At 69.4% G+C, this 57,266-nt stretch carries 54 protein-coding genes, 1 tRNA gene and 1 pseudogene (1 of these 56 running past the window's edge); 18 read left to right on the top strand and 38 right to left on the bottom strand.

Features of this window, described 5'->3' with window-relative positions:
• Window positions 1-2,502, bottom strand: partial view of an AAA family ATPase gene (locus tag VFI59_15690; GenBank protein ID HET6715134.1) — the 5' portion only. 906 nt of this gene lie to the left of the window's left edge; only the first 2,502 of its 3,408 coding nucleotides appear in the window; it begins with the start codon at window positions 2,500-2,502; the stop codon falls past the left edge of the window.
• A 285-nt stretch (window positions 2,503-2,787) separates the two neighbouring features.
• Window positions 2,788-3,087, bottom strand: coding sequence for a choice-of-anchor Q domain-containing protein (locus VFI59_15685; GenBank protein HET6715133.1), 300 nt, complete (start codon window positions 3,085-3,087; stop codon window positions 2,788-2,790).
• Between the two features lie 530 nt (window positions 3,088-3,617).
• Between VFI59_15685 and VFI59_15680 the strand changes: the two genes are divergently transcribed.
• Entirely contained in the window at window positions 3,618-3,902 is a 285-nt protein-coding gene (locus VFI59_15680) for a hypothetical protein (GenBank protein HET6715132.1), read from the top strand.
• An 833-nt stretch (window positions 3,903-4,735) separates the two neighbouring features.
• Here the strand turns inward: VFI59_15680 and VFI59_15675 are convergent.
• From VFI59_15675 to obgE, 6 genes are all read right to left on the bottom strand, one after another.
• A tRNA-Ala gene (locus VFI59_15675) sits at window positions 4,736-4,808 on the bottom strand.
• Between the two features lie 13 nt (window positions 4,809-4,821).
• A complete protein-coding gene (rsfS, locus tag VFI59_15670; protein HET6715131.1) occupies window positions 4,822-5,235 on the bottom strand; it encodes a ribosome silencing factor in 414 nt (137 codons plus the stop codon).
• Window positions 5,232-6,332 carry an LCP family protein gene (locus tag VFI59_15665; GenBank protein HET6715130.1) on the bottom strand — a complete coding sequence of 367 codons (1,101 nt, stop codon included), beginning with the start codon at window positions 6,330-6,332 and terminating at the stop codon, window positions 5,232-5,234. The genes rsfS and VFI59_15665 overlap by 4 nt, the downstream gene beginning before the upstream one ends.
• Entirely contained in the window at window positions 6,329-6,907 is a 579-nt protein-coding gene (gene nadD / locus VFI59_15660; protein HET6715129.1) for a nicotinate-nucleotide adenylyltransferase, read from the bottom strand. Before nadD ends, VFI59_15665 begins: the two co-directional genes overlap by 4 nt.
• An 86-nt stretch (window positions 6,908-6,993) precedes the next feature.
• On the bottom strand, window positions 6,994-7,446 hold the full coding sequence (locus tag VFI59_15655) for a maleylpyruvate isomerase N-terminal domain-containing protein (protein ID HET6715128.1): 453 nt from the start codon (window positions 7,444-7,446) through the stop codon (window positions 6,994-6,996).
• Window positions 7,443-8,732 carry a GTPase ObgE gene (gene obgE, locus VFI59_15650; GenBank protein HET6715127.1) on the bottom strand — a complete coding sequence of 430 codons (1,290 nt, stop codon included), beginning with the start codon at window positions 8,730-8,732 and terminating at the stop codon, window positions 7,443-7,445. The genes VFI59_15655 and obgE overlap by 4 nt, the downstream gene beginning before the upstream one ends.
• A gap of 51 nt (window positions 8,733-8,783) precedes the next feature.
• Between obgE and VFI59_15645 the strand changes: the two genes are divergently transcribed.
• A complete protein-coding gene (locus VFI59_15645) occupies window positions 8,784-9,227 on the top strand; it encodes a hypothetical protein (protein ID HET6715126.1) in 444 nt (147 codons plus the stop codon).
• A gap of 4 nt (window positions 9,228-9,231) precedes the next feature.
• On the opposite strand, the gene rpmA is transcribed toward VFI59_15645, so the two are convergent.
• The 3 genes and pseudogenes from rpmA to VFI59_15630 form a co-directional block, all read right to left on the bottom strand.
• Window positions 9,232-9,486, bottom strand: a complete 255-nt coding sequence (gene rpmA, locus VFI59_15640; GenBank protein ID HET6715125.1) for a 50S ribosomal protein L27 — start codon at window positions 9,484-9,486, stop codon at window positions 9,232-9,234.
• Between the two features lie 132 nt (window positions 9,487-9,618).
• A pseudogene (gene rplU, locus VFI59_15635) lies at window positions 9,619-9,915 on the bottom strand (50S ribosomal protein L21).
• A gap of 47 nt (window positions 9,916-9,962) precedes the next feature.
• Window positions 9,963-11,327: an Rne/Rng family ribonuclease gene (locus tag VFI59_15630; protein ID HET6715124.1), complete on the bottom strand. Its 1,365-nt coding sequence runs from the start codon at window positions 11,325-11,327 to the stop codon at window positions 9,963-9,965.
• A 334-nt stretch (window positions 11,328-11,661) separates the two neighbouring features.
• Between VFI59_15630 and VFI59_15625 the strand changes: the two genes are divergently transcribed.
• Both VFI59_15625 and VFI59_15620 read left to right on the top strand, forming a co-directional pair.
• Complete coding sequence (locus VFI59_15625; protein ID HET6715123.1) at window positions 11,662-12,129, top strand: hypothetical protein; 468 nt, start codon at window positions 11,662-11,664, stop codon at window positions 12,127-12,129.
• A 479-nt stretch (window positions 12,130-12,608) separates the two neighbouring features.
• The gene (locus VFI59_15620; GenBank protein HET6715122.1) at window positions 12,609-13,787 is read left to right on the top strand and encodes a response regulator; all 1,179 of its coding nucleotides are present in this window, start codon (window positions 12,609-12,611) and stop codon (window positions 13,785-13,787) included.
• On the opposite strand, the gene VFI59_15615 is transcribed toward VFI59_15620, so the two are convergent.
• The 5 genes from VFI59_15615 to VFI59_15595 are packed head-to-tail and all read right to left on the bottom strand — an operon-like array spanning window position 13,780 to window position 19,383.
• Window positions 13,780-14,931 (bottom strand): FtsW/RodA/SpoVE family cell cycle protein, encoded by a 1,152-nt coding sequence (locus VFI59_15615; GenBank protein ID HET6715121.1) that lies wholly within the window; start codon window positions 14,929-14,931, stop codon window positions 13,780-13,782. The two genes, VFI59_15620 and VFI59_15615, sit on opposite strands and share 8 nt — an antisense overlap.
• A complete protein-coding gene (locus tag VFI59_15610; GenBank protein HET6715120.1) occupies window positions 14,931-16,922 on the bottom strand; it encodes a penicillin-binding transpeptidase domain-containing protein in 1,992 nt (663 codons plus the stop codon). The genes VFI59_15615 and VFI59_15610 overlap by 1 nt, the downstream gene beginning before the upstream one ends.
• On the bottom strand, window positions 16,923-17,432 hold the full coding sequence (gene mreD / locus VFI59_15605) for a rod shape-determining protein MreD (protein ID HET6715119.1): 510 nt from the start codon (window positions 17,430-17,432) through the stop codon (window positions 16,923-16,925).
• A 4-nt stretch (window positions 17,433-17,436) separates the two neighbouring features.
• Window positions 17,437-18,255 carry a rod shape-determining protein MreC gene (mreC, locus tag VFI59_15600; GenBank protein HET6715118.1) on the bottom strand — a complete coding sequence of 273 codons (819 nt, stop codon included), beginning with the start codon at window positions 18,253-18,255 and terminating at the stop codon, window positions 17,437-17,439.
• A 45-nt stretch (window positions 18,256-18,300) separates the two neighbouring features.
• Window positions 18,301-19,383 (bottom strand): rod shape-determining protein, encoded by a 1,083-nt coding sequence (locus VFI59_15595; GenBank protein ID HET6715117.1) that lies wholly within the window; start codon window positions 19,381-19,383, stop codon window positions 18,301-18,303.
• A 98-nt stretch (window positions 19,384-19,481) separates the two neighbouring features.
• Between VFI59_15595 and VFI59_15590 the strand changes: the two genes are divergently transcribed.
• The 6 genes from VFI59_15590 to VFI59_15565 all read left to right on the top strand — a co-directional run bounded on the left by VFI59_15590 (window position 19,482) and on the right by VFI59_15565 (window position 24,266).
• Complete coding sequence (locus VFI59_15590; GenBank protein HET6715116.1) at window positions 19,482-20,402, top strand: ACP S-malonyltransferase; 921 nt, start codon at window positions 19,482-19,484, stop codon at window positions 20,400-20,402.
• Window positions 20,399-21,433 carry a beta-ketoacyl-ACP synthase III gene (locus tag VFI59_15585; protein HET6715115.1) on the top strand — a complete coding sequence of 345 codons (1,035 nt, stop codon included), beginning with the start codon at window positions 20,399-20,401 and terminating at the stop codon, window positions 21,431-21,433. The genes VFI59_15590 and VFI59_15585 overlap by 4 nt, the downstream gene beginning before the upstream one ends.
• Window positions 21,430-22,167 (top strand): 3-oxoacyl-ACP reductase FabG, encoded by a 738-nt coding sequence (fabG, locus tag VFI59_15580; GenBank protein HET6715114.1) that lies wholly within the window; start codon window positions 21,430-21,432, stop codon window positions 22,165-22,167. The genes VFI59_15585 and fabG overlap by 4 nt, the downstream gene beginning before the upstream one ends.
• Window positions 22,168-22,231: 64 nt before the next feature.
• Window positions 22,232-22,483 (top strand): acyl carrier protein, encoded by a 252-nt coding sequence (gene acpP, locus VFI59_15575; protein HET6715113.1) that lies wholly within the window; start codon window positions 22,232-22,234, stop codon window positions 22,481-22,483.
• Window positions 22,484-22,523: 40 nt separating this feature from the next.
• A complete protein-coding gene (fabF, locus tag VFI59_15570; GenBank protein HET6715112.1) occupies window positions 22,524-23,756 on the top strand; it encodes a beta-ketoacyl-ACP synthase II in 1,233 nt (410 codons plus the stop codon).
• A 3-nt stretch (window positions 23,757-23,759) separates the two neighbouring features.
• A complete protein-coding gene (locus VFI59_15565) occupies window positions 23,760-24,266 on the top strand; it encodes a DinB family protein (GenBank protein ID HET6715111.1) in 507 nt (168 codons plus the stop codon).
• A 106-nt stretch (window positions 24,267-24,372) separates the two neighbouring features.
• On the opposite strand, the gene VFI59_15560 is transcribed toward VFI59_15565, so the two are convergent.
• From VFI59_15560 to valS, 5 genes are all read right to left on the bottom strand, one after another.
• A complete protein-coding gene (locus VFI59_15560; protein ID HET6715110.1) occupies window positions 24,373-27,081 on the bottom strand; it encodes a carbohydrate binding domain-containing protein in 2,709 nt (902 codons plus the stop codon).
• A gap of 182 nt (window positions 27,082-27,263) precedes the next feature.
• The gene (locus VFI59_15555; GenBank protein ID HET6715109.1) at window positions 27,264-28,916 is read right to left on the bottom strand and encodes a serine hydrolase domain-containing protein; all 1,653 of its coding nucleotides are present in this window, start codon (window positions 28,914-28,916) and stop codon (window positions 27,264-27,266) included.
• 19 nt (window positions 28,917-28,935) lie between these two features.
• On the bottom strand, window positions 28,936-29,343 hold the full coding sequence (gene ndk, locus VFI59_15550; protein ID HET6715108.1) for a nucleoside-diphosphate kinase: 408 nt from the start codon (window positions 29,341-29,343) through the stop codon (window positions 28,936-28,938).
• 53 nt (window positions 29,344-29,396) lie between these two features.
• Window positions 29,397-30,683, bottom strand: a complete 1,287-nt coding sequence (locus tag VFI59_15545) for a Mur ligase family protein (protein HET6715107.1) — start codon at window positions 30,681-30,683, stop codon at window positions 29,397-29,399.
• An 8-nt stretch (window positions 30,684-30,691) separates the two neighbouring features.
• Window positions 30,692-33,268: a valine--tRNA ligase gene (gene valS, locus VFI59_15540; GenBank protein HET6715106.1), complete on the bottom strand. Its 2,577-nt coding sequence runs from the start codon at window positions 33,266-33,268 to the stop codon at window positions 30,692-30,694.
• Window positions 33,269-33,372: 104 nt separating this feature from the next.
• Here valS and VFI59_15535 point away from each other — a divergent pair, with 104 nt between their 5' ends.
• Complete coding sequence (locus VFI59_15535) at window positions 33,373-33,762, top strand: SHOCT domain-containing protein (protein ID HET6715105.1); 390 nt, start codon at window positions 33,373-33,375, stop codon at window positions 33,760-33,762.
• Between the two features lie 63 nt (window positions 33,763-33,825).
• Here VFI59_15535 and VFI59_15530 read toward each other — a convergent pair whose 3' ends face one another.
• The 5 genes from VFI59_15530 to tig form a co-directional block, all read right to left on the bottom strand.
• Window positions 33,826-34,509 (bottom strand): META domain-containing protein, encoded by a 684-nt coding sequence (locus VFI59_15530; protein HET6715104.1) that lies wholly within the window; start codon window positions 34,507-34,509, stop codon window positions 33,826-33,828.
• Window positions 34,510-34,625: 116 nt separating this feature from the next.
• Entirely contained in the window at window positions 34,626-35,198 is a 573-nt protein-coding gene (locus VFI59_15525) for a DUF308 domain-containing protein (protein HET6715103.1), read from the bottom strand.
• Between the two features lie 113 nt (window positions 35,199-35,311).
• Complete coding sequence (clpX, locus tag VFI59_15520) at window positions 35,312-36,583, bottom strand: ATP-dependent Clp protease ATP-binding subunit ClpX (GenBank protein HET6715102.1); 1,272 nt, start codon at window positions 36,581-36,583, stop codon at window positions 35,312-35,314.
• A gap of 73 nt (window positions 36,584-36,656) precedes the next feature.
• The gene (locus VFI59_15515; protein HET6715101.1) at window positions 36,657-37,310 is read right to left on the bottom strand and encodes an ATP-dependent Clp protease proteolytic subunit; all 654 of its coding nucleotides are present in this window, start codon (window positions 37,308-37,310) and stop codon (window positions 36,657-36,659) included.
• A complete protein-coding gene (gene tig / locus VFI59_15510; protein HET6715100.1) occupies window positions 37,307-38,698 on the bottom strand; it encodes a trigger factor in 1,392 nt (463 codons plus the stop codon). The genes VFI59_15515 and tig overlap by 4 nt, the downstream gene beginning before the upstream one ends.
• Window positions 38,699-38,788: 90 nt before the next feature.
• Between tig and VFI59_15505 the strand changes: the two genes are divergently transcribed.
• A complete protein-coding gene (locus tag VFI59_15505) occupies window positions 38,789-39,550 on the top strand; it encodes an inositol monophosphatase family protein (GenBank protein ID HET6715099.1) in 762 nt (253 codons plus the stop codon).
• A gap of 6 nt (window positions 39,551-39,556) precedes the next feature.
• On the opposite strand, the gene VFI59_15500 is transcribed toward VFI59_15505, so the two are convergent.
• Window positions 39,557-40,552, bottom strand: a complete 996-nt coding sequence (locus VFI59_15500) for a phosphotransferase (protein ID HET6715098.1) — start codon at window positions 40,550-40,552, stop codon at window positions 39,557-39,559.
• Entirely contained in the window at window positions 40,549-41,517 is a 969-nt protein-coding gene (locus VFI59_15495) for an ornithine cyclodeaminase family protein (protein HET6715097.1), read from the bottom strand. The genes VFI59_15500 and VFI59_15495 overlap by 4 nt, the downstream gene beginning before the upstream one ends.
• Before the next feature lie 75 nt (window positions 41,518-41,592).
• On the opposite strand from VFI59_15495, the gene VFI59_15490 reads away from it, so the two are divergent.
• Window positions 41,593-42,726: an aminotransferase class I/II-fold pyridoxal phosphate-dependent enzyme gene (locus VFI59_15490; protein ID HET6715096.1), complete on the top strand. Its 1,134-nt coding sequence runs from the start codon at window positions 41,593-41,595 to the stop codon at window positions 42,724-42,726.
• On the opposite strand, the gene VFI59_15485 is transcribed toward VFI59_15490, so the two are convergent.
• Together VFI59_15485 and VFI59_15480 are read right to left on the bottom strand one after the other, a co-directional pair.
• Window positions 42,723-43,382, bottom strand: a complete 660-nt coding sequence (locus tag VFI59_15485) for a response regulator transcription factor (protein ID HET6715095.1) — start codon at window positions 43,380-43,382, stop codon at window positions 42,723-42,725. The genes VFI59_15490 and VFI59_15485 overlap by 4 nt on opposite strands.
• Window positions 43,379-44,887, bottom strand: coding sequence for a HAMP domain-containing sensor histidine kinase (locus VFI59_15480; protein HET6715094.1), 1,509 nt, complete (start codon window positions 44,885-44,887; stop codon window positions 43,379-43,381). The genes VFI59_15485 and VFI59_15480 overlap by 4 nt, the downstream gene beginning before the upstream one ends.
• A gap of 142 nt (window positions 44,888-45,029) precedes the next feature.
• Between VFI59_15480 and VFI59_15475 the strand changes: the two genes are divergently transcribed.
• From VFI59_15475 to VFI59_15465, 3 genes are all read left to right on the top strand, one after another.
• Window positions 45,030-45,962 carry a serine/threonine-protein kinase gene (locus tag VFI59_15475; protein HET6715093.1) on the top strand — a complete coding sequence of 311 codons (933 nt, stop codon included), beginning with the start codon at window positions 45,030-45,032 and terminating at the stop codon, window positions 45,960-45,962.
• 95 nt (window positions 45,963-46,057) lie between these two features.
• Window positions 46,058-46,567 (top strand): hypothetical protein, encoded by a 510-nt coding sequence (locus VFI59_15470; protein ID HET6715092.1) that lies wholly within the window; start codon window positions 46,058-46,060, stop codon window positions 46,565-46,567.
• Between the two features lie 89 nt (window positions 46,568-46,656).
• Window positions 46,657-47,235, top strand: a complete 579-nt coding sequence (locus tag VFI59_15465) for a DNA-3-methyladenine glycosylase I (GenBank protein HET6715091.1) — start codon at window positions 46,657-46,659, stop codon at window positions 47,233-47,235.
• Between the two features lie 35 nt (window positions 47,236-47,270).
• Here VFI59_15465 and VFI59_15460 read toward each other — a convergent pair whose 3' ends face one another.
• From VFI59_15460 to VFI59_15450, 3 genes are read right to left on the bottom strand one after another with little or no spacing between them, the layout of a single operon-like run.
• Window positions 47,271-47,942, bottom strand: a complete 672-nt coding sequence (locus VFI59_15460; GenBank protein ID HET6715090.1) for an ABC transporter ATP-binding protein — start codon at window positions 47,940-47,942, stop codon at window positions 47,271-47,273.
• Entirely contained in the window at window positions 47,942-49,042 is a 1,101-nt protein-coding gene (locus VFI59_15455) for an ABC transporter permease (protein HET6715089.1), read from the bottom strand. Before VFI59_15455 ends, VFI59_15460 begins: the two co-directional genes overlap by 1 nt.
• Entirely contained in the window at window positions 49,039-50,169 is a 1,131-nt protein-coding gene (locus VFI59_15450) for an ABC transporter permease (GenBank protein HET6715088.1), read from the bottom strand. The genes VFI59_15455 and VFI59_15450 overlap by 4 nt, the downstream gene beginning before the upstream one ends.
• A 131-nt stretch (window positions 50,170-50,300) precedes the next feature.
• On the opposite strand from VFI59_15450, the gene VFI59_15445 reads away from it, so the two are divergent.
• Window positions 50,301-51,194: a MerR family transcriptional regulator gene (locus tag VFI59_15445; GenBank protein ID HET6715087.1), complete on the top strand. Its 894-nt coding sequence runs from the start codon at window positions 50,301-50,303 to the stop codon at window positions 51,192-51,194.
• 21 nt (window positions 51,195-51,215) lie between these two features.
• Here VFI59_15445 and VFI59_15440 read toward each other — a convergent pair whose 3' ends face one another.
• Genes VFI59_15440 through VFI59_15420 form a run of 5 tightly spaced genes read right to left on the bottom strand, consistent with a single transcriptional unit; the run spans window position 51,216 to window position 56,789 of the window.
• Complete coding sequence (locus VFI59_15440) at window positions 51,216-52,682, bottom strand: trimethylamine methyltransferase family protein (protein ID HET6715086.1); 1,467 nt, start codon at window positions 52,680-52,682, stop codon at window positions 51,216-51,218.
• A 21-nt stretch (window positions 52,683-52,703) separates the two neighbouring features.
• A complete protein-coding gene (locus VFI59_15435; protein ID HET6715085.1) occupies window positions 52,704-53,318 on the bottom strand; it encodes a DUF1638 domain-containing protein in 615 nt (204 codons plus the stop codon).
• Window positions 53,315-55,231: an ASKHA domain-containing protein gene (locus VFI59_15430; GenBank protein ID HET6715084.1), complete on the bottom strand. Its 1,917-nt coding sequence runs from the start codon at window positions 55,229-55,231 to the stop codon at window positions 53,315-53,317. Before VFI59_15430 ends, VFI59_15435 begins: the two co-directional genes overlap by 4 nt.
• Window positions 55,228-56,139, bottom strand: a complete 912-nt coding sequence (locus VFI59_15425) for a dihydropteroate synthase (protein HET6715083.1) — start codon at window positions 56,137-56,139, stop codon at window positions 55,228-55,230. The genes VFI59_15430 and VFI59_15425 overlap by 4 nt, the downstream gene beginning before the upstream one ends.
• Window positions 56,136-56,789: a cobalamin-dependent protein gene (locus VFI59_15420; protein ID HET6715082.1), complete on the bottom strand. Its 654-nt coding sequence runs from the start codon at window positions 56,787-56,789 to the stop codon at window positions 56,136-56,138. Before VFI59_15420 ends, VFI59_15425 begins: the two co-directional genes overlap by 4 nt.
• Window positions 56,790-57,023: 234 nt before the next feature.
• Here VFI59_15420 and VFI59_15415 point away from each other — a divergent pair.
• Window positions 57,024-57,266 (top strand): TetR/AcrR family transcriptional regulator (locus tag VFI59_15415; GenBank protein ID HET6715081.1); only part of this gene is annotated, 243 nt, incomplete at its 3' end.

The following is a 57,266-nucleotide window of genomic DNA, read 5'->3' as shown; positions in this document are numbered from 1 at the left end:
CGCCTCACGGAAGTCCTCCAAGCCCGCGGGATCCCCAAGGCTCGCGCGGGCATACCCCCGGAAGCCGAGGGCGCGCGCGGGGCGAGGAAGGCCGAGCTCTTTAGCGAGAGCGAGCGCCCGGTCGGCCATTCGCACCCCTTCCTGGGATCTGCCTTGAATGGCCTCGGTAGCAGCAACCTCGGTGAGAGCATCGACTAGATCACGCGTTGGCCCGAGCGGCTCCAAGAGCCCGAGCGCTTCTTCGGGGACCGTCCAGGTCCGCGGATCCCCGAGTCGGAATAGCACGTTGCCCAGCGTGTCCATCGCGCGGGCTGTGGCGCGAAGGTCGCCCGCTGAGCTAAAGGCCGCAATCGCCTCATCCAGAGCATCCTTCGCTTCAGCGAAACGCCCAGCATCGAGAGCGGCCTCACCGAAGCGGGCGAGCACATCGGGCCGTTCGGGATGTCCTTGGGGTGCGAGCGCGAGCGCCTGCTCCAGGTTGGCGAGCGCCGCGGCGGTGTCGAGTCCGAGCGCGCGTTCACCGGCGAGGGAGAGGAACCGAAGCGCCGGTGCCTCGAGCTCGGCGGCCCGCTCGGTCTCTCCGGCGGCACGAGCCAACTCCAGCGCGGTCGCGTAGTGATAGGCGAGGACATCTGCGAGGTCCTCGACACGTTCGGGGGCGATGGACTCGATCCATCGGGCGGCGGCGACGTGGCGGGATGCCCTGGAGGCTCGCGGGAGCTGGCCATAGGCGACGTCGCGGGCGAGCACGTGCCAGAACGCGTACTCGGCTTCGCCCTCGACCGATGAGCGGCGTGCATGGCGCACGAGTTCCTTCCGCGAGAGCTCCCAGAGCGTTTCGGTGACCGACGTGAGGTCGCGGTCGCCCATCTCAGCGATCGCGCCGGCCCAGAAGACCTTCCCCACGACCGCGGCGTCTGCGAGCATCGACTTCGCATCTGACGACAGCGTGTCCAGGCGCGCGGCGATCAGGGCGTGGACCGAGTCAGGGAGCGGGACCTCGGCACCTTCGCGCAGCTCCCAGCTCTGGCCCTTCTTGATCAGAAGGTCCTTGTCCTCCAACAGCCGGACGAACTCCTCGGCGTAGAGGGGGTTGCCGCCGGCGCGGTCCAAGACCGGCTGTTGGAGTTTGGCCGCGATCACGGTGGTCTCGAGCAGCGAGGAGACGAGGCGCGCAGTCTCTCCTTCCGACAGCGGCAAGAGGTTGATCATGGTGATGTTCCGCAGGCCCGCGGCATAGTCGGGGCGTCGTTCGAAGAGCTCCGGTCGTGCGGTGCCGACCACGAGCAGGGGCACGCCTTCGGCACGATCGGCGAGGTGCTCCAAGAAGGCGAGCATCGCCTCATCCGCCCAATGCAGGTCTTCGAAGACGAGCACGGTCGGGTCCTGTTCGGCGACGTACTCCAGGAACCGCCGCCAGGCGGTGAACAGCTCTTCGCGTTCGGCGGTGGAGGTGGCCTCGATCCCGAGCAGGGGCAGCAGGCGCTGGCGGAACCACGGACGTTCCTCGCCCTCGGGGAGGACGAGATCGAGCTTCGTCGTGGCGACATCGGGTGGGTCGGATTCGAGGATCCCGGCGTGGGCCTTCAGGATCTCGCCGAGCGCCCAGAACGTGATGCCCTCTCCGTAGGGGAGACACCGTCCCTGACGCCAGGTGATCAGGTCGGGCTTGCTGTCGACGTACCCGAGCAGCTCCGCCACGATCCGGCTCTTGCCCAGGCCGGGCTCCCCGACCACGGTGACGAGCTGAGGTGAGGTGGCCGTCACCGCCTTGTCGAAGATGCCCTTGAGGAGCGCCAGGTCGATCTCGCGGCCGATGAACGGGGTGTCGCGGGTCCGGGTGAGGTCGGTGCCGAACCGAGCTAAGGGGTTCTTCGCGTGGAACACCCGCACCGGCTCTGACTTGCCCTTGAGCGTGGCGGGTTCGAGCTCCTCGTAGTCGAAGACCCGCGCGGTCGCCTCGTAGGTCCCGAGCCCGACCGCCACCCCCAACTCGGGAGCCACCGACTGGATCCTCGAGGCGGTGTTGACCGCATCCCCGGCGAGCATCCGCTCCCCCGAGCCCGGGGTGACGCCGAGGCGGACCAGGGCCTCGCCGGTGTTGATCCCGACGCGGAGCCTGAGCGGTTCGCCTCCGATGGCCTCGAGCTCCTCGGCGTCCTCCGCGATCCGAAGACCGGCGCGGACGGCGCGCTCGGGATCGTCTTCGTGGGCGGCGGGTACACCGAACATCCCGACGACGGCATCACCGATGAACTTTTCCACGACCCCGCCGTAGGCCTCGATCGTGGTGCGTGCCATCAAGAAGTACGACACGAGCATCTTGTCCACGTCCTCGGGGTCGGCGGCCTCCGAGGTGGCGGTGAACCCGACCAGGTCGCAGAACAAGGCGGTGATGACCTTTCGCTCTTCGCGCACAGGGGCCTCGAGCTTGGTGCCGCATTCGCCGCAGAACTTCAGCTCGTCAGGGTTCTCGTGACCGCAGGTGGGGCACGTGGCCATCCTCGGAGCCTATTGCGATGGCAGCTGGCTCGCTCCAGTCATCGCACTCTGTTGGCGTACTCAGCTTTCCGATCTTTCGAGGGCTTCGGATGGAAACTCGATCAGTAGCCAGGATGGGGTCCCCAACACGGAAGACGGGTCGCCTCCGAGTGTTCACCGTAGCTCAGGTGGGGTCCCCACTCGCCGAGAGCGGTTGCCTCCGAGTCTGAAGAGCGGGGTGCTTCAGTCGACTCTTCGGCCCCGCCTCGATCAGGGCAGGCTTCCGTCATCCGTTCGCCTTGTTGTTCACCAGCCGCGACACCATCGGCGGGTGCCAGCGTCCACCGCTCCTCGGTCGCAGGCCTTCTGCTTCGAGACGGTCGGCGATCTGACGGTAGGAGAGCCCACGTTGGCGACGCCGTTGCCCACCGGAGCGTAGAAGCCATTGAACGTGTAGAACTCTGCCTCCACCTCCACGGCACCGATGTCGCGGCTGGTGCCCTGGGGCCGGGAGACTCCCCGCTGGTCGGTCGCGATCGTCGTCCCGCACCCGTTGGTCCCCGAGGGAATTTGGTCGATCGCCGGAGAGCCCGCCGCCGGAAGCATCGTCTCGGTCGGGCCACCGTTGTTGGCGAGCGGTCCGAGGTTGGGGTCGGTGTTCGGTTGCGAGTTGTTGGCGGCGAATCCGCAGGTCGCGTCCGAGGAGATGTTGTGTCCCGCATCGACGATCGAGCTGTAGCAGTCTCCCCCACCAAGCTGTTCGCCACGACAGGGTTTCGAAGCGTCGTCGGATAGGAAACGTACTCGCTATACCGCCGCCGTGGCTGTTCGGGCCCGGCGAGATGCTGTTGCCCCAGAGAGTGGAGTTGGTGATGGTTCCACTCATGCTGTCGATCGCGCCGCCGCTGACCGGAGCGGTTCCTCCCATGGCGGAGTTGCCCGAGAAAGTCGAGTTGGTGACCGTGAAGATGCCGTCGTCGTTGTAGGAGCCGCTCATGATCGCGCCTCCGCGGGCTCCGTCCGTCGCCGAGGCAAGGTTCCCGGAGAGGGTGGAGCCGACGACTTCGAGGACGGGAGTGAAGCCCGTGCCGTAAATGGTACCGCCGTAGGCGTCTCCCCCTGAGGCTGTGTTGCCAGTGAAGGTCGAGTTGGTGACGGTGAAGATGCCGCCGTTGTTGTTGATGCCACCACCGGCCGCCACGTACCCCGAAGCGGTGTTGTTCGAGAACGTGGAGAGGGCGACGTTCAACGCGCCGTCACCGGCGATGGCACCGCCATGTTCCGATGTGTTGTCTGAGAACACAGAGCTGGTGATGGTCGCGCTACCTCCACTGGAGATCCCGCCGCCGTCATTCGAGGCGGTGTTGCCCCTCCCCCGGCGATGGTCCTTGTTCGAGAGATGGAGATCGTTCGGTCGATGAGGTCGATATCCGACCAACGGAGGCCCGCAAGCTCGGCCCGCCGGAGTCTCGTCGAGCGCCGCGAGACGGAAGGCGGGATAAAGATCTGGATCGCGGAAGCGCGCGAACGCCAGCAGCTCCCCGACCTGCTCAGGGAGCAACCAGGCATGCTCCACCCTCTCCACGCGTGGGCGCTTTCGAGGAGCGGGATTCCGAGGGATGAGCCGTGAAGCTACGGCGTCCTCAAGCGCTCGACGGAGCACCGCGTGGACGTGGAGCACGGTGGTAGGTGAAAGGCCAATGCGAGCACGGCCGCCTGCTCGACGGAGCACCGCGTAGTGGCCCTTGAAGTCCAGCTCGCTCAGCGACGCGAGCCGCAGCCCGCCGATCGGATACCGCAGAACGTAGCAGCGGGAGAGAGCCTGATAGTTCGCCATGGTCGTCGGCCGGATGTCTCCTTCGATCGGACGGAAGCCAGTTCTCGGAGAGATACGCACCGAGAGTCGTACGGTCCGGCATCACGAATCCGCCGGTCGCCATTTCCGTGACTGCCTTTGCGATTGCGCGCTCCGCGTCGTCCTTCGTGCTGAACCCGCCGAGCGCAACGCGCTTTGAGCGGCCGCAAACCGGGTCTTGCACGGAGACTTCTGCATACCAGCGCCCGTTCGTCTTCCGCGTGATGCTTCCGATGTTCCGCTTGTGCCTGGGCATACTGCACTCCTTCCCTCGCGGGACGGGAGTGCGCTCTGGCACCGTGGGTCGCGGTTGCGGAATCCGTTGCGGAATCTCACCGCGCTCGGATCGCTCCGCCGCTCCTGTTCCTGCGTTCCTGCGTTCCCGCAGGTCAGGGTCGGTGGACCCAAGGGGAGTCGAACCCCTGACCTCTTGGCTGCCAGCCAAGCGCTCTACCAGCTGAGCTATGGGCCCTCGCCGGGTGATTCTATCGGCCGGTCGCGGCGGCGTCCGAAGCTTCCCACTCAACCTGGGGTGCATCGGACCACAGACGCTCGAGGTCGTAGTAGGCGCGCTCTTCCTCGCCGAAGACGTGCACGACGACGTCGACGTAGTCGAGGAGCCACCAGCCGGCCTCGGGCTCGCCCTCGCGTCGGAGCGGCTTCACGCCGAGCCCGCGGAGGGCTTCCTCGACGGCGTCGATCACGGTGCGGATCTGTCGCTGGGTGGCTGCCGAGCAGATCACGAAGAGGTCGGTGATCACGATGACCTCGCTGACGTCGAGGACCACGATGTCCGTGGCCTGCTTCTGGGCTGCGGCTCGGGCGGCGGCGATCGCCACGTCGCGGCTGGGCGGCAGCGCTGTGGCGCCGACCGCCTGCTTCCTCTGTTCCTGCGTCAAGCCGTGAAGTCCTTCCCCACCACGATCGTGATGTCGCCGACGTTCGATGGTACCGCCGCGACGCGGACACGGCCGACCCCCAGGGCTGCCTTCACGGCACGCGCCTCTCCCGCGTGGTCCGGTCCGTTCGCGAACACCTCGGTCCTGGCGATGTCGAAGCTCTGCGCGTTCTGCGAGAGCACCGTGCGGAACGCCTCGGGGAGGATGCTCACCGCGACCGACTCCCCCACCCCGGGCTCGCCGCTGCCGTTCTGCACGATCACGGGCACGGGGGTGGGTGTGCCGAGGATGCCCGAGAGCAGCTCGTCGAGCGTCGGATACACCGGCACGATGATCGTCGCGGTCACGCGTTCGGTGGGCATGTCGAGCACGTCGGCCCCCTGCGCGTCGGCGAGCGTGGCGTTCACGGCCTCGACGTCGTCGGTCTCGACCTCTGCCGTCACGGCCGGCGGGCTCGGACCGTCGAGGATCGCGCGCAGCAAGATCTCCCAGCGCACTCCGGCATCGTCGGTGGCTCCCGCGAGGAACGCCTTGGCCTGGGCACCGGACAACGTGACCTCGCCGGGGCCCAGCACGTCCCCGGTGGTCGGGTAGGACTCCGGGAGATCCACGGTCACACCACCGGCCGCATCGACCGCCGACGCGAGGTCACGGAGGGTCAGCACCGCGAAGTGTTCGATCCAGATGCCGCTCATGTTCGAGAGCGCCACCCGCATCGAGTCGCCGGGCAGGGCGGCGACCCCCGCCGTCGAGGTCTCCCCTTGCCCCGGCACCACGATGTTGAGCTCCGACGACAGCGGCATCAGGAACGGCGTGCCCTCGGTCGGCACGCCGACGACCGCGAGGAACGGCGCGGGGCCACCGTTCACCTGCAGGGCGAGCATCGCCGGCTCGTCGGACCCGCCGCCGTCGGCTCGGCCCTCGCCCGCGGGTGCCGAGGGATCGTCGACACGGGTCAGGATGAAGGCACCGATCATCACGACCACCAGGGCCGCCAGGACCCCCCACACGACGCCGCGACGGGTCCGGCGGGCGCGGGCGGCTCGCTCGACCCGGGACGGCCGCGCCGGCTCGCCCGGGGGAACCGAGGCGCTCACCGGTAGAGCTCCGACTTCTCGATGTAGCTCTTCACGCCTTCCGGGACCAGATAGCGGATCGGTCGACCCGTCTGCACCCGGGCCCGCACGTCGGTGGACGAGATCGCAAGCGCCGGCACGCTCATCACCGTGATACCCGGGTGCTTCGTGGGCGCGTGCGCCTCGAATGCCTCGAGATCGAACCCCGGCCGGGTCGCCGCGATGAAATGTGCGAGGACGAATAGCTCGTCGGGCTGCTTCCACTGCTCGACGATCTCAAGCACCGCGTCGGCTCCGGTGACGAAGAAGAGATCGGTACCCTGGCCCCGTTCGTGGCGCAGCTCCCGCAGCGTGTCGACGGCGTAGGTAGGCCCGTCGCGGTCGACCTCGATGCGAGAGACGCCGAACAGCGGGTTCGACGCGGTGGCGATCACCGTCATCAGGTACCGATCCTCGGGCGGCGAGACGACCCCGTGCTCCTTCATCCACGGGCGGCCCGTCGGCACGAACAGCACCTCGTCGAGCTCGAACTGGTGCAGCGCCTCTTCGGCGGTGACCAGGTGCCCGAAGTGGATCGGGTCGAACGTGCCGCCCATGATGCCCAGGCGCGTCCTCACTCCCCCAATCCTAGTGGGCAGACCCGCAACTTCCGGGGAGGGCGCGAACACGGGGACCGACGCGCTCACGGAGCTGATGCCTCGATGAACGAGCGCAGGTCCTCGACGTGCTTCGCGTAGTGCAGGGCACCGGACTCCTCGAACCACTCCGCCGCCTCGGGCGTGATCTCGTCGAGGGTGCCGATCGCCTCGACCATCCGTCGGCGCGATGCTTCGAAGCCGGCCCTGACCGCGGGCGGACCCATGGCTCTCGAGATCTCGAACCATGCTCGGTTCTGGCGTTCGATCTCCTCGCGCGTCTCCTCGGCGGGGTCGAACGACCCCTCGCGGATGCGCTCGAGCTGCACGGCGCAATCGGCCATCCACCCGGAGATGTGGAACATCGCATCCTTGGGCGACCACCCCTCGGCCGTGAGGGTCGGCTCCTCGAATCGTTCGTCGCCGATCCGATCGAAGCATCGGCCCAAGGCCCCCCAGGACTCGTCCTCCTCGCGCAGGAGCCGATGCAGGTCCGTCACTCGGCAGTCTCCGCGCCGGCTCGCTCGTCGGTCTCATCGGCTGGCGGCTCGTCGGGCAGGTATTCGAACACACGGTCGTGGATCGCGACCTCGTCGCCGCGGCGGGCTCCGAGCGAGGCGAGCTTGCGCTCGACCCCCTCCTTCTTGAGCCGGCGGGCGAGCGTCAGGACGTCTCCCTCATCGTCGAGGTCGGCCTCGAGCACCCATCGCTCGACCGAGCGTCCCGTCACCCGCCAGCGACCGTCCGGCTCGCGGGTGACGGTGAAGCGTGGCCGGCCCGGTCGGAGCACCACGTACGGCTGACGCTCGGGCTGGCCCTCGACCGCCTCGCGCGTCAGCGGTCCGAGACGCTGCAGCAGGTCGTGGACGCCGTCGCCGGTCATGGCCGAGACGGGGAGCGCTTCGTGGCCGAGGAGGGCTGCGGCGGCGGCGGGGTCGTCGACGAGGTCCGCCTTCGCCCCCACCACGATCGTCGGCCGTTCCACGAGCTCCGGGTCGTAGGCGGCGAGCTCGTCGCGCAGGACGCGGAGATCGGCAACCGGATCGTCGGCGGCGAGATCGACCACGAGCACGAGGGCGCGGCACCGCACGACGTGCCGCAGGAACCGGTGGCCCAGGCCGCGCCCCTCGCTCGCGCCCTCGATCAAGCCGGGGATGTCGGCCACGACGAAACGGTCCGCATCGCCCCCGGCGACACCGAGGTTCGGCGTGAGCGTGGTGAAGGGATAGCTCGCGATCTTGGGCTTGGCCGCTGTGAGCCGGGCGAGCAGCGTCGACTTGCCGGCGTTCGGCAGCCCGACGAGTCCGACATCGGCGACTGTGCGCAGCTCGACGCGCAGGCGCTTCTCCTCGCCGTCTTCCCCCGGCTCCGCCGTCCTCGGCACGCGATTGCGGGCACTGGCGAAAGCAACGTTGCCCCGTCCCCCTCGGCCGCCGTGGGCGACCACGCTGCGCGCCCCCTCACCCACGAGGTCGGCCACGAGGCCGTGCTCGTCGAAGACCACGGTGCCGTCGGGCACGGGCACCACCACGTCGCGGCCGGAGGCCCCGTCACGCTTCGCCTTACGCCCCGGCTCGCCGCCGTCGGCCTTGACGTGGGGATGGTCGGCGAGCCACGAGAGGTCGTGCACGCCGCCGGACACCTCGAAGACGATCGATCCCCCGTCGCCTCCGTCGCCGCCGTCAGGCCCTCCACGCGGCTTGAACGGTTCCGAGTGCAGCGACGCCGACCCGTTGCCCCCACGCCCCGCACGGGCGAACAGCGTGCACTCGTCGACGAACGTCATGTCCCCAAGCCTACGGTGGTCGCACGCGGCACGGCGGGCCATGATGAGGCCGTGGTGGAGCCGGTGACCGTCTGGCGGGTGCAGCTGCGCCGTGGAGATGTGCGCGACCGAGAGGGCACGCTGCGCCTCGACGACGACGCGCTTGTCTTCGTCGATGGTTCGTCGCAGAGCGAGACTCGTGTACCGTTCGCCGAGATCCGCTCCGCCCGGCGCGTGAAGGGCTCGCCGATCCTGATCGTCGTGCACGCCGACGGCGCGGAACGGGCCGAGACCGCCTACTACTTCTCGCAGCCGCCGCCGCTCGAGGTTCCGCCCCCCGGCAGCGCCGGCACGACGCCGACCGGGCGACCGCTCGGCCCGTTCGCCGCGATGCGCCGCACGTCGAAGCGTCGTCATCAGCGCGAGAACGTGAAGTACCTCGCTACGAAGGCGGGAGGGCTGAAGCCGACGATCCAGGCGTGGGCCAACGAGATCGGGGCGCGGGTACGCGGGTGAACCGCTACTCGGCGGGGAGGACCGAGGCGAACTTGCGCCCGCGGGACTCCGTGAACGTCACGAGCCCTTCGCGCAGGGCGAAGAGCGTGTCGTCGCCGCCTTTGCCCACGCCGTCACCCGGGTGGATGCGGGTGCCGCGCTGGCGCACGATGACAGCGCCGGCGGTGACGGCCTCACCGCCGTAAGCCTTCACGCCGAGGCGCTTCGCGTTCGAGTCGCGGCCGTTACGGGACGAGCCGCCGCCCTTTTTGTGTGCCATAAGACCTCCAGGGTAACAAAGGCGCAGACGTGTCCTCCCCTACGACCCGTCGCCGTCGGGCGCCGCCGCCTCCTCGGGCTCCGAGGTGGCCTCGGCCTTCTTCGACGTCGTCTTCCTCGTGGCGCCGAGGGCCACGCTTTCGATCTCGAGCAGGGTCAGCAGCTGGCGATGACCGCCGCGCTGGGCGTACCCGCTCTTCGGCCGGTACTTGAAGATGCGGACCTTGTCGCCCTTCTTCTCCCCCAGCGGCTTCGCCGTGACGGTCGCCTTCGCGGCTTCGGCGCCGACGTGCGTCTCGCCGTCGTCGTCGACGACGAGGAGCGGCTGAAACGTCACCGTCTCGCCCTCGTGCACGATCTTCTCGACCTCGATCACGTCGCCGGCCTGCACCTTGTGCTGCTTGCCGCCGGTCTTGATCACCGCATACATGCGTGCCTCCACACCGGTCACGGGCGCTGGTCGCGGGTCACCAGCGTTCACGACCCTTCGTAGTTGATCAGGATGCCCCGGCCCTCGCAGGTCGGGCAGGTCTCCGAGAACGACTCGACCAGGCCAGAGGATACGCGCTTGCGCGTCACCTGCATCAGGCCGAGCGGCCCGATCTCGAAGACCTGGCTCCGCGTCTTGTCGAGCGCCATGGCCTCCTTCATCGTCTCCTCGACCTTGCCCTTGTTCTTGTCGAGCAGCATGTCGATGAAGTCCACGACGATGATGCCGCCGATGTCGCGCAACCGTAGCTGACGCGCGACCTCCTTCGCGGCCTCGAGGTTCGTGTTCACGACCGTCTCCTCGAGGTTCGTCTTCCCGACGCTCTTGCCCGTGTTCACGTCGACGATCGTCATCGCCTCGGTCCGCTCGATGATCAGGTAGCCGCCCGACGGCAGCCACACCTTGCGATCGAGGGCCTTGTGGATCTGCTCCTCGATGCGGTGCTCCTCGAACGCCGAAAGCGCGCCAGTGTGCAGCGTCACCTTGGTCTCGAGGTCGGGAGCGATGTCACGGACGTAAGCCAGCACGCGTTCGTAGATGCTGGGCGAGTCGGTGACGAGCCCCCGGAACTCCTCGTCGGTGAACAGGTCCCGGAACACCCGCAGCGTGAGCTCGGGCTCCTCGTAGATCACCGCGGGGGCCTTCACCTTCTTCGCCTGCTTCTGTATGTCGTCCCAGAGCGCGACGAGCCGTTTCATGTCGTGGATGATCGCCTCTTCGGGTGCACCCTCGGCGGCCGTGCGCACGATCACGCCGTGGCCGCTCGGCTGCACCTTCTTCAGGATCGACTTCAGCCGCTTGCGCTCCGTGTCGCCGAGTCGGCGGCTGATGCCGGACAGATCCTGGTCGGGGGCGAACACGAGGTAGCGACCGGGCAGCGAGATCTGGGCGGTGAGGCGAGCGCCCTTGCCGCCCATCGGGTCCTTCGTCACCTGCACCATCACGGCTTGACCCGACTTCAGCACGTTCTCGATGCGGGGGGCCGGCCCCTCCAGGTCCTCGGGCCGGTAGTTCACCTCACCGGCGTACAAGACACCATTGCGGCCACGGCCGATGTCGACGAACGCGGCCTCCATACCGGGAAGCACGTTCTGCACGCGGCCCAGGTAGACGTTGCCGACCATCGAGGTCGCGCCCTGGCGGGTCACGTAGTGCTGGACCAGCACGTCCTCCTCGAGTACGGCGATCTGGTCGCGCTCGCCGCGCTCGGTGATCACCATCAGCTTGTCAGTGATGCGGGGCGGCACGATCGCGGGCTCGCGACGACGGCGCCCGTCACGCCCGGGGCGGCTGCGACTGCCGCGGATCCCGCGGGTCGGGCCGCCTGCCGCGACCTGTTCCTCGACGGTCATCTGCTGTGTCCGCCCGCCCCGAGAATCCTGATCGTCCTTGGACTGGCCGTTGCCGCCCCCGCGGCCCTGGCCCGACTTCGATCCCGATCCCCCGCGGCCACCGCCGCCTCGCGACGACGTGCTCCGTCCGCCTGCGGGCGCGTCGGGTGCAGCGTCGTCACGCTGGGACGAAGAGGTCTGCGCTCGAGGTGAAGGGTCGACGCCACCCTCGGCATCCTCTCGCGAGCGCTCCGAGGCGCTCCCGCTTCCCCCTCGGCCCCGCCCCCGACCGCCGCGGCGACGCCGCTTCCGCGGGGCGCCTGACGGCGAGGACGATACGTCGGCGGTCTCGGGAGTGCCGGCTACCTCTTCGGCGGCCGTCTCGGTCTCGCCCGATCCCTCCGAGCCCGACGAGGGACGGGGGCGAGCCGGCGCCGGGCGCGTGGGCGAGGCATCGCTCGAGGGGGCGTCGGACCCATCGGTGGTCGTTGCCGACGGAGAGCCTGAGCCCCTGCTGCCACGGCCTCGGCCCCCCCGGCGCCGGCGGCGCGCCCCGCTCGAGGCGCTCGGAGCCGGTTCGCCCTCGGCCACCCCGCCCGATCCTCCTCCGTGCGACTCGGTCGTCGCGGGCCTCTCGGGCTTCGCTGCCGTCTTCGCGGGCGCCTCGGGTTTCGCCGGCGCCTCCGTCCTCGGCGACGATCCGGTCCGGGGCTTCGGGGGGGTGCCGGGCTTGGGCAACGGCGCGCCCCGCTTGAATGCGGCGATGCGCTCGTCGACCTCGGGGTCGGTCGGCACCTTCGGTGCCGCGACCTCGGTCTCGTGATCCACGGTTACTCCTCTCGGTCGATGCGAGAGGACGCGCTGAGGCCGGTGCAGACGCAACCACCGAACCGCGCGCGCGTGCAGCGCGCCGTGCTCGGCGACGAGGTGCTATCGGTGCCCACGCTGCGGCCGGTGCCGCGCGCCCGGCCTCGCGCGAGATCGCGCACCCGTTACATCCTTGTCCGGCGCTCGCGGTCCGCGCTCCTGGCCGTTGATGCGGCTGGGCGGCGGTCGCGCGCCTCCTCGACTCCCGGAAACCCGCCGAGACCGTGGATCCGGTGGATCCGGTCCTGGACGGGAACGTCTGCGCACGAGCATAGCAGCGCGAACGGGGACCCGAGCACGAACCGACCGGTCGGGGCCCGCTCCGCATCGGGGCGGCCTAGTCCCTCCGGACCAGAGGAACAGGGCCGTGTCCCCCGGGGGGAACCCGGCGTTGGCTGGATACCGCCGTACGCCGAACCTGCCGACACTTCCCCCATGAGCAACGTCGCCTTCCCCGCCAACGTGGCGACCCTTCCATCGGCCATGCATCGGGTCCGTGTACTGCTCGTCGACGACAACGACGGGTTCCGCGAGTCCCTCGCGATGCTGCTCGACACCGAGGAGATGACCGTCGTGGGGCAGGCGCCCAACGGTGCGGAAGCGCTGGCCATGATCGGGGGTCTCGACCCCGACGTGGTGTTGATGGATGTCCGCATGCCCGAGATGGACGGCATCGAGACCACCCGCGAGCTCAAGTCGCGGTTCCCGTCGCTCGGCATCGTGGCCCTGACGGGCTCCGAGGACCAGCGGGCGGTGCGCGACATGCTGGTCGCGGGTGCGTCCGGCTACGTCTTGAAGGACAGCGACGGCGACGAGATCCTGCACGCGGTTCGCCAGGCGGTCACCGGCGGGGGGGTGCTCTCTCCCGAGGTCACGCCCACCGTGATCGAGGAGCTCACCGAGGCCCTCGGGCGTGAGCGTCGACGTACCCGTCAGCTCGAGATCGCCCAGGAGGCCCTGCTCGAGCGGGCGGCTCGGCGGCACGAGCTGATCTCGCGGCTGGGCCACGAACTCCGCACCCCGGTGACCGTGATCCTGGGTATGGCGCAGACGCTCGCCAAGGGAACCGCGCCCGAGGAGGACCGCGGGGCGATCCTGGAAAGCCTCGTCGACCGCGCGAACGGGCTGGCCAGGCTCGTGCACCGGTTCGAGGCGGCCGTCGAGGCCGGACTGACCGAATGGGCCGACGTGGTGCAGGTGGCGCGCGAGGTCGCGGAGGGACGGGAGCGGGTCACGATCGAGGCCCCTGCGGGCCCCGCGATGGCGAGCCTGAACCGCACCGCCGCCCACCGCGTGATCGAGGAGCTCGTCGAGAACGCGCTGGCGTTCTCCCCCGTCGACTCGCCCGTGATCGTGTCCGTGACCCTCGGCCCGTCGGGGCCCGAGGTGCGGGTCACCGACCACGGGTCCGGCATCGACCCCGAGGCGATGCACCGCATCTTCGAACCGCTCGAACAGGCGGAGAGCCTGAACACCCGCACCCATCAGGGGGTCGGGCTGGGCCTGACGCTGGCGCGCATGTCGGCCAACGCGATGGACGGCGACGTGCTGCTCGAGTCGACGGGCCCCGAAGGCTCGACGTTCGTGTGGGTCGTGACGCGCCCGGTTACTTGAACCGGCGCATGTGCACGTTCAGCAGGATGCCGATCGCCACGAAGTTCACGAGCATCGCCGTGCCCCCGTAGCTCAGGAACGGCAGCGGGATGCCGGTGATCGGCATGATGCCGATCACCATGCCGACGTTGACGAAGATCTGGATCGCGAACATCGATGCGACCCCGGTGGCCAGGTAGGTGCCGAACGCATCCTTCGACAGGTACGCGATGCGGATCGCCCGCCAGAGCAGCAGCGCGAACAGCCCCAGCACGAAGGCCGAGCCGAAGAAGCCGAACTCCTCCCCCACCACCGTGAAGATGAAGTCGGTGTGCTGCTCGGGCACGTAGTCGAGGTTCGTCTGCGAGCCCTGCAGGTACCCGCGCCCGAACATGCCGCCCGAGCCCACCGCGATCACCGACTGCTCGAGGTTGTATCGCGCGTCCTCGCTGACCGAGCCGGAGTCGAAGACCGTGAGCAGCCGCTCGACCTGGTACTCCTCGACGACGTTCATCTGGAACGCGAGCGCGATCAGCACGATCGTGGCCGCCGCGAGCGCGATCAAGTGCTTCGCCTGGGTGCCGGCGACGACCAGCACGCCCACCGTGATCGCCGCGAGCGCGATCGTCGTGCCGATCTCGACGTTCACGAACACGAGCAGCATCGTCACGCCGGCGACGCCGATCACTCGGACGAGGTCCGGAACGGTCGGCACCGGCGACCGCAGCTCGGACAGCATCGCCGCGAGGATCACGATCAGGCCGATCTTCGCGAACTCCGACGGGCTGATCTGCAGCAGGCTGACGCCGGGGATGTTGATGTAGTTGCTCGTGCCCGTCTGGCTCGCCGCGAGCCCCGGGATGCGCAGCAACAGCAGCCCCACGAGTGTCGCCCCGTAGATGAACCCCGCGTAGACCTTCAGGAACCGGTAGTCGAACGTGGCCATCACGAGGAGCAGCACAAGGCCGAGCACGGCGGTGACCACCTGCTTGTTCACGCGGGAGAACGGATCGAAGCCGTCGGCGCGCAGGGTCTGGCTCGTGGCGGAGTAGATCGCGAACAGGCCGATCACCACGAGTGCCGCCGTGACGAGCAGTAACGTCGGGTCGAGGTGGCGGATCGGGCGCCGTTCGTCGGCCCAGACTCGACCTGCAACGACGTCCATCAGTCCTGCCCCGTCTGGGTGATGACCGGTGCGTCCGACTCGATGCCGTACATCGTCTCGATCATGCGGCGCACGAGCGGCGCCGCCACGTCAGACCCGAAGCCCGCCTGTTCCACCATCGCCACGACCACGTACTTCGGGTCGTTCGCCGGCACCATCGCGGCGAACCACGACGTGTCCTGGAACTGATCGCCACGGTACGCGGTGCCGGTCTTCCCGGCCACCGGGATCTCGTCGAGTGGGAAGCCGTAAAAGGCGCTCCGCGCCGTGCCCCGAAGGGGCACCTGGGTGAGTGCGTTTCGGATGTAGTCGAGCTCGGCCTTCGTGTAGGGCACGGTTCGATCGCACTGGCCGTTCACCGTCTTCAGCTCGGACTCGCCGTCGCTCGCCATCACCCGATCGACGACGTGGGGACGGCACATGTGACCCTCGTTCGCGATCGCGCCGTAGGCGGTTGCGAGCTGTAGGGGGGTGACCGACATGTAGCCGGATCCGATCATCGTGAGGATGTAGCCGCCGGGGTTCCACCCGCCCGCACCGAACAGGTCCCGCTGCGCCGGGTCATTGCCCCACTCGGCGTCGGGCAGGAACCCGCTCGCCTCTCCCGGCAGGTCGACGCCCGTCGGCCTCTCGAAGCCCCAGGCGCGGAGGTCCCGTTGCAGCGGCTCGTTGTTCTCACCGAGTTGGTCGTTCTGGTACCGGAACCAGAAGTCCGAGCCCCACTCGTAGAAGCTCGAGTCACAGGAGATGATCAGGTGCTCCGCGAGGTTCCCTGGATACAGGTCCTGCGTCGACCAGTTCGAGAAGGAGGCTCCCGACGTGTCACCCGGATGGACGTACTCCGATGGGCATGCGTAACTCGTTCCGAGATCCGCATAGCCCTCCTTGACCGCGGCGAGGGCCGTGAACGGTTTGAAGGTCGAGCCGGGGATGTAGACCTCCTGATAGGCGCGGTTCAGCAGGGGGGCCACGGCGTCCGCGCCAGCGCAGTCCGGATCGTAGCCGAGGTAACACTCCTGCCCCCGCGTCAGGCCGGTTACATACCACCGAGGGTCGAAGTCGGGCCACGAGGCCATGGCCTTCACCCCGCCGGTCTCGACGTCGAGCACGATCACGACGCCCGCATCGGCCTGAAAGTACTTCAGGCTGTCCTCGTCGAAGACCTGCTTCGTACGGAAGATGCTCTCTCGGAGGTGGTCCTCGGCAGCCCGCTGCCACTCGCTGTCGATCGTGAGCACCAGGTCACCTCCGGGGGCAGGCTCACGCCCGCCGAGATCGCGGATGCGCTCCCCGTCGGAGTTCACGACGTAGCGCTGGAGACCCTTGCCCCCCCGCAGCCATCGCTCGTACTGCACCTCGAGGCCGGATTGGCCGGCCATGTCGTTCGGGCCATAGCAGCGCACGGTGGAGTCGAGTTCCTCGCAGGACTGGAACTCGTCACTCTCGAGTTGGGGAGCCGTCACCTGCCCGACGTAGCCGACCATGTGCGAAGCAGTCGTCCCCATCGGGTACTCGCGCACGCTCGCGTTGCGCACCTGCACCCCGGGGAAGTCCTCCTGCCGCTCCCGGATCGCGAACGCGACCTCTTCGTCCACGAACTCCGCGACGGGCTTGGGCTGGTAGTCGAAGTAGAGCTTGCTCTCGAGATCGCGACGGATCTGCTTCACAGGGATGTCGAGCATCGCGGAGAGCTCACCCAGCACCTGCTCGGCCACGCCGCTTTCCTCGAGCTCCTGCTTGTCGACACGGACCTCGAGGCTGCTGCGGTTCTGGACGAGCGGTTGCCCGTTGGGCTTGCCGTATTGGTCCTCGGTCCAGATCTCCCCGCGCAGCGCGTCGATCGCGACCGATCGCACACCGTTGTTCTGGGCTTCCTCGGCATAGACCTGCGTTGCGAGCACCTGCAGGAACCAAAGCCGGGTCGAGAGGGCCGCGAACATCACGAGCACCAGGATCGCGAACACCTTGAGGCGGGCGGAGCTCTTCTCCATCTAGAACCTCACCACCCGTGTCGGCCTCGACCCCTCGATCACTCGGCGCAGCAGCGGGTAGACGATCGGCGTGAGGATCGCGTTGTAGAGCGCGGTCAACAGGGTCACGCGGATCGCGTAGGAGAACGTCTCCTCGAGCTGACCGAGGAGGAACGCGACGACCTGGTAGAACGCGATGCCTGCCGCCGTGCCCACCCCGACCAGGATCGTGGGCAGCAATGGCGACGGGGAGACGATGTATTGGCGTGCGAGGCCGGCCGCGTAGCCCACCAGGGTCAGCGTGAGCGCCGTGATGCCTTTGGGCTGGTTCAACAGGAAGTCCTGTGCGAGGCCCGCCGCGAACCCGGTGACCGCACCCTCGTTCGGCCCCTCGAGGATCGCGATCACGATCGTGATGAGGTACATCAGCTCTGGGCGCACGCCGAGGAGTTTGAGGTTCCAGAACAAGGTCGATTGCAGCAGGAGGGCCGTCACGATGACGACGATCGTCACGAGCACACGTCGGGTCACCGGCTCACGCCTCCGTCCTCGCCTGCAACACGAGTACGAACTGCAGCGTCTCGAAGTCGACGGCGGGACGCACCTCCACATACTCCTGCGTGACGTTCTCGGCCTCGATCGTTCGTGAGACCTGGCCGATCAGCATGCCGGGCGGATAGAGGCCGACCTCGCCGTTGACCTCGTACCCCTGCGTGAAGACCGACTCGTCGCCCTCGATCACCGTGCCAGGCTCCACGAGGCTCATGCGCAGATCCTGATCGCCCTGGCCCTCGACGAGGCCCGCTTCCTCGGTGCCCTCGACGGTGGCGGCGACGGCGTAGTCGCGATCGATGATCAGCCGGACATCGGACGACGTCGGGGTCACCTGCACGACGCGCCCGACGAGCATCGGCGAGCCCGGGAAACCGGTCGCCACCGGCTGATCCACCTCGATGCCGGCGTTCGATCCCTTGTCGATCGTGATGGTGTACTCGAAGTTCGAGATGCCGTTCGCGATCACGAGCGCCGGCACCGACGTTGGGTCGAGTGAGCCGCGGAGCTCCATGAGGTCCAGCAGCCCCTGGTACTGCTCCTGCTCGTATGCATCGGACGCGATCTGCGAGCGGAGGGAATCGTTCTCCTCCTGCAGCCGCTCGTTCTCATCGGCGAGCGAGGGAAGGTGCGCGAGCCCCGAGAAGAAGTCACCGACCGGCTCGGTGACCGTCGTCACCGCTTCCTGCATGGGCGCCATGACGGACTTCGCGGCGCTGCCGACCCCGGCGAGCGGGCCAGATGCGCCCTGTCGGTAATCGAGGGTGATCACCGCGAGGGAGATCGAGACCAGGGCGACCACCAGGAGCCGCGTCGAGCGGGGGCGCTGCCGGGTGACCACGGGCGGCTACCGGCGCGACGGGGTCACCAGGACGCGCTGCAGCACCTCGAACTCCTCGAGGCACTTGCCGGATCCCAGCACCACCGCCTGCAGCGGCGTGTCGGCGATGCGCACGGGCATGCCGGTTTCGTGGCGCAGGCGCTTGTCGAGCCCGCGGAGCAGGGCGCCGCCGCCGGTGAGCACGATGCCGCGGTCCATGATGTCCGCGGAGAGCTCGGGGGGGGTCCGGTCGAGCGTGGTCTTGATGGCGTCGATGATGGCGTTGACGGGTTCCTCGATCGCGCGGCGGATCTCCTCCGCCGTGATCGTGATGGTCTTCGGCAGACCGCTCACGAGGTCGCGCCCCTTGATCTCGGCCACGAGCTCCTCCGGCATCGGGAACACGCTCGCGATCGCGAGCTTGATCGCCTCCGACGTGCGCTCACCCAGGAGCAACGAGTACTCCTTCTTCACGTGCTGGATGATCGCCTCGTCGAGCTCGTCGCCGCCGATGCGGATCGACGTGCTCGTGACGATGCCTCCGAGCGAGATCACCGCGACCTCGGTCGTCCCGCCGCCGATGTCGACCACCATGTTCCCGGTGGGCTCGTGGATCGGGAGCCCGGCGCCGATCGCGGCCGCCATGGGCTCCTCGATGATGTAGGCGCGACGGGAACCCGCCGCGATCGTCGCCTCCTCGACCGCGCGCTGCTCCACGCCGGTGATGCCCGACGGGACGCAGACGACCACGCGCGGCTTCGCGAGGAGGCGCCGCTTGTGAACCTTCTGGATGAAGTACCGGAGCATCTTCTCGGTGACGTCGAAGTCTGCGATCACGCCGTCCTTCAGGGGGCGCACCGCCTGGATGTGGCTCGGCGTGCGCCCGATCATGCGCTTGGCCTCGGCGCCCACGGCAAGGATGGCTCCGGTAAGGGTGTTGATCGCGACGACGCTCGGCTCGTTGAGCACGACGCCGCGGCCACGCACGTACACGAGCGTGTTCGCGGTGCCGAGGTCGACGGCCATGTCGCGACCAAGGAACCCGAGTACACCCTCCGTCCCCTGGTTCTTGGACGTGGGAGAAGAAGATCGTTGAATCCTCTCGGCCATGATGGGACTCGCAGGCCATTCAACAGGAGGGCTCCTGGGCTGGCAACTTCACCAGGGCGAAACCACGCGGGCGTCACATCCCGGATAGGCTCCGCGCCATGACGGTCGCGGTGGTCTTTCCGGGGCAGGGCTCGCAGTTCGCCGGCATGGCGGACCCGTGGGTCGGCCATCCTGCCGGCCTGGTCGTGCTCGACGAAGCGGCAGAGGCGATGGGCCGCGACGTGGTCGCCGGCGCTCACGACGAGGCGGCGCTCGCCACGACCGAGTTCGTGCAGCCTGCCCTGCTGGCCTGCGGCGTCGCCGCGTTCCGGGTGCTCGAGGCCGAGGGGTTGACCGGTGTGATCGGCGCCGCCGGGCACTCGCTCGGCGAGTTCTCCGCCCTGGTCGCCGCCGGTGTGCTGCCGCTCGCGGGGGCGCTGCGCGTGGTGGTCGTGCGCGGGGAGGCCATGCAGCGCGCCGGGGAGGCCCGGCCCGGCACGATGACCGCGCTGCTGGGCACCGGCCCCGACGACGCCGAGGCGCTCTGTGACGAGGCCCGCGGCGACGACGTGCTGCTCGTCGCGAACCGCAACTCACCCGTGCAGTCGGTGATCAGCGGCTCGGTGCCGGCGATCGAGCGTGCCGAGGCGCTCGCCGCGGAGCGGACGACCCGCGCGGTGCGCCTGAACGTGGCCGGGGCGTTCCATTCCCCGCTGATGGAGCCGGCCGTGCAGCCGATCCTCGACGAGCTGAACTCTCTCGAGTTCTCGACTCCCGCGTTCCCGATCGCGGAGAACGTCAGCGGCACGCTCGTTTCGGACCCCGCCCGGCTGCGGTCGCTGCTCGAACGCCATGTGATCTCGCCCGTGCGATGGCAGGAGGACGCGCAGGCGCTCGCCGCCGCGGGCGCCGCCACGTTCCTGGAGTGCGGCCCCGGCGACGTGCTCACGAAGATGGCCAAGCGGGTCGTGCCGGACGCGAGCGCGGTCGCGGTCGGCTCGCCCGAGGCTGCGGCGGCCGCGGTAAGCTCGGCGCCGTGACGCGCCACGCCACCATCGCCGGGGTGGGGAGCTCGCTCCCGCCGCGACTCGTGCCCAACACCTGGTTCGAGGGCTTCGTCGACACGAACGACGAATGGATCCGGGACCGAACGGGCATCGAGGCTCGCCACTTCGCCGACGCCGGGACGCAGACGAGCGACCTCGCCGTGGAAGCGGCGCGCGGCGCCCTCTCGAGCGCGGGGGTGGCGCCCGAGCAGCTCGACATGATCGTGGTGGCCACGATCAGCGGCGACACGATCTTCCCTGCGACCGCCGTGTGGGTCCAACGGAAGCTGGGCGTGAGCTGCCCGTCGTTCGACATCAACGCGGCGTGCTCCGGATTCAGCTACGGGCTGAGCGCGGCCACCGCCTACGTCACCGCCGGCATGGCCGACACGATCCTGCTGATCGGGGCCGAGATCTTCAGCCGCATCCTCGACTACACCGACCGCGGCACCTGCATCCTGTTCGGCGACGGCGCGGGCGCCGCGGTGGTGCGGGCGTCCGAGGTGGCGGGCATCGAGGGCTCGATCCTCGGCGCCGATGGGAACGCAGCGGAGATCCTGTGGATGCCCGCGGGCGGCACGCGCACGCCTGCCTCCGCCGAGACCGTCGAGGCCAACGACCACACCGTGCGCATGCCGAACGGACGCGAGGTCTTCAAGCGGGCAGTGACCGAGATGGCCGCGGCGTGTCGCGAGCTGCTTGACAAGTCGGGGCACACGATCGACGACGTCGACGTGCTGATCCCGCATCAGGCGAACGCGCGCATCATGAGCGCCGTCGTCGACCGTCTCGGGATCGATCCGGCCAAGGCCGTGGTCGACGTCGCTGAGGTCGGCAACACGAGCGCCGCCTCGATCCCGATCGCGCTCGACCGCGCATGGCGCGCCGGGACGATCGGGCAGGGCGACCTCGTGCTGTTCGCGTCGTTCGGCGCGGGGCTCACGTGGGGTGCCACGCTCGTACGCTGGACCCTGCCGTCGCCCACCGACGTGGGGACGTCGGCCCCAGCCGGGGCCACCACATGACGTCGAAGGTCGCCGTCGTCACGGGCGCGTCTCGCGGCATCGGCCGTGCATGCTCGATCGCTCTCGCCGAGGCAGGGTGGACCGTCGCGATCGGCTACCGCAGCGACGAGGCGGCCGCGAAGGCCGTCGTGGACGCGCTCGAGGTTGCGGGCACCCCGGGGCTCACGGTCTTCCTCGACACCACCGACGAGTCGAGCGTGACCGAGGGTTTCCGCAGGGTCACCGAGGAGGCCGGCAACGTCACCGGCCTCGTGAACAACGCCGGGTTCAGCCAGGACGGCCTGCTGCTGAAATACTCGATGGACACCTACGACAGGGTGATGACCACGAACGTGAAGGGCGCGTTCCTGTGCGCGCAGGCCGCGATGCGGGGCATGCTGCGCGAGAAGTGGGGCCGCATCGTGAACATCTCGAGCGCGGTGGCCCTGCGCGGGAACGCCGGTCAAACCGTCTACGCCGCATCGAAGACGGCGCTCCTCGGACTCACGAAGTCGCTCGCGCGCGAGATCGCGACCAAGGGCGTCACCGTGAACGCGATCTGCCCCGGGCTCGTCGACACCGAGATGACGTCGCACCTCGACGAGCGGGCGCGCGCCTACTACGTCGACCAGACACCCCTGGGGCGCACCGCGCACCTCGAGGAGGTCTCAGCCGTGGTCCGGTTCCTGATGTCGGACGAGGCGTCGTACGTGAACGGTGCCGTGATACCGGTCGACGGGGGGCTGACCGCCTGAGGCGGTCGCGATGGGGCTCCGCCCGCTAGCCTTGGGCGGACCAGGAAGCAGGAGGGGAAGACGGATGACCGACCGTTCGGAGATCGAGACCAGGGTGAAGAAGGTGCTCGCGGAGCAGCTCGCCGTCGACGAGGCGCAGGTGGTGCCCGACGCGCGCTTCGCCGAGGATCTCAACGCCGACTCGCTGGACCTCGTCGAGGCCGTGCTCGCGCTCGAGGAGGAGTGGAGCATCGAGATCCCCGAGGACGAGATGGAGTCGGCGAAGACCGTCGGCCAGGCCGTCGACCTCGTGGCGACCAAGCTGGGCGTCTCGTAGCGCGGCCGGCACGAGGCCGCGGGACAGGAGCGTTCCCTCCGTGAGCGAACGTCGCAAGGTCGTGATCACCGGCATCGGACCGGTGACCCCGGTCGGCACCGGGATCGACGCCTTCTGGCGCGGGCTCACGAGCGGCACCAACGGGGTGCGGCCGATCGAAGCGTTCGACACGAGCGAACTGCCCGTGTCGCTGGCCGGTTTCCCAGTCGACTTCGTCGTCGCGGACCACCTCGACCTCAAGGAAGCCCGCCGCACCGATCCATTCGCGCAGTACGCGATCGCGAGCGCGAAGCTGGCATGGGCCGATGCCGGCGAGCCGGAGGTGCGCTCGGAGCGGGGCGCGGTGATCTACGCCACGGGCATCGGCGGCGTGCAGACCCTTCTGCGCCAACACGACGTGCTGCGGGAGAAGGGCGCCGGCCGGGTCTCGCCGTTCATGGTGCCGATGCTGATGGCCAACGCCGCCGGCGGCCACATCGCGATGCACTTCGGGCTCACCGGGCCGAACTACTGCACCGTCTCCGCGTGTTCCTCGTCGAACCACGCGATCGGCGAGGCGATGCGGCTGATCCGCGACGGGTACAGCGACCTCGCGATCGCGGGTGGTTCCGAGGCGGCGACGATCCCGCTGACGGTGGCGGCGTTCGCACAGATGACGGCACTGACGAAGAACCCTGACCCCGAGACCGCCTCGCGTCCGTTCGACGCCGAGCGCAACGGGTTCGTGTTGTCCGAGGGGGGCTGCGCGCTGATCATGGAGAGCGAGGAGCACGCGAGGGCGCGTGGCGCTCGCATCTACTGCGAGGTCGCGGGCTACGGCGCGAGCGACGACGCGCACCACATCACCGCGCCCGACCCCAAGGGCTCGGGCGCGGCGCTCGCGATGACCTGGGCCCTCGACGACGCGGGCGAGCCAGCGACCGCCGTCGACTACGTGAACGCGCACGGCACCTCGACACCGCTCAACGACGCGGCCGAGACCGCAGCGATCAAGAACGTGCTCGGCGAGCACGCGCACGCGGCGGCCGTCTCCTCGACGAAGTCGATGACCGGCCACATGCTCGGCGCCGCCGGCGCGGTCGAGGGGGCGGCGTGCGCGCTGGCCATCGCCAACGGTGTGATCCCGCCCACGATCCACTACGTGACGCCCGACCCGGACTGCGACCTCGACGTCACGCCGAACGCGGCCCGCGAGCTCGACGTCAGGCTGGCGCTGTCGAACTCCTTCGGGTTCGGCGGTGCCAACGCGACGATCGCGTTCCGGGCGTTCTGACCGATGCTACGCGAGGGTCTGCGCCACCACTCCTGGGCGACCGAGCAGCTCCTCGGGCGCTGCGGCTCGCTCACCGAGGAGGAGCTCACCCGGCACATCCCCGCGATCTACGGAAGCACGCTCGATACGGCGCGCCACCTCGTCGACGCCGACAACTGGTACCTGTCCCGCATCTCCCGGGGCGATCTCGGGATCCCCGGGTTCGACCCCGACGGCCTGCCGCTGTCCGACCTGCTTCCCGTCGCGGCCGCGAACGCGGCCGGTTGGGAGGCGATCTTGGAACGAGAACTCGATCCCGACACCGACATCGTCGTCACGCACGAGGACGGCAGCGTCACCCACGCGACGCTCGGGATCCGCCTCGCCCAGGTCCTCCATCACGGCAGCGATCATCGCTCGCAGATCGCCACGGCGCTCACCACGCTCGGCCACGAGCCACCCGAATTCGACGTGTGGGCCTACGGCGAGACGGTGGGTCTCGTCCGCGATGAGCCGGATGACGGCGCCTGACGCCCAGCGCTCAGGACGAAGGTCATCGTCGCGCGTGCCCGCGGTGAGGCGTTGCCAGGGTTCGTGACGCCGCTCCCACCCCTTGTGGGTGGGAGCGGCTCACGGCTCAGTGGATGATCGAGGCGTCGTCCCCCTGCATGCACACGCCGAGGGGTGCGTTGGACGTGAACGCCTCGAAGTCGAGGCTCGACGATCCCGGCGCGACCGGTGTGTAGGAAGCCGACACCTGCTGCCACGACGAGGTCAGGGCCATCGACTGCACAACCGACCCCTGCAGCACGCCGCCCACGTACTCGCGCACGCGCAGTTTGAGCGTCAGCCCCGGGGTGTCCGAGCGAGCCCAGATGCTCGCGGTGTAGGCACCGGCCTGCGTCACGCTCACCCAGCTCGGCTTGTCGTCGAGCCCGCAGCTCGCGCCGGCGACGGTGTTCGAGACCTGCGCGGCCCAGCCGCCAGAGTGCCCGCCCGCGACCCGGCTCAGCGTGTTCGTCGACACCTCGCCCTTCCAACCGGACATGTCCACCTCGAACCCCGGGTTCCCGACCAGTTCTGTGACCACCGTCCAGCTCCGCTCCGCCGGACTCGCGTCGACGTTGCCGGAGCCGTCGGTCGCGGCGACCTGGAAGGTGTGCGAGCCGGCGGTCAGGTTCGTGTAGGCCGTCGGTGACGTGCACGGGGCGAACGCCCCGCCGTCGAGGCGGCACTGGAACGTCGACGGCTCGTCGGCCGAGAAGCCGAAGGTGGCCGATGTGTCGGCGACCGAGCCCGACGGACCCGAGTCGATGAACGTGTCGGGAAGGGTCGTGTCGGGCTGGTTCAGCTTGATGGATGCATCGTCGGCCTGCATGCACACGCCGACGGGTGCGTTGGATGTGAACGCCTCGAAGTCGAGGCTCGACGATCCCGGCGCGACCGGTATGTAGACCACCGACACCTGCTGCCATGACGAGGTCAGGTCGATCGTCTGCGAGACCGACCCTTGCAGCGAACCGCCCACGAACTCGCGCATGCGCAGCCTGAGCGTCTGCCCGGGGGTGTCCGATCGGGCCCAGATGCTCGCGGAGTAGGCACCGGTCTGCGTCAAGCCCACCCAGCTCGGCTGGTCGTCGAGGCCGCAGTTCGCGCCGGCCTGGGAGTTCGAGACCTCCGCGGCCCAACCGCCCGAGTGCCCGCCCGCGACCCGGCTCAGCGTGTTCGTCGACGCATCCCCCTTCCAACCGGATGTGTCGACCTCGAACCCCGGGTTCCCGATCAGGTCGCTCCCAGCGTCGAGCACGGTCCAGCTCCGCTCCGCGGGGCTCGCGTCGACGTTGTAGCTGCCGTCGGTGGCGGCGACCTGGAAGGTGTGTGAGCCGGTGGTCAGTCCGGCGTAGCTCACCGGAGACGTGCACGGGGCGAACGCCCCGCCGTCGAGGCGGCACATGAACGTCGACGGCTCGCTGGCCGAGAAGCCGAAGGTGGCCGACGTGTCGACCACGGAACCCGACGGACCCGAGTCGATGATCGTGTTCGGCCGGGTCGTGTCGGGCGTGGGCCCGGGATCCAGTGGCGCGAAGCCGACCCCGGCGTGCTCCTCACGCCCGAACATGGAGCCGTCGCTACCGACCCACAGCCCCTGTGGGGTGGCTTCCAGGACCATGGTGCCGTGTTCGCGGGACTTGGTGGGGTTCCACGGGAGGGCCATGCCGGTCACCGGGTGGATCGCGCCGATGCCCGGGCGGGAGACCGCGCCTGCACCGGCCGAGTCTCTGCCCAGTGGATTGTCCAGCCAGCGTTGGTGGCCGCCGACGTACACGGCGGGTCCTGTGATCGCCACGCTGTAGAGGGTGTCGCCACCGGTCCAGTTGATCCACGTGGGTGCAGCTGTCGAGCTCACGTTCGCGGTTTCGAAGCGGCCGGCGGCATCACACATACCGGTCGTGGTGCCGTTCGGCCCCCCGGTGGTGACGATCACGAAGTAGGAGCCATCGGGGGAGAAGTCCACGCCCTGGGCCCATTCCCGCCGGCTGCCGCCCGCCGGGCAGTTCGCGGCGAAGCGGGGCGCGTACCAGGTGCTGAGCGTCGCGGTGGCGCCGAGGTTCAACATGAAGGCGCGTCTGCGGGCCAGGCCGTTGACCGTGACGAAGTTGCCCGTGGCCACCAACCGGGTGCCGTCGGGGGAGACCGCGATGTGTCGGACCCTGACGTCGTCGTCGGGGTTGACCGTCCCGGCGACCGTGATGTTGATGGCGCCCGTGTCTGCGCCGGTCGTCGGGTTCATCGCCATCACCTTCTTCGTGAAGTTCCCCGCCGCGATGAGGGCGCCGTTGGCGAGCACGACGTCGTTCACCGTTCGCATGCCCGTCGGCGCGAAGGTCGGATCGATCCGATCGTTGACCAGGTCGTACTTGAGGATCCCCCGCCGGGTGATCCCGTTGACCTTCGTGAAGGCGCCCGCGATGAAAAGCGCGGTCCCGTCGGCGGTCGCCTCGATCGCGCCCACCGTCCCGTCGAACGACAGGTCGAGCGGTGAGATGACCCCCGTCTCGCTGTCGAAGGCGACGAAGTTCTGCCTTGCGTACGTGGTCGTCCTGGCCGGGTCCTGCACCTCTCTGAACTTGCCGCCGGCATAGATGGTGCTTCCGACCTGCGCGTAGGCGCGCACGTCAAACGATGTGTCGCTGAGGACGATGTGGGGGGTGGTGTCGGCCGGATTCTCCGACACCACCGCGGGCTGAGAGATCGAAGCTCGCGCCGGCAGCGTCGGGAGCACGCCCCCGACAACCAGCGCGACCGAGCACATCACCCATGCCGACGCCTTCTTGAAGATCCTCACCGTTCCCGCTCCTTGTGCATGTCGGATGGTCCGTACCTCGACCCACGTCAGGGTGCGGCCCGGCCGGCAAGGCGGTCGGGCCTGCACGAACCGTAGATCGATGGAGGGCTGAACGCGCCACCCGTCGTGCGTATCGGGGATACGTGCAACGGATGACCGAGCGGGGCCCCCGCTCGTTCGGTCTACTCCTCGAACGAGCGGTACCAGCGACCTCCGTTGTACTCGGCCACGACGGCCTTCCCATCGACATCGCCGAGGAACCGGATCCGTCGCGGATCCCTCTCGGCGCCCACGGCGAACCACCCGTCGCCGAGCGGGATCAGGGTCCTGCTGTCGATCGCGCCCGCTACCTCGTACGGCCACTGCAGCACGAGCTCGCCCTTGCGCGCGAGGATACGGAGCACGGGAGCCCACGGGTCGTTGTTGCGGTAGAGGCCTGGCGCGCCACGGAGAGCCTCGGGCAGGTCGGCGGGTTCGGAGAACGCGACCCCCTCACGCCGGAACCAGGTCGCTCCGTGGAAGGCCTCGACGACGTGGCCCTCGTCGTCCCGACCGAACTCCAGGGCGAAGCGATCGAGCGCGTCATGGGCGACGAGGAACGCATCCACCGGCTCGGGCTCGAGCGGGTCGCGCTCGAGGCGCACGGTGAGCGGCCCGAGCGTGACGGCCAGGCCGTCCTCGACGGCGGCGAGCACCAGCACCCGTCCGTCCTCGCCGAGGTACCGGCCGACGTACTCCTCGGCGTTCCCGATCGCGGTGGGGGCGGGCGGGGCCCAGGTCGGCGGGAGCTCGGTGCCCGCGAGGCTGGCGCGCGCCGCCGCGAGGGCGTACGCGGCAACCGAGTTCTTGCCGCCGCCGCCGTTCTGAAGGATCACGACGCCCAGGCCCTCGTCGGGCGAGACGGCGAGCAGCGCCGTGTATCCGACCATGCCGCCGGTGTGCGCGATCCACCGATGACCGTCGACGTCCTCCTGCCACAGGCCGTAGGCGTAGCGACCGCCCTCGCCATCGTCGGTCCCGCCGTCGGTGAGCGCCGAGAACATCGCCTCGGTCATGATGCGCCCGCCCCGCCCGTCGTGAACGTCGCCCCGTGCCAAGAGCAGCCGCGCGTAGGCCGCCATGTCGATGACGTTGGACGTGATCGAGCCGTCGGCGGTGCTCGAGACGATGCGCTGGGCGGGCGAGAGGGTGTGGCGCAACTGCGGCGGCCGGTCCCAGAGGGTCGGCTCGTACCCCACGGCGGTCGTCAGGTACTCCTGCTCGGTGATGCGGGCGACGGAGTCGCGCATGCCGAGCGGGCCGAAGAGGCGCTCGGCGACCAGCTCGTCGATCGTGGAGCCCGTGACCCGCTCGAGGCAGGCGCCGACGATCTTCCATGCGTCGTTCGAGTACCAGTACCGCTCCCCAGGCGCCGTCGTGGGCGGATGCTGCCGCGCGAGCCAGAGCGCGCCGTGGAGCGTGGGAGCGTCCTCGGTCCCGATCGCGAGGCCCGACGTGTGCTGCATCAGGTGGTGCAGGGTGATCGGTCCGAACGGTTCCGGGAGGTCGAGCCACGGCAGGATCTCGTTCACGCTGACGTGCAGGTCGAGGCGGCCGGCGTCGGCCTCCTGCACCGCGACGATGCCGGTGAACGACTTCGAGATCGACCCGATCTGGAACCGGGTCTCGGGTCGCACCGGCATACCGGCGGCCACGTCGGCCAGACCGCGGACCGCGACCCCGAGGATCTCCTCGCGGTCGGTGATGGCGAGGGCCGCCCCGGCGGCGTGCGAGGACTCCAGGTGATGCTCGAGCGAGGCCCCGATCCGGTCGAAGGCCTGCTGCAGGCCGGTCATCCAGGGCCTCCGGCGACCGCTACTCCCCGAAGAACAGCGCGAGCTCTCGCTCGGCTGACTCCGGCGAGTCGCTGCCGTGCACGATGTTCTCGCCGATCTCGGTGGCGAAGTCGCCGCGGATCGATCCCGGGGGTGCCTCGACGGGGTTCGTCGGCCCCATCAGGGTGCGCCAGCAGGTGATGGCGTCGTCGCCGGTGACCTTCGCCACGACCACCGGTCCCCCCGTGATGAAGTCGACCAGCTCGTCGAAGAAGGCCTTGTCCCGGTGCTCGCCGTAGTGCTGCTCCGCGGTGGCGCGAGGGATCGAGAACAGGCGCATCTCCTCGAACGTGAGCCCCTTGCCTTCAACGCGGCGGAGCACCTCGCCCACGAGGCCCCGCCGAACGCCGTCGGGCTTCACGATCAACAGGGTGGATTCGGTCGCCATGTGGTTCGTCGGTCTCCTCGGGGTCGAGCCGGGCACGGAGGCCGGCGCGGAGCTCAGGTGGTCAGGCCGAGCGCCCGGCGGGCGTCGGCGACAGTGTACAGAGAGCCGGTCACGCAGATGAGGTCGCCCTGCGCTGCCGCCGCGCGCGCTGCGTCGAGCGCCTCGGCCACCGAGGCGTGGACCGTGACGGGCTTGCCCTCGGCGCCGAACGCCTCGGCGATCGGGATGGCGTCTCCCGTGCGCTCGCTCTCGTTGCGCGCCGCGTAGGCGACGTCGGCGATCGGCGCGAGCTGTGCGGCGATGCCGCCGACGTCCTTGCTCGCGCCGATCGAGAGCACGAGGTGCAGCCGATCCCAGAGGAAGAACTCGCGCAGCGCAGCCGCGAGCGCCTCGGCACCGGCGGGGTTGTGGGCGCCGTCGAGCACGATCGCCGGGTGCCGTGCGACGACCTCGAGACGTCCAGGCCACCGCACGCCGGCGAGCGCCTCCCGCAGCGTCGCGTCGTCGAGCGCCTCGCCCAACAACGCCTCGCACGCCGCGATCGCAGCGGCGGCGTTGCGGACGGCGTGCTCGCCGAACAGCGGCAGGAAGAGCTCCTCGTACGAAGCGCGCATTCCTCGGACCGCGAACGACTGGCCGCCCACGGCCTGCAGTCGCTCGGTGACTTCCCAGTCGCGGAACTCGAGCGACATCGTCGCGCCGACCTGATCGCACCGAGCCTCCAACACCGCGAGCGCTTCGTCATCCTGTTCCCGGACGATCACGGCCTTCCCGTCTTTCACGATGCCGGCCTTCTCCCCCGCCACCTCGGTCAGGGTCGCGCCGAGCTCGCGATGATCGAGCCCGATCGGGGTGACCACGGCAACGTCGCTGGAGACGAGGTTCGTGGCGTCCCACGTGCCCCCCATGCCGACCTCGAACACGCCGAGGGCGACGGGCTTGTCGGCGAACCAGAGGTACGCGAGGGCGGTCAGCGCCTCGAAGTAGGTCACCCGATCGTCAGCCTGGTCGTCGACAAGCTCGAGGAAGGGCTGCAGGTGCGTGAACTCCTCGGCGAACTCCGCCTCGGTGATGTCGACACCACACACCGAGAGCCGCTCGGTCACGGACTCGAGGTGCGGCGACGTGTACAGGCCCGTCGTGAGGCCGTGGGCGCACGTGATCTCGGTCGCCACCCGCGCCGCCGTGCCCTTGCCGTTCGTGCCCGTGACGTGGATGGTCGGGTACGACAGCTGGGGATCGTCCAGGTAGGTGGCGATCGCCAGGATGCGCGACAGGTCGGGCACCATGCGCGTCTCCTTGCGGTCCTCGAGCGCGGAGAGCGCTGCCGCGTAGTCCATCCGGAGGCTCAGTCCTGCGGCTCCCTCGATGCCGGGCCAGGGGGCGGCGCGAGCACCGTCTCGACCGCGAACGTGTCGGCCTCCGCCTGATCGACAGCCCGGATGTTGCCCGCCTCCCGCAGGTCGGCGGTCGCACGGCTCAGCAGGCGCAGCCGGTCCTGCGTGTCGTGAACGGTGACCGAGTCGACCGGTGTCTTCAACGACACCTTGGCGAGCGCCTTCTCCTTGCGCACGGCCGACAGCACGGCGGCAGCCACCGCGTAGATCGCTGGGTCGCTGTCTTCCCCGGCCGGGTCGGCCAGCTCGATGGCGACCGGCCACGACGCCCGGTGCACCGACCCCTCGCGCCACCACGACCAGACCTCCTCGGTCACGTACGGCAGGAAGGGCGCGAACAGCCGCAACAGCACGTCGAGCGCGGCGCGCAGGGCGCCGACCGCCGAGGCCGCGGCTTGCGGACCGTGGGTGCCGTAGGCGCGCTGCTTCACGAGTTCGAGGTAGTCGTCGGTGAATCCCCAGAAGAACCGCTCGACCACGTCGAGGGCCTTCGAGTGCTCATACGCATCGAACGCCTCGGTGGCCCTACTCACGACCGACGCGAGGGTGGAGAGCATCGCCCGGTCGACCGGCTCGGCGACCTCGCCGGGCGCGGTCTCCATCGACAGGACGAAGCGCGAGGCGTTGAGGATCTTGATCGCGAGGCGGCGGCCGACCTTCATCTGCTGGTCGTCGATCGCGGCGTCGTAGCCGAGTCGCGCGCTCGCCGCCCAGTAGCGCACGGCGTCGGCCGAGTGCCGCTCGAAGACCTCGGTCGGCACGACCACGTTCCCCTTGGACTTGGACATCTTCTTGCGGTCGGGGTCGAGCACGAACCCACTGATCGCGGCGTTCGTCCACGGCAGCGAGTCGTGCTCGAGATGGGCGCGGAGCACCGTGTAGAACAGCCACGTGCGGATGATGTCGTGGGCCTGCGGGCGCAGGTCCATCGGGAAGAGCCGCTGGAACAGGTCGGGATCGTCCTCCCACCGCGCGGCGATCTGGGGCGAGAGCGACGAGGTCGCCCACGTGTCCATCACGTCGGGGTCGCCCGCGAACCCCCCGGGCACCCCGCGCAGGTCGGCCGTGTAGCCGGGCGGCACGTCGTCGAGCGGATCGACCGGCAGGGCGGCTTCCTCGGGCAGGATCGGTGTGTCGTACACGGGCTCGCCGGCCTCGTCGAGGGGGAACCACACGGGGAACGGCACCCCGAAGTAGCGTTGGCGACTGACCGCCCAGTCCTGGTTCAGCCCCTCGACCCAGCTCGCGTAGCGCGAGCCCATGAACCCCGGGTGCCAGGCGATCTCGCGCCCGCGCTCGAGCAGGGCGTCCTTGAACTCGAGCGTCTTCACGAACCACTGACGGCTCGAGATCACCTCGAGCGGACGGTCGCCCTTCTCGTAGAACTTCACGACGTGCTGCACCGGCTCCGGCTCGCCGACGAGCCAGCCGCCCTCGCGGAGCAGCTCGACGATCTGCTTCCTCGCCTGCTTCGCGGCCTTGCCCTCGAGCTGACCCATCGCGGCGTTCGCCGTCTCAGGATCGCGCGACTCCCATCCGGGCTCCCCGAACCGCCCGCCGGCGAGCGTGCCGTCGCGGCGCACGACCACCCGGGCCGGCAGCCCGAGGTCGCGCCACCAGACGACGTCGGTGACGTCGCCGAACGTGCAGATCTGCGCGACGCCCGTCCCCTTCTCGGGGTCGGCGAGCTCGTGCGCGACCACCGGCACCGGCACGCGGAAGACCGGCGTGAGCGCGGTCCTCCCCACCAGAGATGCGAATCGGTCGTCGGCGGGGTTCACGACGAGGGCGACGCAGGCCGGGATCAGCTCCGGGCGCGACGTCTCGATCTCGACACGGTCGCCGCCGCCCTCCAGGTCGAACGCCACGCGATGGTAGGTGCCGGCGACCTCGCGGTCCTCGATCTCGGCCTGCGCGACCGCGGTCCGGAAGTCGACGTCCCACATCGTGGGCGCCTCGGCCGTGTAGGCGAGCCCGCTGCGCACGAGCCGCAGGAACGCGCGTTGCGACGCACGACGGGAGACCTCGCCGATCGTCGTGTAGGTCTGCCGCCAGTCGACCGAGAGCCCCAACCGCCGGAACAACGCCTCGAACGCCTTCTCGTCCTCGGTGGTGAGGCGTTCGCAGAGCTCGATGAAGTTCGGCCGGCTGACCGCGACCGGGCCGTCGTCGGGGCGCTCCAGCCTCGAGACGTCGAACGCGGGGTCGGCCGGCAGCGACGGATCGCAGCGGACGCCGAAGTAGTTCTGGACGCGGCGCTCGGTGGGCAGGCCGTTGTCGTCCCAGCCCATCGGGTAGAAGACCTCGTCGCCGCGCATCCGTCGGTAGCGCGCCACGAGGTCGGTGTGCGTGTAGGACATCACGTGGCCGATGTGCAGCGACCCGCTCGCCGTGGGTGGCGGGGTGTCGATCGCGAAGACCAGGTCCCTCGTCTTCGTCCGGTCGAAGTGGTACGTGCCGGCGGCTTCCCACCACTCGTCCCACTTCGCCTCCAGACCGTCGAGCGACGGCTTCTCGGGCACGCTCATGGGGCGCAGTGTACGGAACGGCGCCCGAACGAGCGGTGTTTCGTCGCCCGTGCCCGGTGCAGTAGGCTTCCGGCCGCACCACTCCGACCGAAAGGAGTACCGCGTTGCTCGCAGAGATCGATTTCGGCGAGATCCTGTGGACCACGATCGTGATCTTCTTCATGATCGCGTACCTGATGATCCTGTTCCGGGTCATCTTCGACATCTTCCGCAACCACACGATGTCGGGCGGCATGAAGGCCGTGTGGCTGATCGCCCTGCTGTTCCTGCCGTTCCTCACGTTGTTCATCTACGTGATCGTGCACGGCAAGGACATGGCGCAGCGGGACGTCGCGCAGCAGAAGGCGGCCGAGGCCGACTTCCAGCAGTACGTGCAGAAGGCAGCCGCAGACGCCGGCCCCTCCGGCGAGATCGCCAAGGCCAAGGAGCTGCTCGACTCCGGCGCGATCAGCCAGGAGGAGTACGAGGCCTTGAAGAAGAAGGCGCTCTCCTGAACTGAGCGCACCGCAACGGCATCGCGACGGAGCCCGGCCGACATCGGCCGGGCTCCGTCCGTCTCACGTGCCCGTGAGCGAGAGCAAGAACCCACCGTCCGCGTCGGAAAGCGAGAGGGTGGAGCCTTCGATCGTCGAACTCGCCGTCGCCTCGAGGGCGGCGATGATCGCGGCCTCCTGGTCCATCACCGCCGGATCACACAGCTTCATCGTCGGTGCGATCTCCGCGAACGAGAGTGCGTCGCCGTCGGTCGTGTATCCGCCGGTGAGGCGGTTGCAGCCGCCGGTGCCGCTGACGCGTGCGTCCTTGAAGATCAGGTCTGCGTCGGCACCGGCGATCGTGGACGAGACGGCATCGCCGCCGATCGCGATGCCGTCGACCCGCCACCTGGTGCCCTCGAGCGGCAGGGGCTGCTCCGCGAGGTAGGCGAGGGGCGTCTCGGTCCCCTCGAGCAGGAGCCCGGCTCCGTCGTCGGTCACGGTGAACGAGGCCACCTCACCGAGCGCGGCCACGTACGCGGCCTCCACCTGCATCAGCGGCTCCTCGCAGGCCATCTGGGTCATGCCCCCGGCCTCGATCGTGAGCGAGCCGTCGTCGCCGGCCGAGTACGAACCCCCGAAGCTGTTGCAGCCCGCGGAGCCGCCGGCGCTGCCGTCCGGTTCGAACCGGATCGTGACCCGCGTCGCGTCGGGCACGACCTCCCCGATCAGGGCCTCGATCGAGGCCGTCTCGAGGATCCAGGTCACGCCGACGATGTCTGGCTCCGAACCGTCGCCCTCACCCGAGGAGTCGCGATCCGCGCATCCCGCCAGCGCGAGGCAGAGCGCCGCCGCGGATGCGAGCGGCCGGATCGATGTGCGGCTCAGGCGGCAGTCTCCAACGACTTCTTCGCGTGGTGCAGTTCGAACGCCATCACGATCTCGGCGATGCCGCGGAAGATCGCCATGAAGCCGACCCAGATCAGGATCAGCGCGATGCGCGCGTCGTAGTACTGCTGCGACACCCACATCGCCAGCAGGATCTCGAGGATGCCGACCGTGAGGCCCAGCCACCACAGCGGGTTGCCCTCGCGTGACAGCACGGCGCCGATCACGTGCATCGATCCCATCAGCACCAGCAGGAAGCCCAGGACCGAGGCCAGAGCGAAGGTCGTATCGATCGGCCGGATGAAGCCCCAGAGCGACCCGAGGACGAACAGCACGCCGAGGGCGATGTGGACGAACTTCCACCCGCCGCTGACGGTCGTCGATGCAAGGAACTCGTTGATCGCGGCGCCCAGGAACATCACACCAAGCAAGATGCCCACGGTCGCGACCGACGTGACATTGAATCGGAGCACCAACACGCCGATCATCAACCACGCGACGCCCGTGATCAGGAACAACCACCAGTTCCTGGCGAAGCCGGTCGCCTCGCGCCGGATATCAGGTTCCATCGGATCCCCCCCGTTTCGCTCAGCGGGGCTCGCTGCCCCACGGCGGAATCATGGAACGCCTGGATCCCGACTTCCAGCATCTGGTGTGGGGAAACGGAGCGATGCACTGCGGGCTAGGCGGTCTTCTCCTGGCGCTCGCTGCGCTTCTTCGTGGACTTCGCGTGCGGCACCAAGGTGGGGTTCACGCCCGTGAGCACGACGTCCTTGTCGACGAGGCACTTCGTGACGTCCTCGCGCGAGGGCAGCTCGTACATCACGTTGAGCAGGACCTCTTCCATGATCGCCCGCAGGCCCCGCGCGCCGGTGCCCCGCATGATCGCCTGCTCGCTGATCGCCCGCAGGGCGTCATCCTTGAACTCCAGCTCGACCCCGTCGAACTCGAAGAACCGCTGGTACTGGCGGACGAGCGCGTTCTTCGGCTTCGTGAGGATGTCGACGAGCGCGTCCTCATCGAGGTTGTCGACGCTCGTGATCACGGGCAGGCGTCCGACGAACTCGGGGATCAGCCCGAACTTCAGCAGGTCCTCGGGCAGCACCTGTGCGAACAGCTCCCCGATGTCCTTGTCCTCGCGCGAGACGACGTCGGCGCCGAACCCGACGCCCTTGCGGCCGATGCGACTCTCGATGATCTTGTCGAGCCCGGCGAACGCCCCGCCGCAGATGAACAGCACGTTCGTGGTGTCGATCTGGATGAACTCCTGGTGGGGGTGCTTGCGCCCGCCCTGCGGCGGCACGCTCGCCTGCGTGCCCTCGAGGATCTTCAGCAGCGCCTGCTGCACGCCCTCGCCGGAGACGTCGCGCGTGATCGACGGGTTCTCGCTCTTGCGGGCGATCTTGTCGATCTCGTCGATGTAGATGATGCCGGTCTCGGCCTTCTTGACGTCGTAGTCGGCGGCCTGGATCAGCTTCAACAGGATGTTCTCGACGTCCTCGCCCACGTACCCGGCCTCGGTGAGCGCGGTGGCGTCGGCGATCGCGAACGGCACGTTGAGCATGCGTGCGAGGGTCTGGGCGAGGTACGTCTTGCCGCACCCGGTCGGGCCCAGGATCATGATGTTGGACTTCTGCAGCTCGACCTCGTCGGTCTTGGCCCCGACCTGGATGCGCTTGTAGTGGTTGTAGACGGCGACCGAGAGCACCTTCTTCGCGCGCTCCTGGTCGACCACGTACTCGTCGAGGAACGCGAAGATCTCCTGCGGCTTGGGCAGCTCGTCGAGCTTCAGCTCGGTCGTCTCGGAGAGCTCTTCCTCGATGATCTCGTTGCAGAGCTCGATGCACTCGTCGCAGATGTAGACCCCGGGCCCGGCGATCAGCTTCTTGACCTGCTTCTGGCTCTTCCCGCAGAAGGAGCACTTCAGCAGGTCGGAATCTCCGAACTTCGCCATCAGCCTCTCTTCCCTCTCCGACGGACCGAACGGCCGGGTCTGGCGACCCGGCCGACGTGCGCCTGCGGAATCATCACACGGCGCCGACCCCTGCGGAAGCAAGTTCGGCGATGCCGCGCGTGGTGATGATCTCGTCGATCACGCCGTACTCCTTGGCCTCGTCGGCCGTCAGGATGAAGTCGCGGTCTGTGTCCTTCGTGACCTTCGCGAGGTCCTGGCCGGTGTGCTGGGCGATCAGTCGGTCGAGCAGCTCGCGCGAGCGGATGATCTCCTTGGCCTGGATCTCGATGTCGACGGCCTGGCCCTCGGCACCGCCGTGCGGCTGGTGCAGCAGGACGCGGGAGTGCGGGAGCGCGAAGCGCTTGCCCGGGGCCCCGGCGAGCAGCAGCACGGCCGCCGCGCTCGCGGCCTGCCCCATGACGATCGTGGACACGTCGGGCTTGATGTACTGCATCGTGTCGTAGATCGCGAACAGGGACGTGATGACCCCGCCCGGCGAGTTGATGTACAGGTGGATGTCTTTGTCGGGGTCCTCGCTCTCGAGGTGCAACAGCTGCGCCATGATCAGGTTGCCGACGTTGTCGTCGATCGGGGTGCCGAGGAAGACGATGCGCTCCTTCAGCAGGCGCGAGTAGATGTCGAACGAGCGCTCTCCACGGCTCGTCTGTTCCACGACCACGGGCACCAGGTAGTCGTTGGCGGTGATGTTCGATCGCATCTCGGTCATGGCTTCTCCTCGGTGTCGTCGGAGGTCTCGGTCTCGGCTCCGAGATCGTCGTCGCCCGGCTCGGCCTCGGCGGTCCCGTCGGTTCCTTCCGGTGATTCGGGTTCGATGTCGGCACGCTCGACCAGGAGATCGAGGGCCTTACCTCTGATGATATCCCCGGCCAGCGTCACGATCTGCCCGGAGCGTTCGAGCTGCTTCGCGAGCTCCTTCGAGTCACGGCCGTATGCCTCTGCGAGGGAGGTGATCTCGGTGCCCAGCTCGTCGGCCGTGACCTCGATCTTCTCGGCCCTCGCGACGCCCTCGAGCGCCAGGTCGGCCTTGATCGCGCGGATCGCATGGTCCCGTGAGTCCTCTCGGAGCCGGGACTCGTCCCACCCCTGGGCGTCGAGCAGGTCGTCGAGGGTCAGACCGGCCCGCTGCGCGCGCTCGCCGGCGTGGGCGACGCGGTGCTCGGTCTCGTCGTCGATCAGCGTGTCGGGGATGTCGACGTCGATCGAGTCGATCATCGCGTCGAGCACGCGGTCGCGGACCGCCGCCGTGGCCTCGCGTTCCTTCATCTCGCCCAGCCGAGTGCGCAGGTCGTCGCGGAGCTGGTCGATCGTGTCGAACTCCGACGCGGTCTTCGCGAAGTCGTCGTCCGCCTGGGGCAGCTTGCGGGCCTTCACGTCCTTGACGAGCACCGTGAGGTCGGCCGTCGTGCCCGCGAGCGCCTCACCCAACCCCGGACCCATCTCCTCGGAGACCTTCAGGATCTCGCCCGGCGTCGTGCCGATCAGCTGCTCGTCGAGAGCCTGCCCGAACTCACCCGATCCCACGAAGTAGAGGTAGTCGCTCCGGGTGAGGCCGTCGATCTCCTCGTCGCCGGCGAGCGCCTTCACGTCGACCGTGACGAAGTCGCCGTCGATCACCGGCCGGTCAGCGGGCTCGAGCTCGGCGAACCGTTCCCGCAGACGTTCGATCCATTCGTCGACGTCGGACTCGGCGACCTCGACGCTCGGCTTCGTCACCGTCAAGCCCGAGTAGTCGCTCTCGGTCAGCTCGAGCCGGGGCCGGACCTCGACGGTGGCGGTGAACACGAGCGGTGCGTCGTCGGCGAACCCCTCGAGGTCGATCTCGGGGTCGGCGATCGGCGCGAGGTCCCGATCGGACATCGCCTGCCGGTAGTACTGAGGCACGGCGTGCCCCAGGAACTCGTCGCGCACGACCTCCCGGCCGATCTGGGCGTCGATGATCTGCTTGGGCACCTTGCCCTTGCGGAACCCGGGGATCTTGACCTGGTTCGCGATGCTCTTGTACGTGGCGTCGAGCTCCTTCGAGTACTCGTCGGGCGGGATCTCGACGGTGAGCTTGACGGTGTGCTTCTCGGTGTTCTCGACGGTCGTCTGCATACGTCCCGTCAGGCTACCCGAGATCGTTTCGAGCGGTCCTCGGCCGAAGGTCCAGGACCTGGCGCCCGCGTCGGCCGATAGGCTCGGGAGATGTTCGAGCACGAGCGGGCGTTCGCGAACGGGCTTGCCGACCGGGCCGCCGACATCGGCATGGGACTCTTCCTGGGCGATGGTCTCGAGGTCCGCCACAAGGCCGACCGGACGGTCGTGACCCAGGCCGACACGTCGATCGAAACGATGGTGCGCGAGCAGGTCGCGGCGGCGTTCCCCGACGACCACGTGCTCGGTGAAGAGGAAGGCGGCGGCGACCGCAAGACCGGCCGCGTCTGGATCGTCGACCCGATCGACGCCACCGCGAACTACGCTCGGGGCATCCCGCTCTGGGCCACGCTGATCGCGCTGCAGGTCGACGGCGAGATCGTGCTCGGGGTCGTGAGCGCTCCGGCGATCGGCGAGCGATACGAGGCCGTGCGCGGCGCGGGCGCTCGCATGAACGGGCGGCGTATCTCGGTCAGCGACATCGACCGCCTCGACGAGGCGCAGGTCTTCCACGCAGGCCTCGAGGCCTGGCCCGACGGCTCCCGGCGCCGCCTCGTCGATCTGCTCGCCGCCGCCCCCCGCTCCCGGGGCTTCGGCGACTTCTGGGGGCATACGCTGGTCGCCCGCGGCGCCGGCGAGGCGATGATCGAGCCCGAGCTGAACATCTGGGACTACGCCGCGTTCCAGATCGTCGTCGAGGAAGCCGGGGGCCGCGTCACCCAGCTCGACGGGTCGCCGACGCGCCACCTCGGCAGCGTCGTGTCGTCGAACGGATCCGTGCACGACGGGATCCTCGCGAGGCTCGCCGGTTGAGCACCGTCAATCCAGGAGCTGATCGATCCTCGCCGCCCACCGGCGAACCCAAGTCTCCGCCTCGGCCAGGTAGGCAGGGTCGTGGTCCTGCACGATGTAGTTCGAGAGCATCAGGCATCGGTCCGCGGCGAACACACGCACCTCGCCTGGCACCCGTTCCGGCCAGGGGGCGACACGCTCGTAACCGCGCCGCAGCGCCCGTTCGAGCACTTCGAAGTCATCGAGGTGCGCGATCGTGAACACGGTGATACCGAGATCCTGGACGGGCCAGCCGACCATGCAGTCGTCGAAGTCGAGCACGGCGATCGCGCCGTCCTGGCGCACGAACGCGTTGTCTTCGTGCAGGTCGGCGTGGATCATGCGAGGCGGCTCGACACCGGTCAGGCGCTCGATCGCCTCGCCCGTCGCCGCCCGTGCCCGCTCGAAGGCCGCGACGCCGGTCACCCCGAGCGTCGCACGATGCTCGGCATCGAACAGCACCTCGGGCTCGAGGAAGGGATACGGGGAATCCCAGGTCTTCATGCCCGGCGGAGGCTCGAACCCGGCGGCGTGCGCGTGGAGCCTGGCCGACACCTCGCCGTACGCCTCGATGTTGCGTTCGGTCATCGCGCTCGTCAGCTGCTCGCCTTCGATCCACGAGAACACGGCGACCATGCGCACCTCGGGCACTCCGTGAGCCTCTTCCTCGACGACCAACGATCCGTCGCGGGCAGCCATCGGCGCGGGAACCGACACCGATCCGTCCGCGGCGAGCGCGGCGAGCCACGCCATCTCGCCGCGGACCTCGTCGAGCGTGCGTCGACCCGGCAAGCTCACGCGCAGCACGTGTCGCGAACCGGCGGCGGCATCGACGCGGAACACGCAGTTCCAGTCCTCGGTGATCAGCTCGAGCGACGGCGACGGCAGGTCGTATCGCTCCAAGGCACGCTCCGCGAGCCGTCGCAGCCGGGCGACGCGCTCTTCGGCCGGAAGTTCGTCGAACGAGCCCGCCAGGTCCGTCATCGCTCGATCGTCTCGCCCCGATCGCCGATGGCGCCCATCACGGCGTTCGCGGCGGCAACGTCCTGCACGCCGACGCCGGTGAGGTCGCAGACGCTGAGCTGCCCGGCTCCCGTGCGCCCTGTGGCCCGGCCGTCGCAGACCGCCCCCAGCTCGACCGCCCGGCCGGCCTGGTCGGGGGCATGTTGCAGCTCGCCGAGCGTGAGGCATTGTTCAGCCGAGTCGACCACCAGCACGTCGGCGCGCCGCAGGATCTTCGGGTCGAGCTCCTGCTTGCCTTCCCCGTCGGATCCGACCGCGGTCACGTGCGCTCCGGGCGCGAGCCACGAAGCGTCGACGAGCGGCTCACGGGCGGCGGTGCACGTGATGACGACGTCGGCGCCCTCGACCGCCTCGCGCACGGACGCGAGACCGTTGACCACGCAACCATCTCCCAGGCGAGCCCGCAGGTCGTCGGTGACACTGCGCGAGTGCGCCGGGTTCCGTCCCCAGACCCGCACCTCGGCGAAGCCGGGCCTCACCTCGGCGAGCGCCTCGACCTGGTACCGCGCCTGGGCGCCGTTGCCGATCACCGCCACCCGCTCGACGCGCTGAGGCGCCAGGTGGCGCGCCGCCACACCGCCCGCCGCCCCGGTCCGCAGATCGGTGAGGTAGCCGCCGTCGAGCAGGAACGCCGCCGGCGATCCGTCCCGCGCGTTGAAGACGATCACGAGCCCGTCGATCGCCGGCGGCTCGAGGCCGTAGAACCCGCTCGCGGCCTTCACCGCGTAGTACGGCGCGCCGTGCACGTGCCCGGCCTTCACGTGGATCTCGCCCCGCGCCTCGGGCACGTCGAGGTGGATCACGCCGGGAAGCTCGGCGGCGCCCGACGAGTAGGCGACGAATGCCCGCTCGCAGGCGTCGATGCACGCGGCCATGTCGATCGCCGCTCGCACGTCGTCGGCTCGGAGGATACGGACCCGACCCACGGTCGGCAGCCTACCCGGCGGCGCACAGCCCCCTGGTGCTACGGTCGCGGGGCGACCCCGACGAAAGGCTCACCCATGACGATCGAGCAGTTCCGCATGGAGCGGTACCAGTCCCTGCACTGGCACGAGGTCGACTACGACCTGTCGGAGTCGGGCGTGCTCCCCATGACGATCCGCGAGCTGCTCGGACCGGTGGCGGACGCCGAGGCGTTCCTCGCGACGGCCCTCGGCTACCCGCTCTCCGAGGGGTCCGAGGAGACGCGCGCGAACGTCGCCGCCTGGTACCCGGGGGCGACCGCCGAGAACGTGACGATGGTCAACGGCGGGTCCGAGGCGAACTTCCTCACGCTCTGGGCGTTACTGGAACCTGGCGATCGCCTCGCGTTCATGGTGCCGAACTACATGCAGGGATGGGGGCTCGGATCGGTGTTCGGGCGCGCGAGCGACCGCGTTCGTCTGCGCCTCGGAGAGAACGGGTGGCAGCTCGACGTCGATCAACTGCACGACGCGGTCACGAAACGGACCAAGGCCGTGATGGTCTGCAACCCGAACAACCCGACCGGGCACGTGCTCACCGAGACCGAGATGGACGAGATCGTGAGGGCCGCCGACCGGGTCGGCGCCTGGATCGTCGCCGACGAGATCTACCGAGGCGCCGAGCTCGAGGCCGACGTCGCCTCGCCCACCTTCTTCGGGCGTTACGACAAGGTGGTCGTCACGAGCGGGCTCTCGAAGGCGTTCGCGATGCCGGGGCTGCGGGTCGGCTGGGCGATCGCGCCCCCAAAGATGATCGCCCGCATCTGGGAGCGCCACGACTACACGACCCTCACCCCCTCGGCGGTGAGCGATCGGCTCGCCGCGTTCGCGATGCTGCCCGACGTGCGCGAAGCGATCCTCGGCCGCACCCGCGGGATCGTGCGCGCCAACTACCCCCGGCTCGAGGGGTGGCTCCGGACCCACGACGACGTCTTCACCTGGGACCGCCCCGACGCGGGGGCGATCGCGTACGCGAAGTACGACCTGCCCATCAAGAGCTTCGCGCTCGCCGAGCGCATCCGGACCGAGCGAAGCGTGCTGCTCGTGCCCGGCGACATGTTCGGCCTGAAGAAGGGCCTGCGGTTCGGCTTCGGCTACGACATCGAGCACACGCTGAAGGGACTCTCGCTCGCCGACGACGTGCTGGCCGAGGTCTCAGCGGGCGCGGGCTAGGGGTCGAAGCGGTAGCCCATGCCGCGCACCGTCGCGATGCGATCGTTGCCGAGCTTCTTCCGCAGGTAGCCCACGTAGACGTCGACCACGTTCGAACCCGGGTCGTAGTCGAACCCCCAGACGCGGCTCAGCAGTTGTTCGCGGCTCATCACCTGTCCGGGATGGCTGAAGAACGTCTCGGCGAGGGTGAACTCCCGCGCGGTGAGCTCGACCTCCGTGCCGTCGACCCGCAACCGCCGGGTGCGCAGGTCCAACACGCAGTCGCCGGCCTCGATCGTGGTCGAGGTGGTCGCGCGCTCGCTCCGCAGCCGGGCACGGATGCGCGCGAGCAGCTCCTCGAAGCGGAACGGCTTCGTGACGTAGTCGTCGGCCCCTCCCTCGAGCCCGTGCACCGTGTCGTCGACCTCGTCGCGGGCGGTGAGCATGACGACCTGGATGCCCGGGTCCCGGGATCGCAGATCGCGGAGCACCTCATAGCCGCCGATGCCCGGCAGGCCGATGTCGAGGATCACCAGGTCGAAGCGGTCCGTGCGCAGCTGCGCCAGCGCCTGTTCCCCCGTCGGGGCGACGACGGTCGTGAAGCCGTTGGCGCGCAGCCCTTTGTCGAGGAACGACGCGATCCGCTCCTCGTCCTCCACGATCAGGAGGTGGCTCATGGGACGGCCTCCGGCGCGCCCGGCGGCTGGTCGACGGGCACGACGATCGCGAACCGGCTCCCCCGCCCGGGCTCGCTCTCGACCCCGACGCGCCCGTGGTGGGCCTCGGCGATCGCCCGCACGATCGACAGCCCGAGACCGGCGCCGTCGGAGGCCCGCCTGCGGCCGCCACGCGCGAACCGATCGAAGATGCGATCGACCTCGTCGGGGGCGATGCCCTCGCCCGTGTCGCGGACCCAGAGCTCCGCCTCCCCGCCGAGCACCCGCGAGCCGATCTCGATCGCGTCGCCGGGCACCGTGTGCTGCACGGCGTTCTGGGCCAGCTGCATCACCGCCTGCGTCAGGCGCTGTCGGTCCGCGATCACGATGCCTCGCGCCACGCCGCCCAGCCGCCAGTCGCGGTCGCCGAGGGCCTCGGCCTTCGCGTGTACCTCTTCGGTGAGCTCCGCGAGGTCGACCGGTCCGAGTCGCAGGAAGTCGGCCCGTTCCGCCTTCGCGAGGATCAGCAGATCGTTCACGATCCGATGCATCCGTCCGAGCTCGTCGTCGATCAACGCCAAGGTCGCGCGTCGCTCCTCGGGGTCGTCGCCCATCAGGTCGAGGTGTCCGCGGATCACCGTGATCGGCGTGCGGAGCTCGTGACCGGCGTCGTCGACGAACCGCTGCTGCGCCTCGAAGGCTTCTTCCAGGTCGTCGAGCATGTCGTTGAACGTCGAGGACAGCTCGGCGAGCTCGTCGCGCCCCATCACGGGAAGCCGCTGGGTGAGGTCGGCCCCGGTCGTGATGCGCTTCGCGGTCGTCGTCACGGCACGCACCGGGCGCAGCACGCTCTCGGCGATCCGCCAGGCGATAATCGAGCCGATCAGCAAGATGATCAGCCCGACCTCGATCGCCCCGTTCACCGCGCTGCTCACCTGGGCCGCCTCGAGATCGCGGAAGTACGCGACCACGAAGACGCCGCGCACATCGCCAGCGACGTCGACCGGCACGGCGAGGTACTCCACCGTGCCCGCCGCGGTGTCGATCCGACCGCGATCCGACGTCTCGAGCCCGGCCCATCGAGCCATCAGATCCGCCTGCTCCGTGAGCCCGTAGGACCGGGCCACGGCCTCGCGGCGCGCGATCAGCCGTCCGTCGACGAACGCCAGGTAGGTCTCGTTCCGGTTCGGGACGTTGCGGTCGAGGAAGACCTCGAAGATCCGCCGGACGTCGTCGTTGAACCGCTCGCCCGTGAGTGGGTCGCGACCCCCGCTCAGGCTTCGCAGCTCGTCGGCTTCCTGCACGAGCGCGTCGTTGATGCGGTTGTCCAGTTGGACGAGCGAGGCCTGACGCACCACGAGGACGCCGGCGACAACCGCCACGGCGAGGCTCGCGATCGACCAGAAGAGGATGCGGGCGCGCAGGCCCCAGAACACGCGGCGAGGGGACGCGTCCGGGCTCGCGGGCGCCCCTGGCTCGGGTGGCGTCGTCTCGTCGAGGCTCGGAGAGGGGGTCTCGGTCTGCATCGGATGAGCCGCGCGTTCACGGCCGCGCGGTCCAGACATCATTCCACGGCGGCGGTCCCCGAAGCCCCTCGGATCGCGTGCATGAGGGAACTCTCATCCACGGCTCACGTCGGTCTCACCGCGCAGGGGCAGGCTGGCGAACATGGCGATCCGGAGAGACGAGCGCGCCCCGACGGCCCGTGATCGTGGCTCGAACCTGGCCGAGAGCGAGCAGATCGCGCCGGGCCGCACCGCGGTGCGCCTGCTCGGGTCCAGCAACGTGCACGACGTCTACGCGGCCTGGGACGACACGATCCTGGGGATCGTCGCCGTGAAGATGTTGCAGCCCGCGTCGGTCGGCGACGAGCGAGCGCTGCGGGCCCTGGCGGCCGAGGCCGAGGCGCTCGGGCGCCTGTCGCACCCGTCGTTCCCGCGCTGCTTCGACGCGGTGCTCGACGGAGACCGCCCGCATCTCGTGATGGAGCTGGTGGAGGGGCCGCGGCTCTCGACCCTGATCCGGAGACAGGGACGGCTCGGTGTCGAGCAGGCGATCCCCCTGATCCTGCAGCTGGCGTCTGCGGTCCACTACCTCGGCACGACGGGCATCGTGCATCTCGACGTGAAACCCAAGAACGTGATGATGGCGCCCCCACCCCGGCTGATCGACCTCAGCGTGGCCCGCACGATCGAACGGGCGAGGGCGACCGAGTCTCCGGTGGGCACCGATCGCTACATGGCGCCGGAGCAATGCGGCACCGGGCTCGCCCGCGAGATGGGCCGTGCCACCGACGTGTGGGGGGTGGGCGTCACGATGCACGAGGCCCTCGCCGGGCGACGTCCGTTCCCCGACGGCAACCATGCGGCGAGCGGCCCGGCGCGGTTCCCACAGCTGGAGCGCGACCCGGAGCCCCTGCCTCGCGACGTGCCCGACCCGCTGGCATCGCTGATCTCGGCGGCGATGTCGCGTCGCCCACAGGACCGGCCCACGGCCGCCGAGATCGTGCACGAGCTCGACCCGCTGACCGAGGCGATCCCTCCGCAGCCGGTGCTCGGCAAGGTCCGGGTCCGGGCCTGGAAGCCGAAGGCACGAACGTGAGAGAGGCCTCACCGGCGCCTCATCGAGGTCTCACGACCGGTGGCTACGTTGGGATCACGAGGCCGACGGACGGCCCGTGGAAGGAGTGATCGATGATGTGGACGAAGATCGCAATCGCGGCCGGCATCGTCGTCCTGATCGCCGGTGTCACGCTGGTGAGCGCGCCGGATCGAGACGCGAGTGGCGTCTCGCCGATCTCCCTCGACGACGATGCGGTGCGCCGCGTCGAGGACTCGATCACGGACGACGACGGCCCCGACGACGGGGACGGGGACGGAGACGACACGCCGGGCAACGATGGCACCGGCGGCGGCGACAACACCTGGAACGCCGCCTGGAGCGGTGACGGCGACGACACCCCCGGCAACGACGGCACCGGCGGCGGCGCCTGGAGCGGCAACTGGCAGGGCGACGGCGATGCCACCCGTGGCAACGACGGCACCAGCGGCGGCATCGACGGCGACGACACCGCGGGCAACGACGGCACCGGCGGCGGCGACAACACCTACGTCGCGAGCGGTGGCGGTGGCGGAGGCGGCACCGACGACGGCGGTGGCGGCGGTGGCGGCGGAGGTGGCACCGACGACGGCGGCGGCGACACCTGATCCATCCCGCCCGCACCTCGAGGGGAGGCCGTGCCCGCGGCCTCCCCTCGGCACGCTCGGTGTCGGCGCCCGTCGCTACGATCCCACCCGTGAAGGAGCCGACACGGTGTGAGTGGGTCCCCCTCGACCAACCCCGCTCCCTCGCGTACCACGACGAGGAGTGGGGCGTGCCCACCCACGACGACGTGCACCTGTTCGAGATGCTCATCCTCGAGGGAGCGCAGGCCGGGCTCAGTTGGTCCACGATCCTCAACAAGCGTGAGGGGTACCGCCGTGCGTTCGGCGGCTTCGATCCCGCCCGCGTCGCTCGCTACTCCCCCTCGAAGGTCGAGGCGTTGCTGACCGATCCCGGCATCGTGCGGAACCGGCTGAAGGTCGAGTCGACGGTGCGGAACGCCCGCGCTGTGCTCGATGTGCAGGCCGAGCTCGGCTCGCTCGACGCCCTCCTGTGGTCGTTCGTCGACGGCGTGCCGGTCGTGAACCGGTGGCGAGAGCTCGGCGACATCCCGGCCGAGACCGACGCCTCCCGCACGATGTCGAAGGAACTGAAGCGGCGAGGCTTCCGGTTCGTCGGCCCGACGGTCTGCTATGCGTTCATGCAGGCCTGCGGCCTCGTGAACGACCACCTCGTCGCGTGCTTCCGCTATCGACAGCTCGGCGGACGATAGACGATCCCAGCGGGACCGGACGACCTCGGAACCGCTCAGGCTGCCAGCCGGCCGTCGCTGATCTCGACCACGCGGTCCGCGTAGTGGGTCATACGGGTGTCGTGCGTGACCACGATCGCGGCCGTGCCCCGTCCCTTCACCTCGTCGCGGATCAGCTGCATCACCTGCTCGCCGAGCTTCGTGTCGAGCGCGCTGGTGGGCTCGTCGAACAGCACGAGCTCCGGTTCGTTCATCAGCGCCCGGCCGATCGCGACGCGCTGTCGCTCGCCGCCGGAGAGCTGCCCGGGCAGGTTCCCCACGCGGTGCGCCAGCCCGAGCTCGTCCAGCAGGTTCAGCGCGCGGCGCTCCGCCGGCTTCCCCGTGTTCCCCGCGAGATCGGCCACCACGAGCAGGTTCTCCTTCGCCGTGAGGAACGGCACGAGGTTCGCTCCCTGGAACACGAACCCGACGAACTCCCGACGGAACCTCGTGAGCTGACCGCGGTCGTACCCGCTGATCTCGTGCGGACCGACGCGAACGTCGCCCTCTGTGGGGGCGAGCAGGCCTCCGGCGATCGAGAGCAGCGTCGTCTTGCCCGAGCCCGACGGCCCGACGAGCGCAACCATCTCGTCGTCGCCAACGTTCAGGCTCGCGTGGTCCAGGGCGACGACCTCGGTATCTCCCGATCCGTACGTCTTGCGAACGTCCATCAGCTCCAGTGCCGGCATCAGCTTCCTCCTACGGCGGTTGCGGGGTCGATGCGCACGACCCGGCGGAACGAGATCGCGCTGCCGATCAGCGCGGTGACGATGAGCCCGAGCACGGTGATCACCGCACGCCGGATCTCGAGGTCGAGCGGGATCGCGTCGGGGATGATCGCCGCGAGTCCGAGCGTGATCAGGCCGCCAACGACGAACGCGCCGAGGGCGACCAGCACGGCTTGCAGGCTCAACCCGGCGGCGAGGGTGCGAGACGACGAGCCGATCGCCTTCAGCACGCCGAACAGCCCGACGCGCTCCAGCGTGAGGAGCGCGAAGAAGAGCGCCACCACGAGCCCCGCCACCACGAACGTCACCGTGATGATCGCCGTGAAGATCGAACGCTGGTCGCGCACGCCGGGGAGCCCGAGGATCGCGTCCTGCTTCGTGAGAGCCGTCACGCCCTCGACCTCCTGCTCGATCGAGGCGGCGGTGGCGGTCGGCTCCGAGCCGTTCGTCGACGACACGAGCAGGGCTTGCGACGAGCCCGGCGCCAGGGTCGCCGCCGGCACGTTCGCGCGCACGACCTCGTTCCAAGTCGTCGGATCCATCCAGACCGCGGCCTGCAGGTTGAACGTCGTGTCGTCGACGAAGCCGGCGACCTCGACGGGGATGCGCGCGGGACCGAAGCCGAGGGTCTGCCCGACCTCCACGCCGTCGTCCTCGAGCGAGTGGTCAACCCAGGCCTCACCCGTCGCGGGGGGATCGGGGACCGCCGTGTTCGCCGCCTCGTAGCCGAACACCGCCGTGTCGATCGGCTCCTCGACCCCCGGCACGCGCGCCGGCAGCTGCACGACGCTGAGACCGCTCACCGACCCGACCGCGTCGACGGCGGCGACGTCCGCGCGCATCGTTTCGTCGAGCCTCGACCGGAAGAACGAGTCGTTGGCCTCCTCGCTGTAGACGAAGACGTCGGCTGACTGGGCCTCGAGGGCGCGGGTCGATCCGAGGTAGAGGCCGTCGAGCAGGCCGCCGAGCAACAGGATCAGCACGACGATCAACGTGAGCGCCCCGCAGGCCGACAGGAACCGCGACGGCCGGCGGATCAGCTCCTTCCAGGCGGTCTTCACGCGAGCCCACCCCCCGCTTGGCGCTGCGTCGCCCCGAACGGATCGAGCTTCGCCACGCGGCGCATCGACGCGACCGAAGAGATCAGGGCCAGCACGAGGATCGCTGCGCCGGTGGTGAGGATCAGGCGGGGGCTCGCCGAGACCTCGAGACCGCCGCTCCCGCCTCTGGTGGCGAGCACCAACAGCAGTGAGGCGATGACGACGCCCGCGACTGTGACGATCGTGACCTGCAGGGCGATGTTCGCGAGCAGGTAACGGCTGCTGGCACCGACCGCGCGGAGCAGGGTGAGCGACTGCGTCTTCTGCACCGTGAGGATCAGGAAGAACACCCACGTGACGAGCACCACCACGATGAACGCGAGCAACAGGATCACGGCGAACGACTGGCTGATCGACTCCACCCCGGGCAGGTTGTCGATCGCCGTCTGCGTGGCCACCGCCTCGACGCCCTCGACCGATCCGTCGATCGCCGCGACAGCGGCCTCGGGATCCGCGCCGGGCGCCGGATGCACGGCCACGAGCGTCGGCAGCACCGCCGGGGCATCGGGGTTCACCGACCGCGAGAGCCGCTCCCAGGTCGCGTACGTCGTGTAGAGGGTGGGCTGCACGTTGAACTGCGCGTCGCTCGCGAGCCCCACGACGCGGATCTGCTCATCACCCGGCACGACCCGCACGGTGTCGCCGATGTCGTAGCCCTTCGACGCGTCGACGTCGCTCGCCACGGCCTCGCCGTCGCTCTCGGGAAGCCGCCCCTCGACGAGCGTCGTCGGCCCCCCGGGGCCTTCGAGCACGTACCCGAAGATCGTGGTGTCGGTCAGGACGCCGTCGCCCGCGTCGACCGTGAAGGTGGACTCGCCGAGCGGTTCCGCCTGCTCCACCTGCGGCACGGCCCGGACTTCCTGGACCTGCTCCGGCGTGACCACGCTGGCCTCGACGCTTCCCCGTGCGTCGGCGTTGAAGACCAGCACGTCGGCCGATTGGTTGGCGAGCCCGTCGGTGAACGATCCGAGCAGCCCGCTCGCCAGCGTCTGCTGGAACAGGATCAGGAAGACGAGCAGCGCGACGGCGCCGATCAACAGCCCGAACCGTAGCTTCGCCCGTCTGATCTCCGCCAGCGCCAACCTCACCCTATCCACCTCCTCGAGAGGTCGCAACGCCCCAACAGGCAGACTATCCCATGCGTTGATGCATGGTTTCAAGCCAGAATCTATGCAGCATCAGATTGACCATATCGCCTGCTCATGCCTACCCTGGGGATATGCAATCGATGCAACCCTCCGCTTCCCCGACGCAGATGACGATCGCCGCCGTCTCGTCGCTGCTCGGCATCCCCGTGCCGACGATCCGCTCCTGGGAGCGGCGGTACGGGTTCCCCGTGCCCTCTCGGACCCAGGGGAAGCACCGTCGCTACTCCGTGGACGAGATCGACCAGCTCCGCATGATGCGCGACGAGATCACCCGGGGCCATTCCGCGAGCGAGGCCGTCGACATCGTGCGACGGTACGCGACCGAGGACCGGCCCCGGGCCGAGCTGCTCGATCGGTTCCTCGAGGCGTCGATGCGGCTCGACCCCGCCAAGCTCCGCGAGGTGCTGATGAGCGGCGCGGAGTCGATGGGCGTCGAGGAGACGATGCGCGATGTCGCGCTGCCCGCGATGCGCGAGATGGGCAGCCGGTGGAAGGCCGGCGTCTGCGACACCGCCCACGAACACCTCGCCACCGAGGCCGTCCGCGTCTGGCTCGCTCGCCAGTCGGCGATGGCCCCCGCTCCGTTCCGGCCGTTCCCGCTCGTGCTCGCGTGCGGCCCGAAGGATCTGCACACGATCGGGCTGGAGGCGTTCGGCGTCGTGCTCGCACGCCGTGGCTGGTCGATCCGGACGCTCGGCCCGCTCACGCCCGTGAGCTCGCTCGTCGCTGCGGTGCGGGCGGCCGAGGCGCGCGGCGCGGTCGTGACGAGCCAGCGCAGCGTCACCCGCCGGCCGGCGGTCGAGGCGATCGTGGCGGCCGACGCCCTGGCCGGCGTGCACGCGTTCTACGCGGGGGCGGCGTTCGGCCCCGCCGCCGCCCGCAAAGACGTGCCCGGCACCTACCTGGGCGAGGACATCATCGAGGCCGCCGAGATCCTCGAGCGGGTCTTGGCCGACGCGGCCTGAGCTGAACCTCGACTCGCCCGATCAGTCCTCGACGTAGAGATCCGGTGCGTCGCGGCGACTCGCCATGTATGCCAGGAGCTCCTCGTCGATCGCGGTGTCGAGGCCGGGATCCTCGTAGGTCTCGAGCAGCTGCTTCCACGCGCGATTCGCCGCCACCTCGGTGGTTTCCGAGCCCATGGCCTCCCAGGTCGCGAAGTCGGGCGTCTGGAACAGCGGCGACATGTAGAGCCACTCCTTGAAGTGGGCGCGTGTGTGCGGGGAGGACAGGAACAACCCGCCGGGACCGGTCTCCCGCAAGGCCTCGAACGCGAGCTCCTCGTCGCTGAAGCCGATGCCGCTCGCCTGCACCCGGAACTGGCGCAGGAGCTCCACGTCGAGCGCGAACTTCTCGAACGACGCCGTGAGGCCGCCCTCGAGCCATCCGGCGGCATGGAGCACGACGTCGGTCGCCGCGAGGTTCGTCGCCCACAGCATCATCTGGGTCTCGGCGGCGGCCTGCGCGTCGACCGCGGGCGAGGACGCCAGGCCTCCCCCACCCCGGAACGGCAGGCCGTATCGCCGTGCCAGCTGCGCGCCGGCGAGGATGCCCCACACCGACTCGGGCGTGCCGAACGCCGGCGAGCCGGTGCGCATGTCGGTCACCGTGAAGAACGACCCGTACAGGCACGGCACCCCCTCGCGCACGAGCTGAGCGAGGGCGACGCCGCTGAGCGCCTCGGCGACCTGTTGGGTCAGCCCCCCGCTCACGCTGACCGCGCTCGTCGCCCCCGCCAACAGGAACGGGGTCAGGACGATGGGCTGCTTCGCCTCGGCCCATGCGATCAGAGCGTCGGTCATACGGAAGTCCCATATCAGCGGCGAGTTCGGGTTCACGATGCCCATCAGCGCCGGCTCCACCTCGATCGCCTCACGCCCCCCGTGCACGATCTCCGCCATCCGGATGCCGTCACGAGCCCGCGGACCGCTCGTGCCGTAGGTCGTGTACGGCTTGTCCGAGTACCGGATCGTGGAGTACTCCATGTCCATGTGCCGGACCTCCATCTGGAGGTCGGTCGCCTCGGCAGCGCCGGTCTGCGCGCAGTTCAGCACGTCGGTCGCCTGCGTCAGCTTGATGAACCTGTCGTGGTCTTGGATGCGTCCGCTCCGGCGCCCTTCGTCGAGGTCGCTGGCGAACGGCGGCCCGCCGACGTTCATCCACACGGGCACCGCATCCGGGTCCCCACCCGCCCCCACGGTGAGCGACCGCGCCGGGTTGCGCCCGCGCAGCCGGAACGACGACGGCGCCTTCGCGACGTGTTCCATCACGAAGCCGCGATCCCAGTAGACCCGCTCGTCCTCGATCTTCAGCCCTGCATCGGCGAGCAGTGCCCGCGCCGGCCCGTGCTTCACGTCGGTTCCGATCTCCTCGAGGATGCGCATCGCGGTCTCGTGGACCGTCTCCTCCTGCTCCTCGCTGAGGATGCGGGGCGCCCGGTCAGGCTCGAACATCGTCGGTCTCCTTCATCTGCGCTACGCCTTCGGCTGCTCGAGCGCTTCATCCATCAAGGGCACGAGCAGCTCCTCGAGGGGCTCGATCCCGAGGTCGTGGATCTCGAGCGGCAGCTGCATGTACCCGGCGATCTCGCGCGCCTTCGCCTCCCGCTCGGGATCGGGGTGCTGGCGCACGAACAGCACCCGGCTCAGGTTGCCGAAGTACGTCTCGTGCAGCCAGGGGAAGCGGTCGAGGCCGAGGCCCTTGATCACCGCCCGCTCCCAGTTCGTCACGAGCCAGTCGGTCAGGAAGTAGATGCCGATGTCGGTCTCGAACCGCCGGTAGAGCTCTCCCGCGTACCACTGGAAGCAGTGCACACCCGCGGGCCGAACCGCCGGGTAGCGCGACAGCGCCTCGTCGAGCCTGCCGCCGGTGCCGCAGTCGCCGTAGGCGACGATCACGCGCTCGTACCTGGGCAGCAGCGCCTTCAGCTTCTCCTCGACCGCCGGGGCGATCTCGAGCGGGGTCATGTGCAGGTCGCTCGAGATGCCGTGCACGTCCGCGTCCCACCCGTGTCGGTCGACGAGCGTCTTCGCGTCGATCGCGATCGCGCCGCACGCGAGCAGGGCCACGCGGGCACCGGACGCGGTCACGACCCCGCGTCCTCCGAGCCGACGCTCGCCGATGCCCTCGCCTCGGCCCTCGCCACGATCGCGGCCTCGTTCGCCGCCTGCGCCGCGTGCAGGTCCTCGATCGGCGGGAACCCGAGGTTCCCGATGAACCGGTCGTTGAAGTCTTCCTCACCCGAGAGCTCGATGTACTCCACGATGCCGGGGATCTCCCATGCGACCTCGCGTTCGCGGAACGACATGAGCGCCATCTTCGCGCCCTCACTCGCCGTGTTGCCGACCGCCTTGATGCGCTGGACCGGCACGGGCGGCACGAGCCCGATCACCCGTGCGCTCTGCGGGTTGATGTACGAGCCGAACGACCCCGCCAGCATCACCGCGTCGAGGTCGGACGACTCGAGCCCGAGCGCGCGCATCGCCGTCTCGATGCCGGTAGAGATCGCACCTTTGGCGAACTGCAGGGCGCGCACGTCCTGCTGGGTCAGCACGACGTCGCCGTGTAGCTGGAACGCCTTCACGTCGTCGCGCATCACGAGACGGTCGGCGAGCGGGTGGCCGGCGTCCTCGGCCTCCTCCCGCGACATCATCTTGCCGCCGTCATCGAGCAGCCCCGCGAGACGCAGCTGTGCCACGACGTCGATCAGCCCCGACCCGCAGATGCCGCGCGGTTCGGCGTCGTCGCCGCCGATCACCTGCAGCTCGACCCGGCCGCTCGCGAGCATGACCCCCTCGATCGCGCCGTCCGTGGCGCGCATGCCGTGCACGATCTCGCCGCCCTCGAACGCCGGGCCGGCGGGCGCGGCGGTGGCGACGCTGCGCTCCTCGCTGCCGCAGGCAATCTCGCCGTTCGTGCCCACATCGACGAGCAGCCGGGTCTCCGGGTCCCGCACGAGACCGGTCGCGACGATATCGGCCACGATGTCGGCGCCCACGTAGGCGCCGATCGACGGGAACAACGCCACCCAGCCGAGCGGGTGCATGTCGAACCCCGCCTGGTCCGCGCGCAGGTCCTGCGGCTCGGTGAACGTCGCCACGTACGGCGCGAGCGCGAGCGACTCGGGGTTCACGCCGCAGAGCAGATGCATCATGGTCGCGTTGCCCGCGACGACTGCCTCGTAGACCTGGTGCTGGGCCACGCCGGCTTCGTCCCGGGCGCGGCCGAGCAGCTCGTTCACGGTCGAGATCGCGGCGTCGCGCAGTTGGACGACGTTCCCCTCGCCGTGCATCGCCTTGGCCATGCGGGCGATCACGTCGGCGCCGAAGGGCGCCTGATGGTTGACCGTGCTCGCCACACCGACCGTCGCGCCGTTGCGAAGGTCGACCAGCGTGCAGACACAGGTCGTCGTGCCGATGTCGAACGACGCTCCGAACATGCGGTCGGTGGTGTCGCCCGCCTCCACGTCGACGAGGTACTCCCCAACCAACGTCGCGGTGACGTTCGAAGTCGCGTGGAACGCCCGCGCGATCCTCGGCATGACCTCCCAGTCGTAGTTTCGGTTGTACCCGGCCTCCTCGACCGCGTCGAGCACGCGGGCGAGATGGGATCGGTGGTCCTCGAGGGACGGTGGCGGCAGCTCCAAGTAGAGCTTGACCACGTTGGGCTCGAGCAGCACGAACCTGCCGACGCCCATCGTCGCCGCCTTGGGCATCTTCATCAGGCGGGGCACCTCGCACTCGGTGTCCTCGATGATCTCGGCCTGGCACGACAGACGCCACCCATCATCGAGCCGATCGCTCAGGTGGCGGTAGTCGGCGAGCGTGCGCTCGATGTGCCCGGACAGCACCATGACCCCGCACTTGCCGCACGTGCCCCGGCCGCCGCACGTGGACTCGATCGGCAGCCCCGCCCAGTGCGCCGCGTTGAACAGCGTCGTGCCCTCGGGCACCCGGACGGTCTTACCGCTCGGCTGGTAGGTGACCTCGACCTTCTTGGTCATGCGGTCGGCTCGCCCCCAACGTTCGCCGCCTCGGCTGCCGCGAGCTCGGCGCGGTGCAGCGCGATCCAGTTCGCCCCGTACTCGTCGCGCCCGAGCAGCAGGTCGGCGGCGAGGATCGCCTTGCGCGACTCGATGTGCAATGGGTTCGTGATCGCGGTGTTCATGCCGGTCACGATCGACATCGTGAGGAACGCCGAGTCGATGCCGCGGCGGTCGGGCATGCCGAAGGAGATGTTCGAGGCGCCGCAGCTCACGTTCACGCGCAGCTCGGAGCGGATCAGCTTCACCGTCTCGTACATCGATGTCGCGGCGTCGGGCGCCGCGCCGATCGGCATCGTGAGCGGATCGATGATCACGTCCTCGTGGCCGATGCCGTGGTCGGCGGCCGCCTCCACGATCTTGCGCGCGGCCGCGAGGCGCACCTGCGGGTCCATCGAGATGCCTTCCTCGTCGTTGGCCATACCGATCACCGCCGCGCCGAACCTCGCGACGAGCGGCAGCAAGCGCTCGAGCGAGTGGTCCTCGGCCGTCACGGAGTTGATCAGGACCCTGCCCTGAGCGAGCGGCACCGCGGCCTCCAGAGCCTCGGGCGTCGAGGAGTCGATGCACAGCGGCACGTCGACAACCTCGTGCACGGTCTTCACCATCGCCGAGAGCATCGCCGGCTCGTCGAACCCGGGGATGCCGGCGTTCAGGTCCAGCACAGCGGCGCCGGCCTCGACCTGCGCGACCGCGTCGCGCTGCACCGTGGTCATATCCATCACCTTCAGCTCCTCGGTGAGCTGCGTGCGACCCGTCGGGTTGATGCGCTCGCCGATGATGCGGAAGGGGTGCTGGTCGCCGATCGCGATCTCGCCACCCGGACCGCTGAGGATCGTCGTCGCGACGTCGCTCGCCGCGCGGCTCATTGGGCCGCCCCCACGAGCTTCTTCGCGATCTCGACCGCCTCGGGGGCGTTGTTCGCGTAGCCGTCGGCGCCGATCTGCTCCGCCCATTCGGGCGTGACCGGCGCGCCCCCGACCATGACCTTCACCCGGTTCCTCAACCCCTCGGCCTCCAGCTTCTCGATGACCCTCTGCTGATACGGGACCGTGGTGGTCAGCAGCGCCGAGAGCCCGACGATCTGGGGTCGCAGCTCGCGCACGACCTCCACGATGCGGTCCGCGCTCACGTCCTTGCCGATGTCGTGCACGTCGAAGCCGCTGGTGCGAAGCATCGCACCCACCATGTTCTTCCCCAAGTCGTGCAGGTCGCCCTTGACGGTCGCGAGCACGACGATCGCGCTCGCCTCGGTGTTCGCGTCGCGCATCGCCAGCAGGGCCGGCTCGACGATCGCGTTGCAGCGCTTGAACACCTCGGCGCTCGCGACGACCTCGGGCAGGAACACCTCGCCCCGCTTCCACATCTCCCCGAGGTCGAACATGGCCACGGCCATGCCCTGCTCGAGGATCCACGTCGGGTCGGCGCCCGAATCCACGAGCCGCCGGGCCGCGGCGACGCCGAGATCCATGTCGGCGGCGATCAGCGCCCGTTTCAGGACCTCGAGGTCTTCCTGCATCGCCGCATCCTTCCGCGCGTCGGCGGGTCTCGGGCAGGTCCTGCTCCCGGAACCGTTGAATCGGCTCTCGTGGTGACCTGAGGTCAGCACCTTCGCCAGGGCCGTCAGCACCCGATGATGCCAGCGAGCGGACGTCGTTGGGAGCCCCTCGGGAGGTCTTCGAGTGACCGAGGGTCAGTCAAGAGCCCACCGGCTCCGTAGCCTGGTGCGCGCACCCAGGTCGCGAGGAGCCGCATGGTCGCCGAGCCGAGATCGCCAAGGAACGCCAAGACGCAGGTCAAGCGCGACCGCATCGTGGGATCGGCGATGCGCCAGTTCGCCGAGCACGGCTACCAGGGCGCCAAGGTCGAGGACATCGCCATCGAGCTCGGCATCGCCAAGGGTTCGATCTTCCAGCACTTCGGGTCGAAGTCCGGCCTGTTCCTGCAGGCGTACAAACGTGCGGTGCTGACGCTCCCCGCCTGGCTCGACGCTCCC

Source organism: Actinomycetota bacterium (genome assembly GCA_035697485.1).
Lineage (GTDB): Bacteria > Actinomycetota > UBA4738 > UBA4738 > HRBIN12 > JAOUEA01.
This window is presented reverse-complemented; position numbering and strand designations above follow the sequence as displayed.

Coding starts and splice junctions, on each gene's coding strand:
- VFI59_15685 (HET6715133.1), bottom strand. CDS start 3,087: ATGCTTCCGGCGGCGGGCTCTCCGGCGATCGACCAAATTCCCTCGGGG.
- nadD (HET6715129.1), bottom strand. CDS start 6,907: ATGGGCGGCACGTTCGACCCGATCCACTTCGGGCACCTGGTCACCGCC.
- obgE (HET6715127.1), bottom strand. CDS start 8,732: ATGACGTTCGTCGACGAGTGCACGCTGTTCGCCCGTGCGGGGCGTGGG.
- rpmA (HET6715125.1), bottom strand. CDS start 9,486: ATGGCACACAAAAAGGGCGGCGGCTCGTCCCGTAACGGCCGCGACTCG.
- VFI59_15630 (HET6715124.1), bottom strand. CDS start 11,327: ATGACCGTCGAGGAACAGGTCGCGGCAGGCGGCCCGACCCGCGGGATC.
- VFI59_15620 (HET6715122.1), top strand. CDS start 12,609: ATGAGCAACGTCGCCTTCCCCGCCAACGTGGCGACCCTTCCATCGGCC.
- VFI59_15615 (HET6715121.1), bottom strand. CDS start 14,931: ATGGACGTCGTTGCAGGTCGAGTCTGGGCCGACGAACGGCGCCCGATC.
- VFI59_15610 (HET6715120.1), bottom strand. CDS start 16,922: ATGGAGAAGAGCTCCGCCCGCCTCAAGGTGTTCGCGATCCTGGTGCTC.
- VFI59_15595 (HET6715117.1), bottom strand. CDS start 19,383: ATGGCCGAGAGGATTCAACGATCTTCTTCTCCCACGTCCAAGAACCAG.
- VFI59_15590 (HET6715116.1), top strand. CDS start 19,482: ATGACGGTCGCGGTGGTCTTTCCGGGGCAGGGCTCGCAGTTCGCCGGC.
- fabG (HET6715114.1), top strand. CDS start 21,430: ATGACGTCGAAGGTCGCCGTCGTCACGGGCGCGTCTCGCGGCATCGGC.
- acpP (HET6715113.1), top strand. CDS start 22,232: ATGACCGACCGTTCGGAGATCGAGACCAGGGTGAAGAAGGTGCTCGCG.
- VFI59_15565 (HET6715111.1), top strand. CDS start 23,760: ATGCTACGCGAGGGTCTGCGCCACCACTCCTGGGCGACCGAGCAGCTC.
- VFI59_15555 (HET6715109.1), bottom strand. CDS start 28,916: ATGACCGGCCTGCAGCAGGCCTTCGACCGGATCGGGGCCTCGCTCGAG.
- ndk (HET6715108.1), bottom strand. CDS start 29,343: ATGGCGACCGAATCCACCCTGTTGATCGTGAAGCCCGACGGCGTTCGG.
- VFI59_15545 (HET6715107.1), bottom strand. CDS start 30,683: ATGGACTACGCGGCAGCGCTCTCCGCGCTCGAGGACCGCAAGGAGACG.
- valS (HET6715106.1), bottom strand. CDS start 33,268: ATGAGCGTGCCCGAGAAGCCGTCGCTCGACGGTCTGGAGGCGAAGTGG.
- VFI59_15525 (HET6715103.1), bottom strand. CDS start 35,198: ATGGAACCTGATATCCGGCGCGAGGCGACCGGCTTCGCCAGGAACTGG.
- clpX (HET6715102.1), bottom strand. CDS start 36,583: ATGGCGAAGTTCGGAGATTCCGACCTGCTGAAGTGCTCCTTCTGCGGG.
- VFI59_15515 (HET6715101.1), bottom strand. CDS start 37,310: ATGACCGAGATGCGATCGAACATCACCGCCAACGACTACCTGGTGCCC.
- tig (HET6715100.1), bottom strand. CDS start 38,698: ATGCAGACGACCGTCGAGAACACCGAGAAGCACACCGTCAAGCTCACC.
- VFI59_15505 (HET6715099.1), top strand. CDS start 38,789: ATGTTCGAGCACGAGCGGGCGTTCGCGAACGGGCTTGCCGACCGGGCC.
- VFI59_15500 (HET6715098.1), bottom strand. CDS start 40,552: ATGACGGACCTGGCGGGCTCGTTCGACGAACTTCCGGCCGAAGAGCGC.
- VFI59_15490 (HET6715096.1), top strand. CDS start 41,593: ATGACGATCGAGCAGTTCCGCATGGAGCGGTACCAGTCCCTGCACTGG.
- VFI59_15485 (HET6715095.1), bottom strand. CDS start 43,382: ATGAGCCACCTCCTGATCGTGGAGGACGAGGAGCGGATCGCGTCGTTC.
- VFI59_15480 (HET6715094.1), bottom strand. CDS start 44,887: ATGCAGACCGAGACCCCCTCTCCGAGCCTCGACGAGACGACGCCACCC.
- VFI59_15475 (HET6715093.1), top strand. CDS start 45,030: ATGGCGATCCGGAGAGACGAGCGCGCCCCGACGGCCCGTGATCGTGGC.
- VFI59_15470 (HET6715092.1), top strand. CDS start 46,058: ATGTGGACGAAGATCGCAATCGCGGCCGGCATCGTCGTCCTGATCGCC.
- VFI59_15460 (HET6715090.1), bottom strand. CDS start 47,942: ATGCCGGCACTGGAGCTGATGGACGTTCGCAAGACGTACGGATCGGGA.
- VFI59_15445 (HET6715087.1), top strand. CDS start 50,301: ATGCAATCGATGCAACCCTCCGCTTCCCCGACGCAGATGACGATCGCC.
- VFI59_15440 (HET6715086.1), bottom strand. CDS start 52,682: ATGTTCGAGCCTGACCGGGCGCCCCGCATCCTCAGCGAGGAGCAGGAG.
- VFI59_15430 (HET6715084.1), bottom strand. CDS start 55,231: ATGACCAAGAAGGTCGAGGTCACCTACCAGCCGAGCGGTAAGACCGTC.
- VFI59_15425 (HET6715083.1), bottom strand. CDS start 56,139: ATGAGCCGCGCGGCGAGCGACGTCGCGACGACGATCCTCAGCGGTCCG.
- VFI59_15420 (HET6715082.1), bottom strand. CDS start 56,789: ATGCAGGAAGACCTCGAGGTCCTGAAACGGGCGCTGATCGCCGCCGAC.